Consider the following 48996-nt stretch of genomic DNA (forward strand, 5'->3'; position numbering starts at 1 on the left):
GCCGGCGATCTGCAGGGGGCTCTGGCCGCCCTGGCTCCCCTGGGGGAGGCGCGCAACGACGACGGCAGTGCCCTGGGCGACGATCTCCAGGTCATCTGGAACCGCAACCGGTCGCAGATGGAGAGGGCCACCATGCTGGTGAAGCAGCAGCGCTGGTGGGAAGCGCTCGACAGCCTCAACCGCATCGACCATCCCTGGTGGCGTCAGCAGAGCGAGCCCCTGCGCCAGCAGGTGAAACAGGGCCTGGAGCAGCTGAAGGGCCAGGACCGGGAGCACGACAGCCACGGCTCTCTGCCCCATACGGTGTCCGGCGAGAAGCTGGATGCCCTGGTCCAGCGCCGCATCGCCGCGGGGATGGACGAGTGGCAGGCGTTCCAGGAGGCCTGCCGGGAGCTGGGCGGGAAGGTGGTCGAGGCGGGCCCCGAAAGCGCCTGCCAGCGCTGAAGGGGGCCCATGACAAGATGGCCGCGCAGAGCGACCCGGTGGTCATGCAGCCAGGTGATCAGGTGAGGGTGTGCAGCAGCGTGGTGGTCTACAACCATCCCCAGCACCGGGGTGAGGCCTTCGACATGGAAGGCCAGCAGGGGGAGGTGCTGAACGTCCTCAACGACTGGAAGGGACGGCCCATCAGCCCGACCCTGCCGGTGGTGGTGGTCTTCGGCAAGTTCCGGGCTCACTTCCGCGAGGATGAACTCGCCGCCCTCTGATGCCGCCCACTGAAGCCGCCGTCTGAGGGCCTCAGCCTCAGTCCCGCAGCCTCAGTCCCGCAGCCTCAGTCCCGCAGCAGGAAGACCCCCTCCTCGCCATCCACGGCCTGGAGGCAGAGCTGAATCGTCTCGTGACGGGCGGTCGGCACCACCCGACCGCAGAAATCCGGCTGGATCGGCAGTTCCCGGTGCCCCCGGTCGACCATCACCAGCAGCCGCACCCGCCGGGGGCGTCCCCAGGCCTGCAGGGCCTCCAGGGCGGCGCGCACCGTGCGTCCCGTGAAGATCACGTCGTCCACCAGCACCACCTGCCGCCCATCCACCGGCACCGGCAGCTGGGTGGCCTCCACGAGCCGGGTGCCGACCCGTTCCAGGTCGTCACGATGGAAGGTGGGATCGAGGCTGCCGTGGGCGATCGGGTGGCCGCAGATGGCCTCCAGCCTTTCGGCCAGCACCCGCGCCAGGGCCACACCCCGGGTGGGGATCCCGAGCAGCACCAGATCGCTGCTGTCGCCGGCGGCCTCCAGCACCTGGGAGGCGAGCCGGTCGAGGGTGCGGCCCAGATCCTGGGCAGAGAGCAGTTCCAGCCGGCCGCCGGGGGCCGGACCGGGGTGAGGCCTGGCCATCAAAGGGTGTGGAGTGTAACCAAAGCCTGACGCATGCCGGGGCGACGAAGGCGTTCCCTGGGGCGGGCTGTAGGTTGGCCTTGCGATGAATCGTGCAGTATTTCTCTCGGGTGACAGCAGTTCCCTCCCAGAAGCAATCCACCAACGGCCACGCCGAACGCCTCTCCTGTGAGGCAGCCGCACCGGTCGCTCCGATGGTTCTGGCCATCCTGGATGGCTGGGGATACAGCCACGAGAAGGATCACAACGCGGTGAGAGCCGCCGACACCCCGGTGATGGATGCCCTGTGGCATGCCTACCCCCACACATTGATTGAAGCCAGCGGCGCGGCCGTGGGCCTGCCCGACCACCAGATGGGCAACTCGGAGGTCGGCCATCTCACCATCGGCTCCGGCCGGATCATCCGCCAGGAGCTGGTGCGGATCGGTCAGGCGGTGCGCAATGGCACCATCGCCGCCAACGCCGCCCTCAACGGCCTGGCCGACACCCTGCTGGCCAACGGCCGTCCGCTGCACCTGATCGGCCTCTGCTCCGATGGCGGCGTGCACAGCCACATCGAGCATCTGGGTGGGCTGCTGCGCTGGGCCGCCGGCCGTGGTCTGCGCGACGTGCGCGTGCATGTGATCACCGATGGCCGCGACACGGCGCCCCACGGCGGACCGGGCTTCGTCGCCAGGATCCAGACCCTGATTGACGAGGCGGGCGTGGGCCGCATCACCACGTTGTGCGGCCGCTACTGGGCCATGGATCGCGACCACCGCTGGGATCGCACCGAGAAGGCCTACCGGCTGCTCACCGAGCCCGCCGACCTCTGTCCCTTCACCCCGGAGGAAGTGCTGCAGGGCTCCTACGCCGCCGGCATCACCGATGAATTTCTGGAGCCCGTGCGGCTCGCCGATGGTCTGCTGGAGGCCGGCGACGGCCTGGTCTGCTTCAACTTCCGCCCGGACCGGGTGCGCCAGCTGATGCGCGCCCTGGTGCTGCCGGAGTTCGACGGCTTCGAGCGGCAGCGGATCGACCCCCTGCATGTGGTCACCTTCACCCAGTACGAGCAGGGCCTGCCGGTGGCGGTGGCCTTCCCCCCCGAATCCCTCGACGGACTGCTGGGCCAGGTGGTCTCCGACCACGGCCTGCGCCAGTTCCGCACCGCCGAAACGGAGAAGTATCCCCACGTCACCTATTTCATGAACGGGGGCATCGAGCAGGCCTTCCCCGGCGAGGACCGGCACCTGGTGCCCTCTCCCCGCGTCGCCACCTACGACCTGGCCCCGGCCATGTCGGCGGAGAAGCTCACCGACAGCTGCATCGCCGCGATCAACAAGGGGATCTACTCCCTGGTGGTGATCAACTACGCCAATCCCGACATGGTGGGCCACACCGGCCAGATGGAGGCGGCCACCAGCGCCATCGCCACCGTCGACCACTGCGTGGGCCGCCTGGTGGAGGCCACCACCCGCATGGGCGGCACCCTCCTGATCACCGCCGACCACGGCAACGCCGAGGTGATGCAGGGCCCTGATGGCCTCCCCTGGACCGCCCACACCACCAACCCGGTGCCCGTGATCCTGGTGGAAGGGGAGAAGCGCAAGCTGCCGGGCCATGGCAACGACGTGATCCTGAGGGAGCACGGGGGCCTGGCCGACATCGCCCCCACCCTGCTGGAGATCCTGGGCCTCCCCAAGCCCGCCCGCATGACCGGCACGTCCCTGGTGCTGCCTGCCGTCGTCGAGGTCGCCAGCGCCAGCGGCAGCGGACGCCTTGCCCAGACCCTGGGAGCCTGAGCCGCCGGCTAGGCTCGCCCCATGGTGAAGAACATCGTCTCCTCCCTCTGGATGCTCAGCGGCGCCCTGCTGATCATCAGTGTGCTGCTGCACAGCCCCAAGGGCGATGGCATGGGAGGGCTGGCCTCCAGCGGCGGCTCCATGTTCAGCAGCGCCCGCAGCGCCGAGAACACGCTCAACCGCATCACCTGGACCCTGCTGGTGCTGTTCCTCGGCCTGGCCACGGTGCTCAGCGCCGGCTGGCTGGGCTGAACCGCTCCGGGCCGCCTGCGCCGACCTGCCCAGCTTCCAACAAGGAGATCCGTCGATGGAACGCCGCAACTTCCTGACCACCCTGCTGGCCCGGGTGGGCGCCCCCCTGGCGGCCCTGGTGCCCTTCCTGCCGGCGGCGCGGGCCGAGGCGGCCTCCAAGGCCGGCGATCCCGCCTGGAAGCTGAGCCCGGCGGAGTGGCGCAAGCGGCTCAGCCCCGCCGCCTACGCCGTGCTGCGCGATGAAGGCACCGAGCGGCCCAACAGCAGCCCGCTCAACAAGGAGAAGCGCAGCGGCACCTATGTGTGCGCCGGCTGCCGCCTGCCCCTGTTCAGCTCGAAGACCAAGTTCGAGAGCGGCACCGGCTGGCCCAGCTTCTGGCAGCCCCTGCCCAACGCGGTGGCCACCAAGACCGACTTCAAGCTGATCCTGCCCCGCACCGAATACCACTGCCGCCGCTGCGGCGGCCACCAGGGCCACGTGTTCAACGACGGCCCGAAGCCCACCGGCAAGCGCTACTGCAACAACGGCGTCGCCCTGGCCTTCGTGCCGGGGGGCTGAGGCCCGGGACGCGTGGCGCCTTCAATGGGATTGACCCTTGCGCCCGGTCTGCCGTGGATCCCTTTTCGGCCCTGGTGATCGCCCTGGGGATTCCCCTGCTGCTGGTGGTGGGGGGCACCCTGCTGCTGGAGCAGCAACGGGGCAACCTGCCGGACTGGCTGCAGCGCCTTTCCCGCCGCGAGGCCCTGCTGTGGAACACCGGCGTGGGGCTGCTGATCGGCCTGGGGCTGCTGCGGTTTCTGCTGGGGCGCTGAGGGCCGGGGGCGTACACACCCGGTCACACCTCAGGCAGCGGTCGTCATTTCCCAGTCACAGATCCCGGGCAGGCTGAGGGCACTGGCCCCATCGCCTCACCGTGAAGCCTGTCTGAATGCTGCAATCCGACCTGCCCCGGATTCCGGTTCTGCCTCCGCCGCCTGAGCCGACCCGGCCCGGCCACCGGTGGGCGGGATCTTCCCGGTGGCTGATCGCCGGCGGAGCGCTGACGCTCTGCCTCGCCGGCGGCGGCTGGCTGCTCTTGCAGCAGGGTCAGCGCCGCGCCGCCCAGGCGGCCCTGGCCTCCCAGACCGTTGCGGTGGAGCGCAGCGACGTGACTCTCAAGGTGTCGGCCGCGGGTTCGATCCGCCCGACCACGCCGGTGAACATCAGCCCCAAGCAGCCGGGAAGGATCACAGCGCTGCTGGTGGATCAGGGGGATCGCGTCAAGGCCGGCCAGGTTCTGGCCCGCATGGACGACAGCAATCTGCGCGGCCCGCTGCTGAGGGCCCGGGGCAGCCTGGCGGCGGCGACGGCGAACCTGCGCAAGCTGGAGGCAGGCAACCGTTCCCAGGAGATCGAGGCGGCACGGCGCAATCTGCAGGCGGCGGTGGCCGACCAGATCGCCGTCCGCTCCACCTACTCCAGCAATCGGCAGCTGTACGGATCCGGCGCCATTGCCCGGGTGGCCTTCGAGGCGAGCCGTTCTGCCTTCCTGGCCAGCGAGGCCCGGGTGCAGTCCCTGCAGGCGCAGCTGAATCTGCTGCAGGCGGGCAGCCGGCCCGAGGACATCGCCGCCGCCCGCGCCCAGGTGCTCCAGGCCCGGGGCGATCTGGTCACGATCCAGGCCCAGCAGGAGGACACGGTGATCCGGGCCCCCTTCGCCGGCGTCATCACCCAGAAGTACGCCGACGTGGGGGCCTTCGTCACGCCCACGACCTCGGCCAGTGCCACCAGCTCCGCCACCTCCTCCTCGATCCTGGCCCTGGCCAGCACCCTGGAGGCGGTGGCCAACGTGGCGGAGGTGGACGTGGGGGAGATCCGCCCCGGCCAGCCGGTGGAGCTGCAGGTGGATGCCTTCCCCCGGCAGGTGTTCAGGGGAACGGTGCGGCTGGTGGCACCGGAAGCGGTGGTGGAGCAGAACGTCACCAGCTTCCAGGTGCGGATCGGCCTGGCCGATGAGGGGGTGGGCACGCTCCGCTCCGGCATGAACCTCACGGCCAACGTGGTGGTGGGCCGGCGGCCGGACGCTCTGCTGATTCCCACCCCGGCGATCGTCAGCGAGCGGGGTGGCACTGCAGTGATGGTGCCCGGAAACGACCGTGGGCCCCTGCTGCGGCCGGTGGAGGTGGGCGCCACGATCGGCGCCCGCACCGAGGTGCTGGCCGGGCTGAAGCAGGGGGATCGGGTCTACGTGTCCTCACCCGGGGGCCGACGGCCCAACGATCGGCCGGTGACGTCCTCCTCCCCCTTCCAGCAGCCCCGGGGCCAGGGCCGGATGCCGCGCTGATGCCAGCCCCTGTCCCACCGCTGGGTCGTCGCCGAGAGCGGGGCGGCGGCGACCTGGCCGAAACGGTGGCCCTGGCCTGGTCGTCGCTGCTGGCCAACCGGATGCGCTCGGCCCTCACCATGCTGGGGGTGATCATCGGCATCGCCGCCGTGATCAGCATGGTGACGATCGGCCGCGGCGCCCAGCAGCAGACCGAGAGCCAGCTGAAATCCCTCGGGTCCAACCTGATCTTCGTGCAGAGCGGCGTGGCGGCCGGCGGGGGGGCGGTCTCCCAGGGGGCGGGTTCGGCCACCACCCTGGTCTGGGAGGACGCCAAGGCCATCGCCGCGTCCTGCAGCGCCGTCGCCGCGGTGGCTCCAACCCTGTCCCAGCGCAGCCAGGTGGTGCTGGAGGAGCTCAACACCAACACCACCATCGTGGGCAGCACCCCCGCCTATGAGACCGTGCGCGACTTCCTGCCCCTGACCGGGCGCTTCTTCAACGGCGTCGAACTCAACAAGGCCGCCCGGGTGGCGCTGCTGGGGCAGACGGTGGTCGACAGCCTCGGTGTGACGGCCCAGAGCGCACTCGATCGCACGATCCGCATCCGCGGTGAGAGCTTCACCGTGATCGGCACCCTGGAATACAAGGGCAGCACCGGCTTCCGGGATCAGGACGATCAGGTGCTGATTCCGCTCACCACCATGGCCTCCCGCATCGTCGGGGTGAACACCTCGGCGGGCGTCTCGGTGGAGAGCATCGCCGTGGCGGCGACGTCGGCTGGGAGCATGGATGCGGCGCAGTATCAGATCACCAATCTGCTGCGCTTGCGCCACCGGATCGTGCCGCCCCGGGACGACGACTTCCGCATCCGCAACCAGGCGGATCTGGTCAATGCCTCCAACGCCGTGGCCAACGTGTTCACGGCACTGCTGGGGGGCGCCGCCGCCATCTCCCTGCTGGTGGGAGGCATCGGCATCATGAACATCATGCTGGTGTCGGTCACTGAACGCACCCGCGAGATCGGCATCCGCCGCGCCATCGGGGCCCGCTGCAGCGACATCCTGCGCCAGTTCCTGATCGAGTCCACCGTGCTGTCCCTGGCGGGAGGGCTGCTGGGCGTACTGCTCGGGGTGGGGGCGTCCCTGGCGATCAACGCCGCCTTCGGCTGGAGCGCGGGTGTCGCCATGGATGCGGTGGGCGGGTCACTGCTGTTCTGTCTGGTGATCGGTGTGTTCTTCGGGGCCTATCCGGCCAACAAGGCCGCCCAGCTCGATCCGATGACCTCCCTGCGGAGCGACTGAGCCATGTTGCAGCTACGCCGGATCACCAGGAGCTACCGGATGGGCACCGTCGAGGTGCCGATCCTGCATGGCATCGACCTGACGATCCTGCGCGGCGAGTACACCGCGATCGTGGGAACCTCCGGCTCGGGCAAATCCACCCTGATGAACATTCTGGGCTGCCTGGAGCAGCCGAGCAGCGGCCACTACTACTTCGATGCCCGTGACATCACCAGCCTGAGCGACAACGAACGCACCGACATCCGCAATGTCCGGATCGGCTTCGTCTTCCAGCAGTTCAACCTGCTGCCCCGTCTCTCGGCCCTGCAGAACGTGGCGCTGCCGATGGTCTATGCGGGCTACACCCGTTCGGAGCGGCGTGAGCGGGCCGAGGCGATGCTGGAGCGGATGGGCCTGGCCGAACGGATGGGCAACCGCCCCAATCAGCTCTCCGGCGGCCAGCAGCAGCGGGTGGCCATCGCCCGGGCCCTGGTGAACCAGCCCGAGCTGCTGCTGGCCGATGAACCCACCGGCGCCCTGGATTCACGCACCGGCGAGGAGGTGATCGAGCTGCTCTCCGGCCTCCATGGCGAGGGCCTCACGGTCGTGCTGGTGACCCACGACCCCTCGGTGGCTCGCAGGAGCGGCCGCATCATCCGGATCCAGGATGGCCGGATCACGGCCGACAGCGGGCACGGCGCCGGGCCGGAGAGGCAGCCTGGGGCAGGGAGCGACGGAAGGTCGCGACCTTGGAACGCTCAGCACCTCCCACCGCCCTGATCAGGGGCTTTGCCCGGCGTCCAGCTGCGTCAAGGCGGCAGAAGCCACAACCGAAACGGATGGATGATGGTTGCAGCGCTGTCGCCTGGCCCCTTTGCCCCCGACGGCATCAACGCTTTGCAGCAGGAAGGACGGCCACGATCAGGTGCTTGCCCTGAAGCAGCAGGCGCAGGATCTGGTGATTTGTCATGAACAACCGCTCCTACAAGTTGCCAAAAAAAAGCGCCCCCGCAGGGGCGCTTGAGAGAACAGGCGAAGGATCGGTGATCCGACGCTGAGCGCAGGGGCGATCAGTAGTCGAAGTCGCCGCCCATGCCGCCGCCGCCACCGGCGGGAGCTGCTTCCTTCTTCTCGGGCAGGTCGGCCACGATGCACTCGGTGGTGAGCACCATGCCGGCGATCGAGGCGGCGTTCTGCAGGCCGGAGCGGGTCACCTTGGCGGGATCGACGATGCCGGCGGCCAGCATGTCGACGTACTCGCCGGTGGCGGCGTTGTAGCCCTCGTTGAAGGGCTTGTTGCGCACGTGCTCGGCGACGACGGCGCCGTTGACGCCGGCGTTCTGGGCGATCCGCATCAGCGGAGCGGTGAGGGACGAGGCCACGATGGTGGCGCCGATCAGCTCCTCGCCGGAGAGGTTGGCAGCCGCCCACTCCTCGAGGGCCGGGGCCAGGTGGGCCAGGGTGGTGCCACCGCCGGGGACGATGCCTTCCTCAACGGCCGCCTTGGTGGCGTTGATGGCATCTTCCAGGCGCAGCTTCTTGTCCTTCATCTCGGTTTCGGTGGCGGCACCCACCTTGACCACGGCCACACCGCCGCTCAGCTTGGCCAGACGCTCCTGCAGCTTCTCCTTGTCATAGGAGGAGTCGGTTTCGTCCATCTGCTTGCGGATCTGCTCGCAGCGGGCCTTCACCGCCACCTCGTTGCCTTCGGCGACGATGGTGGTGGTGTCCTTGTTGATGGTGATGCGGCGGGCGGTGCCCAGCATCTCCAGTTTGGTGTTCTCCAGCTTGAGGCCGGCGTCCTCGGTGATCAGCTGACCGTTGGTGAGAACGGCGATGTCCTCGAGCATGGCCTTGCGGCGGTCTCCGAAACCGGGGGCCTTGACGGCGGCCACGTTGAGGACGCCGCGGAGGCGGTTCACCACCAGGGTGGCGAGGGCTTCCTTCTCGATGTCCTCGGCGATGATCAGCAGGGGCTTGCCGGTGCGGGCGATCTGCTCGAGAACGGGGACCAGGTCCTGCACCAGGCCGATCTTCTTGTCGGTGAGCAGGATGTAGGGCTCATCCAGCACCGCTTCCATCCGCTCGGTGTCGGTGGCGAAGTAGGGCGAGATGTAGCCCTTGTCGAAGCGCATGCCTTCGGTGACCTCCAGTTCGGTGGTCATCGACTTGCCCTCTTCGAGGGAGATGACACCCTCCTTGCCCACCTTGTCCATCGCGTCGGCGATCATGCGGCCCACCTCTTCGTCGTTGCCGGCGGAGATGGTGCCCACCTGGGCGATGGCGTTGGAGTCGGAGATCGGCTTGGCGTGCTCCTCGATCTTGCCGACGAGGAACTCGGTGGCCTTGTCGATGCCCTTCTTGAGGGTGATGGCGTTGGCGCCGGCGGCCACATTGCGCAGACCCGCCTTGACCATGGCGTGGGCCAGGACGGTGGCGGTGGTGGTGCCGTCACCGGCGGCGTCGTTGGTCTTGCTGGCGGCCTGACGGATCAGGGCCACACCGGTGTTCTCGATGTGATCCTCCAGTTCGATCTCCTTGGCGATCGTGACGCCGTCATTGATGATCTGGGGGGCGCCGAACTTCTTCTCCAGCACCACGTTGCGGCCCTTGGGGCCCAGGGTGACGGCGACGGCTTCGGCGAGGATGTCGATGCCCCTCTCGAGCGCCCGGCGGGCTTGCTCGTTATAGATGATGCGTTTTGCCATGGAAAGAAAGTGCTCGCGGGTTGGGAATTGATGCAGTCGGCTATGGAGCCGGCCGGTCAGTTGACGATGGCCAGGATGTCCTTCTCGGACAGCAGCACGAACTCGTCGGTGCCGAGCTTGATGTCGGTGCCGGCGTACTTGCTGTAGAGGACCTTGTCGCCGATGCCCACTTCGGGGGTCTGGCGGGAACCGTCGTCGTTCCGCTTGCCGGGACCGACCTGGACCACCTCACCCACCTGGGGCTTTTCCTTGGCGGTGTCGGGCAGAAGGATGCCACCGGCGGTTTTCTCCTCCGATTCGGACACCTTGATGAAAATGCGGTCTCCGAGGGGTTTGACCGTGGAGACGCTGAGAGAAACGGCAGCCATGAATGAAAGCAAAGGAAAGGACGCGAAGGCAGCGACGGGAGGACGACCGGGGCCGTTGCGCGTCGCTTAGACGGGGCGGGAAGGTGCTGTTGGCACTCACGCCTGTCGACTGCCAATTTATGGGCCTGCCCCGCCGGAGCGCCATCCCCCTGGCTGTGCGGGTGACCGAACCGACCGGCCCAGGTCCTTTGCGGTGGTAAGGTTGCGCCGCTTCAGACGGGTGGTTGGATCCCGCTGGGCGACCCCTGTTCCTTCCTGACCTATGGCTGCTGCCGCTCCCGCCGTCCCTGGTACCAAAGGCACTGTGCGCCAGGTGATCGGCCCCGTCCTCGACGTGGAATTCCCGGCCGGCAAGCTGCCCAGAATCTTCAACGCCCTCCGCATCGAAGGCACCAACTCCGCCGGCCAGAAGGTGGCCCTCACCGCGGAAGTGCAGCAGCTGCTCGGCGATCACCGGGTGCGGGCCGTGGCCATGAGCAGCACCGACGGCCTGGTGCGCGGCATGAGCGCCCTTGACACCGGTGCCCCGATCTCTGTGCCCGTGGGTGAGGCCACCCTGGGCCGCATCTTCAATGTGCTGGGCGAGCCCGTCGACGAGCAGGGTCCGGTCACCAGCACCATGACCGCGCCGATCCACCGCCAGGCCCCCAAGCTCACGGATCTTGAGACCAAGCCGAAGGTGTTCGAAACGGGCATCAAGGTGATCGACCTGCTGGCGCCCTACCGCCAGGGTGGCAAGGTCGGCCTGTTCGGTGGCGCCGGCGTCGGCAAGACGGTGCTGATCCAGGAGCTGATCAACAACATCGCCAAGGAGCACGGCGGTGTGTCGGTGTTCGGTGGCGTGGGCGAGCGCACCCGCGAGGGCAACGACCTCTACGAAGAGTTCAAGGAGTCGGGCGTGATCAACGCCGACGACCTCTCCAAGTCGAAGGTGGCCCTCTGCTACGGCCAGATGAACGAGCCCCCGGGCGCCCGCATGCGGGTGGGCCTGTCGGCCCTCACCATGGCCGAGCACTTCCGCGATGTGAACAATCAGGACGTCCTGCTGTTCATCGACAACATCTTCCGCTTCGTGCAGGCCGGCTCCGAGGTGAGCGCCCTGCTGGGCCGCATGCCCTCCGCCGTGGGCTACCAGCCCACCCTCGGCACCGATGTGGGTGAGCTGCAGGAGCGCATCACCTCCACCCTGGCAGGCTCGATCACCTCGATCCAGGCCGTCTACGTCCCCGCCGACGACCTCACCGACCCAGCTCCCGCCACCACCTTCGCCCACCTGGACGCCACCACCGTGCTCAGCCGCGGCCTGGCCTCCAAGGGCATCTATCCGGCCGTGGATCCCCTCGATTCCACCAGCACCATGCTGCAGCCGGCGGTGGTGGGCGACGAGCACTACCGCACCGCCCGGGCCGTGCAGTCCACCCTGCAGCGCTACAAGGAACTGCAGGACATCATCGCCATCCTGGGCCTCGACGAACTCTCCGAAGACGACCGCCGCACGGTGGACCGGGCCCGCAAGATCGAGAAGTTCCTCTCCCAGCCGTTCTTCGTGGCCGAGATCTTCACCGGCCAGTCCGGCGAGTACGTGAAGCTGGAGGACACCATCAAGGGCTTCAACATGATCCTGGCCGGCGAACTCGACGACCTGCCCGAAGCGGCCTTCTACCTGGTCGGCAACATCGACCAGGTGAAGGCCAAGGCCGCCAAGATCCTCGCCGACGCCAAGTCCTGATCCGGGAACCCTCTCCATGACCCTCACCCTGCGCGTCCTCGCCCCCGATCAGAGCGTCTTCGACGGCACCGCCGACGAGGTGATTCTTCCGGGCACCACCGGCCAGCTCGGCATCCTCACCGGCCACGTCTCCATGCTCACTGCCCTCGACAGCGGCGTGCTGCGGGTGCGTGAGGGCGCCAGCTGGCAGTCGATCGCCCTGATGGGCGGGTTCGCCGAGGTGGTCGCCAACGAGGTCACCGTGCTGGTGAACGGCGCCGAGCTCGGCAGTGCGATCGACAGCACTTCGGCCCAGAGCGACTTCGAAGCCGCCCAGCAGGCCGCCGCCGGACTGGAAGGTTCCGAGCCATCCCCGGAGAAAGTGAAGGCTCAGCAGGCCCTGGCCCGCGCCCGCGCCCGTCTGCAGGCCAGCAAAGGAGCCTGAGCGTTCCCCGCTCGGACCGCGACACCGCCGGCGCCATGGGCAAGGGTCGGGAGCTGGGGCTGCAGCTGCGCGAATGGATCGCCACCGGTTCGGTGGGCCTGGACAACCCCCAGGCTCTGGCCAACCGTCTGATCGATGCCCTCGGGGCCGACGAGAGTCTGCGCGGTCCCGTCCGCGACCTGGCCAGCCAGCCCCTGCTGCAGCGGGTGCTGCGCCAGCAGGGCGGTGCCCAGCGCAGCGCCATCACGGCCCTCAGCAGCCATCTGGCCGCCATCTATGCCCCCGCGGTGCTGGCCGAACTGCTCGATCTGCTGGAGGCCGCCTCCGGTGTGGCGACCTCCAGGCCCGCGGCGGATCCGGCAGGCTCCCCTGCTCAGGGGCCGATCTCTGCCCCTGGCGCCCCCCGCGGCGGGTCTTCCCGCCTGCCCTGGCTGGAGAATCTGCGGCCCCTGGGTCCCGGGCTGGCCCTGGCGGCCGCCTCGGCTCCGGTGCTGTTCTGGGCGGGAGGCGAACTCGACCGGTGGATCTTCGAGCCCTGGGGCTGGAGCAGCGGTGTGGTTCTGGTGGTGGGCCTGGCCCTGATCCAGTCCCTGGCCCTGGGCCCTCTCAGGCCCCTGCGTCGCCGCTGGCCCCTCACCCTGGAGGCCAGCGGTGATCCGCGCCGGGCCTGGTGCTGGATCAGCGCCCCCTGGATCCATGCGAGCAACGCCGAAGCCCTGCTCAACCTGGCGGTGCTGCTGATCCTGCTGGGCACAGCTGTGCTGCCCCTGTCGTCCCTGCTGCTCCGCTACGGGCTCACGGCGCTGGCCACCACGGCGCCGGCGGTGCTGGTGGCTCGCCGGGCCCGGGTGCTGCGCCAGTGGGATGGGGCCTCCGGTCCGGTCGCCGCCCTGATCGCCCTGGCGGCGGTTCTCAGCCTGCTGCACTGGCGGGTGCACCTGTTCTCCCTCGGCCCGCTGGCGATCCCGGCCTGGGTGCTGCTGGTGGTCTACGGAGCGATGCAGCTGGGCTGGCAACTGCCCCGGCGCGATCCCCAGGACACCAGCAGCCCGATGGCCCGGCTCTGGAGCAGCCCCTGGTGCTGGGGCACGCTGCTGGGGGCGGTGTGGGCCCTGGTCACCCGCGCCCAGGAGCTGGCCAGGAGCTTCGACTGGCCGGGCTGAGTCAGCCGGCGATGGCCCGCATGTACCGGCCCCAGAGCTCGGCCACCAGGCCACCGGAGGCGCCCTGGGTGGGACGGTTGTCGTCGTTGCCCATCCAGATGCCGGTGAGGATGCGGGTGGAGGGGGAGTAGCCCACGAACAGCACGTCGACGCCGTTGTCGGTGGTGCCGGTCTTGCCGCGGGCGTCGGCCACCACCCCGGCCGCTGAGCCGGTGCCCCCGCTCACCACGCCCCGCAGCAGGGCATCCATCTCGGCGGCCACCGCCGGCTCGATCAGTTGCTGGGGGCGTTCGCCGATCGGCGTGGTGACACCCGAAGGAGGGCAGCTGGCCAGGTCGCGGACGGAGCCGCAGATGCCCAGGTCGTAGATGCGTTTCACCCCGTGCAGGGGCACCGAGCGACCGCCGTTGGCCACCACGGCGTAGGCCCGGGCCAGTTCGTAGAGGTAGGTCTCCTTGCCGCCGAGCACCATCGAGAAGCTCTGCTCCAGGGGGGTGCTGATGCCCAGCCGGCGGGCCTCGGCCACCACCTTGTCCAGGCCGGCCTTCTGGGCCAGCCGCAGGGCCACCACGTTCTCCGAGCTGGCGAAGCCCGCCGCCACGCTGGTGGCCCCGGCCCCGCCGTGGCGGCAGCCGGCCACATAGGCCAGGGGCGCGCAGGACACGGCGTCGCCGGGTTTCACGCCGGCCTCCAGGGCCGCCAGGAAGGCGAACAGCTTGAAGGTGGACCCGGGCTGGCGCAGGGCCTGCACCCGGTCGAAGCTGGAACGGGAGTAGTCGCCGCCGCCCACGTAGGCCAGGATCGCGCCGGTGCCGTAGTCGATCGAGATCACGGCCCCCTGGGTGAGGCCGGCCCGGCCTCCCGGCCCCTCCAGGAAGCCCTTGAGCTGCTTCTGGGCGATGGCCTGCAGACGGGGATCGATGCTGCTGATCACCGCGTAGTTGCCCCGGGCCTCGGGGCTGCTGAGATCGAGGGCGAAACGGCGGCCCTCCAACTCACCGATCACGTAGTCGCTGAAATAGGGGTAGGTGGAGTAGGTGGATTCGCGGCAGGCGGAGGGGTCGATGTTGAGCGGCCGTCGCCTGGCGTCGATCAGCTGCTGGTCGGAGAGGTAGCCCTCGGCGTGCATGCGCCCCAGCACCAGGTCGCGGCGCTCCCGGCCCCAGGTGGGGTTCTCCCGGTTGCAGGGGCTGTAGCCGTTGGGGTTGGGCAGCAGGCCCACCAGGAACGCCGATTCGGCCACGTCGAGGGCGCTGGCCGACTTGCGGAAGTAGAGCTGGGACGCCTGTTCGAAGCCCTCGGCCCCCAGGCCCAGATAGGCCCGGTCGAGGTACATCTTGAGGATCCGGTTCTTGCTGAAGCCCGCCTCCAGCTGCCAGGCCACCCACAGCTCCCGCAGCTTGCGGGCCACCGACACATCGGTGCCCACCGCCGGGTAGACCATGCGCGCCACCTGCTGGGCCAGGCCGCTGCCGCCGCCGGTGCCCAGCAGCAGGGAGCGGGCGGTGCCGAACAGGTCGATGCCGCTGTTCCAGCCGAAACGGGAGTCCTCCGAGGCGATCAGGGCCTGGCGCAGGTGCAGGGGATAGTCGGCCAGGGTGGGCAGGGCTGTCGAGGAGCCCTCGGCGGCGTCGATCTGGCGGCCGTCGGTGGAGAACACCTTCACCGGACCGCTGACCGAGCGGATCGAGGAGCCGCCGCTGATGGTGGTGGCCAGCAGCAGACCCCCCAGCCCCAGGCCCGAACCCACCAGCGCGCCGACGGCCCCCCAGTGGATCAGCTGGCCGAGGGGGCTGCGGGGATGGCGGTAAAGCAGGGTGGGGCCCTCCCCCTTGAGGGGGGAGCCGAGCTGCAGCCGGTCCCCGTCCCGCAGGTGGATGGCGCGGATGCGGCGGTCGCGGTGGAACAGGCCGTTGGCGGAGTCGAAGTCCTCACAGAGGTAGTCCCTCTCGCCGGGGCGCTCCTGCTCCACGATGGCGTGCACCCGGCTGACGCCGGTGGCCTCGGCCTGAAGTTCGCAGACCGGATCCCGGCCGATGCGGTAGCGGCCTCCCTCCAGGGCCAGCCGTCCCCGGCAGTCGCCGCCGATCCAGAGCTCCAGCCAGGCCCCGTGCCGGTTGAGGTTCCCCAGGGCGGCCATCACGGCCCGGCGGCGGCCTTCGCTGGGGGCGGGACCGGTGAACGCCCGCCGCAGGGCGGCCCAGCCGGCGGGCTCTGCGGCATTGGCGCCTGCCCCGTACGGGTCCGGAGCAGGCGCCCGCAGCGCTGACGCCTGCTCCGTCGTCCCCGGCATCCTCGGCCCAGCTGCCTTGCTCCCATACGCTACCCGCAGCGATCGGAGCGGCCGGCCAGGTGGAGCAACGGCGGGATCCATGGGCACCCTTCCGCATCTGGACCGCCCTGACCATCGGGGTGTATGCGGTGCGGGCCGCCTTCGCCGCCACCTGGGTGGGGGCGATTCCGGGGTGGGTGCTGCTGCTCCTGCTGCTGGTGGCCCTGGCCCTGGCCACCGCAGCCCTGCTCTTCCCCGGTCGGGTGGTCCCCTGGCGGGAGGGGGAGCCCATGGGCTGGTGGGGCCGGTTTCTGGCCGACCGGCGGCTGGGCCGCCGCCGGGACCCCCGCGACCCTTCCCGATGAGCGCCCATCCCCGCCTGGAGCTGCGCGACGATCCACGCCGCCGCGTGCCGCTGGATCCCAGGGTGCCCCTGTCCATCGGCCGGGATCCGGCCAGCGGGCTCTGTCTCAGCGAGGGGGAGGGGGTGTCCCGCCGCCATGCCCTGGTGCGGGTCTCGCGGACGCGGCCGGACCAGTGGCTGCTCTGCGACCTGGGCAGCGCCAACGGCACCTATCTCGAAGGTTCCCGGTTGCGGGACTGCCGGCCCCTCTCCGACGGCGACGAGATCCGCTTGGGCCAGCAGGGGCCGGTGCTGCTGTTCCGCGCCGCCGCCGGCCCGGTGGCCTCCGCGGGCGCCCCCACGCCGGCCAAGGCACCGGTGGTGGCACCGGCAGGAGCCGGCCAGCTGGATTTCGCCGGCCGTTCCCTGCCCATCGCCCGGATCCGCTCGGCCTACGTGCGCAGCCGCCGCCGCCACCCCCAGGCGTTCAGCTGGTGGCTGCTGCTCTGCCTGGGCGGGCTGCTGCTGCTTCCCTTCCCCTGGCTGTTCTGGCCGCTGCAGGTGGGGGCGCTGGCGGGCTGGATCGTGTTGGGATCCCGCTGGGAGCATCTGCTGGAGGTGACCCTGCAGGACGGCCTGGCCTACCGCCACCGCTTCGACAGCCTGACCACGGCCCTGGCCCACCGCAACGGCATCCGCAAGGCCATGGCGACGGGCCCGGCGGCCGGGAGGCGGCCATGAACTGGATCCTGCCGGAGGGAGCCAGCCTGGACTTCGAGGGGGTGGCCGGCCCGGTGCGGATCGTGCGGGGCCTGGGGGGAGGCACCCAGGGCCAGGTCTACGAGGTGGAGCTGGAGGGGGAGCGGCTGGCCCTGAAGTGGTACCTGCCGGCCTGCATCGCCCGCGATCGGGGCCTGGAGCGGCGTCTGGGCGAGAGCATCCGGGCGACCGCCCCCACCGACGCCTTCCTCTGGCCCATTGCCCTGCTGCGGGCCAGCGCGTCCAGCCGACCCCTGATCCGCATCCGCGAGGAGAGCTTCGGCTACCTGATGCCCCTGCGTCCCGCCTCCTACGTGGGCGCCAGCGAGCATGCCGCCGGCCGCCTGGCCATCGGTCTGCGCCAGGTGCTGCGGGCCTGCTTCTTCCTGGCCGACGCCTTCCATGCCCTCCACCTGGCGGGCCTCTGCTACAAGGACGTCTCCCTGGGCAACCTGTTCCTGGAGCCCGGCAGCGGCCGCATCCTGATCTGCGACAACGACAACGTCGCCGTGGACGGCTCCGGCGAGGGGGCCGTGCTCGGCACCCCGGGCTTCATGGCCCCGGAGGTGTTGCTGGGCCAGGCCCGCCCCGGGGCCGACAGTGACCTGTTCTCCCTGGCGGTGCTGCTGTTCCGGCTGCTCACCCGCCACGATCCCCTGCGGGGCCAGATGGAGCTGGCGATCCGCTGCCTCGACGAACCGGCCCGACGGCGCCTGTGCGGCGAGGACCCGGTGTTCATCTTCGATCCGGTGGACGCCCGCAACCGGCCCGATCCGATCGAACACGCCGCGGCCCTGATCACCTGGCCCATCTACCCCCGCCCCCTGCAGGCCCTGTTCGAGCAGACCTTCTGCCGGGGCATGAAGCAACCGTCGCGCCGCACCCTCACCGGCCAGTGGAAGCAGGAGCTGGCCCGCACCCTCGACAGCCGCGTCCTCTGCGTCAGCTGCGACCAGGAGAATTTCCGGCCGGCCGGCGGGTCGCGGCCGTGCTGGAGCTGCGGCACCCCCCTGCCGGAGGGGGTCAGCCTGACGCTGCCCCGGGGGACGGTGGCGGCCGCACCCGACAACGAGCTGCACCCCCACCATTTCGATGCCCTGGCCGGGGAGGATCTGCGCCATCCCATCGCCCGGGTGGTGGCCCATCCCCAGGACCCCCGCCGGCTGGGGCTGCGGAATCTCTCCGCGGAGGCCTGGAGCGCCGAGGCCGCCGATGGCCGCCCGCACCGGGTGGCGCCGGGAGAGAGCTGTAGCCTCGCCGCACCGATCCGGATCCACACCCCGGCCGGCCCCATCGCCGTGCAGCGCCCAGCCCGGCCGGCCCCTGCCGCCTGACCGATGCCGTTCCCCGACGTCAAGCTGGCCAACCGGCCGCTCCATTTCATCTATCTCTGCGACTGCTCCGGCTCCATGGCGGCGTCGGGCAAGATGCAGGCCCTCAACCAGGCCATCCGCCAGTCCCTGCCAGGCATGGCGGCGGTGGCCCGGGACAACCCGGAAGCGCGGGTGCTGGTGCGGGCCGTGAGCTTCGCCGACCACGCCGCCTGGCACATCCAGACGCCCACCCCCGTGGACCAGCTGGAGTGGCGTGATCTGCAGGCCGGCGGCATCACGGCGATGGGGGAGGCCCTGCAGCTGGTGGCGGCGGCCCTGCAGACGCCGCCGATGGAGGTGCGCGCCCTGCCGCCGGTGCTGGTGCTGATCTCCGATGGCCAGCCCACCGACGACTTCGCCGCCGGCATGGCGGCCCTGCTGCGCATGCCCTGGGCCCAGAAGGCGGTGCGGCTCGCCATCGCCCTGGGTCACGATGCCGACCTGGAGGTGCTGCAGCGCTTCATCGGCAGCGACCCCTCTCCCACGGCCGGCCGCTCCCCCCGCCGTCCCCTGCAGGCGAGCAATGCCACCTCCCTGGCCCAGTACATCCAGTGGGCCTCCACCGCCGTGGTGGGGGCCGCCTCGATGCCGGCCAGCCGGGTGCAGGAGACCCCCCTGGAGGCACCTGCCGGCAACATTCCCCTGCCGGATCTGCCCCCCACCGTGCTGGATCCCACCGACGACGTCGGTCTGACGGTGTGGTGAACCGCTGGGCGGCACCGATCGGTGCCAGCCGGGCGGGGGCGGCCCACCGACGGGCGAACCGTCCCTGTCAGGACGCCCTGCTCTGCCGGGAACTGCGCAGTGCCGATGGCCGGCCGGTGATGGTGATGGCCGTGGCCGACGGCCACGGGGGCCGGCGCTACCTGCGCAGCGACGTGGGCAGCAGACTGGCCTGCGAAGGGGCCCTGGCGGCGGTGGAGCGCGCCCTGCAGGAGAGGCCCCCGGGGGATGGCGACGGGGGCTGGAGCCGCTGGCTGGAGCGGGAACTGCCTGAGGCCGTCGTGGCCGGCTGGCTGCAGGCAGTGGAGGCCGACTGGCATCGGCAGCCCGGGGAGGGTCCGTTTCAGCCCCTGCTCTATGGCAGCACCCTGGGCCTGGTGGTGATGACGCCCCTGTGGTGGGGGCACACGGGCCTGGGGGACTGGGACCTGGTGCGGGTGGAGGCCGATGGTCGTGCCCTGCTGGTCGAGGAGGAGAGCGACCCTGCCGCCGCCGGGGAGGCCACCTGCAGCCTCTGCCTGCCGCAGGCGGCCGCCCTGTTCGCCCCACGGGCGGCCCTGCACCCGATCCCCCCGGACGACGACGCCTTCGCCCTGGTGCTCTGCACCGACGGCATCCGCAAGTCCTGCGCCACCGACGCCGACTTCCTCACCCTGGCGGCCTGGCTGGCGCGCAGCGGCGGCGAGGCGGGATCCGAGGGGGCGGGCACCCTGGAGGCGGCGCTGGATCGGATCAGCCGGGAGGGCAGCGGCGACGACGTGACCGTGGCCATTGGCCGCCTTGGTGTGCCGGGGGAGGAGCCTGCGGCAGCGGGTGGGCCGGCCCCGGCCCGGGCCCAGACTCCCCCACCGCCTCGCCCCGCCATCGGCCGGGCCGTGGCCATCGGCCTGGGCCTGGCCGCTGCCGGCGCTGCCCTGCTGGCCCTGGTCTGGCCCCGCAGCGGACCGCCTGAGGTGTTGCCGGCCGCCTCGCCGGGCCTGCAGGCCGCCCGGGAGGAGGTGGCCCGCCTCTGCGCCCAGCCCACCACCATCCCCCTGGCCCTGCGGCGCCGCGCCGAACTGTTCGCGGCCCTGCGCAAGGGCCAGGCGGATCCCACCCGGCTCAAGGCCGCCGCCGCCGGCGATCCCCTGGCGGCCCTGATCGCTGCCGACGTCGCCCCGACGGCGCCGGGGGTTCCGGCCCAGACGTCCCGGCCGCGGCCGCTGCAGGCCCTCGGCGCCTGCCCCGCCCTGCTGGCGGCCCTGGATCAGCAGTGGGCCGCTGCCCCGCCCAGCCCCCCTCCCGCTCCCTGACCCCGATGGCCCTGCGTCTGCTGCTTGATTCCGCCGATCCCGATCAGTGGCAGCGCTGGCTGCCCACTGGCCTGTTCCAGGGCATCACCACCAACCCCACCCTGCTGCGGCGGGCCGGCCAGCCCTGCACCCTTGAGCACCTGGCCCGGCTGACGGCCACCGCCACCGGCCTGGGTTGCCGGGAGATTCACCTGCAGACCTGGGGCGGAGACGACGAGCGCCAGCTGGCCAACGGCCGGGCCCTGGCGGCCCTTGATCCCCAGCGGGTGTTCGTGAAAGTTCCGATCACCCGGGGCGGGGCCGGGGTGGGCCGCGCCCTGATCGCTTCAGGGGTGCCGGTCACCTTCACCGCCTGCTACGAGGTGGCCCAGGTGCTGGTGGCGGCGGCGCTGGGCGCCGACGGCATCGCCGCCTACCTGGGCCGCATCGGTGATCTGGGCCGTGACGGCCACGGCGAGCTGATCGCCATGCAGCGCTGCCTGGAGGGTGTGGGCTCCAGCACGAGGTTGCTGGTGGCGAGCCTGCGTGCTCCGGAGGACCTGGCCCGTCTGGCGGCCGCCGGCCTGGCCCACCACACCATCAGCCCGGCGATCGCCTCTGCCCTGTTCGCCAGCGAGGCCACGGCCGCCGCCGCCGAACAGTTCGCCCGGGATGCATCGGCTGGCTGAGCTCTGGCGGCGCTGAGCGAATCAGGCGGTACCGCAGAAGGTGACGTCGGGGAACTTGAGCTTGGCCTCGTCGAGGGATTTGCCGCGCCCTTCCTCCTGCCAGTAGTTGATCACCTCGGTGGCCTTGTTGAGGATCTCGACCCGCTCGTTGTCGGTGATCCAGCTCTTGGCCTCGAGTTCGCCCTTGAGGGTTTCCCAGGCATCCTCCCGGGGCCAGAAGAAATAGGCCGTGAGGGGGCTGGGGCCGCCGCCCACGATCTGGTCCACCGCCAGGGCGACGTTGTCGGGCAGCCAGAGGATCTTCAGCAGGAAGCGGCCCTCGTCGGCCTTGGGGGTGTAGCCCGAGGGCACCCCGTCCTCGTCGATGGTGGCGGTGGCCAGGGCGGCACTGCCGCCGCGCAGCACCGGACGGCCCTCGGTGGTGTCGGCGGCGCCGGTCGCAGGAGCGGCGCTCACGGCAACGCCCGCTTCGGTGCTCACAGCAGCCGCTTCGGTGCTCACGGCACCGGCTTCGGCACTCTCAGGGGCTGTCACGGTTTCGGCGCTCAAGGAGAATCTGCAAACCACTAACTTACCAGCCGATTCGCAGCAACCCCCTGGCCGCCCCCCCAGCCCCCCGCGCCGTCCTGCTCTTCGACATCGATGGTGTGATCAGGGATGTGGGCGGCAGTTACCGCCGCGCCATCGTCGAAACGGTGCGCCATTTCAGTGGCTGGGCCCCCGATGCCGCGGCGATCGACGCCCTCAAGGCCGAGGGCTGCTGGAACAACGACTGGCAGGCCTCCCAGGAACTGCTGCGCCGCCACGGCGGCGCTCCCCTGCCCGCCTACGAGGCGCTGGTGGAGGTGTTCAGCGGCTTCTACTTCGGCGGTGATCCGGCGGGGGATCCTTCCCTCTGGCGGGGCTTCATCGGCCAGGAGCCCCTGCTGGTGGACGGGCCTTTCTTCGCCGCCCTCTCCGGGGCGGGCATCGCCTGGGGCTTCGTCAGCGGCGCCGAGCCCCCCTCCGCCCGCTACGTGCTGGAGCAGCGGCTGGGGCTGGCGGCACCGCCCCTGATCGCCATGGGCCAGGCCCCTGACAAGCCCGACCCCACCGGCCTGCTGGGTCTGGCCGCTTCCCTGGCGGGGGTGCCCCTGGGCCCCACCGCGCCACCGGTGGCCTATCTGGGCGACACGGTGGCCGACGTGGAAACCGTGCGACGGGCGCGCCGGCGGCGGCCCGACCAGCGCTTCGAGGCCCTGGCGGTGGCGCCCCCCCACCTGCAGAGGCCCGGCCTGGAGGCCGAGCGGCGCCGCTACGAGGAGCAGCTGCGCGAGGCCGGTGCCGACCAAATCCTCGCGTCCACAGGCCAGGTGCTGGAGCTGGTCAGCGCTCCATGGCCGCCGGGGCCTTGAGGGCGGCGGCGGTGAGCACCTCGTGGCCGTGGCCCGTCACCGCCACGTCGTCCTCGATGCGGATGCCGATCCCCTTCCAGCGGTCCTCGATGGCTGGCTGGCCCTCCGGCACCGCCAGCCGGTCGCTCACATAGAGGCCGGGCTCCACCGTGAGCACCATGCCCGGATCCAGTTCCACCGGATGCTCCCCCAGCCGGTAGGCACCCACGTCGTGGACGTCGAGGCCCAGCCAGTGGCCGGTGCGGTGCATGTAGAGATGGCGGTAGGCCCCCTGCTCGATCACCCCATCCATCTCCCCGGCCAGCAGGCCCAGGTCGATCAGTCCCTCCACCAGCACCCGCACGGCGGTGTCGTGCACCTGCTCGGTGGTGCGGCCGGGGGCGACGGCGGCCACGGCGGCCTCCTGGGCGGCGAGCACCAGCTCGTAGAGGGCCCGCTGCTCGCCGCTGAAGCGCCCGTTGATCGGGAAGGTACGGGTGATGTCGCCGTTGTAGTAGTCGCTGAGGCTGCAGCCGGCGTCGATCAGCAGCAGGTCGCCGTCGCGGAGGGCGTCGGCATTGGCGGTGTAGTGCAGCACGCAGGCGTTATCGCCGCCGGCCACGATGGATCCATAGGCAGGCCCGCGCGCTCCCTGCTCAAGAAAGTGCTGCTCGATCACCGCCTGCACCTGCCGTTCGGTGAGACCCGGCCGGGCCACCCGCCGGGCCAGTTCGTGGGCTTCGGCGGAGATGCGTCCCGCCTCCCGCAGCCGCACCAGTTCCTCCGGTTCCTTGCGCAGCCGCAGCTCGTGCAGCAGGGGACAGGGGGCCACCAGGCCCAGGGCCGCCGTGCCGCTGCGGGGGGCCCGATCCAGCTGGCGGGCCCAGGCCCCGAGCACCAGGGGCTCCACCTCGGGGTGGCGCCCCACCCGGAAGGCGATGCCTTCGGCGCCGTCGAGGTACTCCGGCAGGCGCTGGGCCAGCTCGCTGCGCGGATGCGCCAGATCGGCAGCAAAGGTTTCGACTGCGCCTTCGCATCCCCAGCGGAAGCCGTTCCACACCTCGGCTCCGGGATCCTTCGCCTCCACGAACAGCACGAAGGGGTTGTCGGGGCGGTGGGGCAGGAACAGGGCCACCGCACCGGGCTCATCGAAGCCCGTCAGGTACCAGAAGTCACTGTTCTGACGGAAGGCGTGCTCCACGTCGGCGTGGTGGGTCACCAGGGCCGCGCCCGGGATCACCGCCGCCGCACCGCCCAGCTGCTGCAGGAACCGCTGGCGCCGGCGGGCCAGCAGGGCGGCGTCGATCGGAGGGGACGGCGGCATCGAAGCGATGGACGGTACAGCGAGAAGATGGCACAGCCGATTAAATACACGTGATCTCCCCGAACCCCAGCGTGGCGCTTTCTCCGGCCTCCTCCCCCCGCGGATGAACGATTTCCTGCTCCTGGTGCTGGCGGTGGTGGTGATGCTGATGGGCTCGTTCCTCTGCTCGGGTGTGGAGGCGGCCCTGCTCACCGTCAATCCGGTGAAGGTGCATGAACTGGCCAGACGGCCGCGGCCCGTGCAGGGGGCCAAGCGGCTGGAGGCCCTGCGTCAGCGGCTCGGCCGGACCCTGGCGGTGCTGGTGATCGCCAACAACATGTTCAATATCTTCGGCAGCATCATGGTCGGCGGTTTCGCCAGCGCCGTGTTCGCCCGCCATGGCATCAGCGGCCCGGCCCTGCCCCTGTTCTCGGTGGCCCTCACCGTGCTGGTGATCCTGCTGGGGGAGATCCTGCCCAAGGCGATCGGCACCCGGCTGGCCATGCCCGTGTCCCTGGCCATCTCCCCGGGGCTGTCCGTGATCAGCAGGCTGATGCTGCCGCTGGTGCTGCTGCTGGAGCGGCTGCTGCCGGCGATCACCGCCGAGAACGAGATCAGCACCGATGAGAACGAGATCCGCCTGCTGGCCCGACTCGGCTCCCAGAAGGGCCAGATCGAGGCGGATGAGGCCGCCATGATCGCCAAGGTGTTCCAGCTCAACGACCTGACCGCCCGGGATCTGATGCTGCCGCGGGTGTCGGCCCCCACCCTGGCGGGCCACCAGAGCCTCGACGACCAGCGCGACACCTTGCTGCACCATCACACCGCCTGGTGGGTGGTGCTGGGGGAGGAGGTGGACGAGGTGCTGGGGGTGGCCAGCCGGGAGCAGTTGCTCACCGCCCTGGTGGAGCGGCGCGGCGCCAGCCCGGCCGCCGAGTTGTGCGAGCCGGTGGAGTTCGTGCCGGAGATGATCCGGGCCGACCGGCTGCTCACCAGCTTTCGCCGCAACGGCTCCAGAGTGAGGGTGGTGGTCGATGAATTCGGGGGCTTTGTGGGGGTGATCGGTCCGGAGGCGGTGCTGGCGGTGCTGGCCGGCTGGTGGCGCAAGCCCCTGGCGGCCCCCGAGGCCATCCCATGACCACCGCCGCCCCGGCCCCGTCGCCCCCCGCGGCCGCCGAGCGCTGCCGACTGCTGCTGGCCCGCTGGCGCGCCGATCTGGCGCTCAGCGGCCGGGAGCAGGCGGCCCTGGCGCCGGAGCTGGCCAGCCTCGATCGCCAGCTGCAGTGCCTGCTGCGCCGCCGCCCCCGGGTGGCGGTCTTCGGCCGGGTGGGGGTGGGCAAGTCGAGCCTGCTCAATGCCCTGCTGGGGGAGGAGCACTTCGCCACCGACGTGGCCCACGGCTGCACCCGCCACCTGCGCCAGCGGGCCTGGGGCCAGCCGGTGGGGGGCCTGGAGGGGGTCGACCTGGTGGACACCCCCGGAATCGACGAGATCGCCGCCGCCGCCCGCTCCCGCCTCGCCGCCCGGGTGGCACTGGGGGCCGATCTGGTGCTGCTGGTGATCGACAGCGACCTCACGGTGATGGACGCCGAGGCCCTCGCGGATCTGCTGGCCAGCGGCAAGCCGCTGCTGCTGGTGCTCAACCGCAGCGACTGCTGGCCGGAGGCGGAGCGCGACGCCCTGCTGGCCAGCATCCAGCGGCGCCTGCCGCCGGGAGCCCGTCACCTGCGGCCCCTGGCGGTGGCGGCCGCCCCCCGCCAGGCCCGGCTGCGCTCCGACGGCCGGGTGCGCAGCGAACCGGCACCCCCCCGGGTCGAGCCCCTGCGCCGGGAGCTCACCGGCCTGCTGGAGCGCCACGGGGAGCTGCTCCTGGCCCTCAATGCCCTGCGGGCGGCCGACCGCTTCAGCCAGTCCCTGCACCGCTGCCGGCTGCGCCATGGCCGCCGCCAGGCCCAGACCCTGATCGGCCGCTTCGCAGCCCTCAAGGCCACCGGTGTGGCCGCCAATCCCCTGGTGCTGCTCGATCTGGCCGGAGGGCTGGCCTGCGACAGCGCCCTGGTGGTCCAGCTGTGCCAGCTCTACGGCCTGCCGATGACCCACAGCGGCGCCCGCACCCTGCTCACCCGCCTCGGCGGTCACAACGCCCTGCTGGGCGGCGTCCAGCTGGGGCTGCAGCTGCTGCTCGGCGGCCTGCGCCAGCTGCTGCTGCTGGCGGCGCCCCTGAGCGGCGGGCTGAGCCTGGCGCCGGCGGCGCCGGTGGCCCTGGCCCAGGCGGCCCTGGCGGTGCACACCACCCGGCGCACGGGCCGCCTGGCCGCCGCCGAACTGCTGCGCAGCACCACGGCGGCGGGCCAGCCGGGGGCCCTGCTGCAGCGGCTGGTGCGCCAGGACCCGGAAACCCGTCGCTGGCTGAGCGAATGGCGCCTGGAGGGGGAGGGGAGGCCCGCCGCCGGCGGCCTCTGGCCGTGAACCAGCTCGCCCTGTTCGGCACCAGCGCCGATCCCCCCACCCGCGGCCACCGGGCCCTGCTGGAGGGCCTGCTGGGCCTGTTCCCCCGGGTGGTGACCTGGGCCAGCGACAATCCCCTCAAGACCCATGGCGCTCCCCTGGAGGTGCGCACGGCCCTGCTGGCGGCCCTGGTGGCCGCGATCGACGATCCCCGGCTGAGCCTGGAGCAGGACCTCAGCAGCCCCTGGGCGGTGGAGACCCTGGAGCGGGCTCGGGCCCGCTGGCCCCAGCAGGAGGTGGTGTTCGTGGTGGGCAGCGACCTGGCCGGCCAGATCCACCGCTGGAAACGGGCCGACGCGCTGCTGCGGGGCTGCCGCCTCGGCATCACCTGCCGCCAGGGCTGGCCGCTGCTGGAGGCCGATCTGGAGCGGTTGAGGGGCCTGGGGGCCCGGGTGGACGTGCTGCCCCTGGCGATCCCGGCCACCGCCAGTTCCCGGATCCGGCAGCAGCCCGATCCGGCCCAGGTGCCGCCGGAGCTCTGGCCGGTGCTGCTGGAGCACAATCTCTACGGCCTGTCCGCGCCCTGATGCGTCTTGCCCTGGCCCAGCTGAATCCCGTGGTGGGCGACCTGGAGGGCAACGGCCGGCGGATTCTGGCGGCCGCCCACCAGGCCCGGGCCGCCGGGGCCTCCCTGCTGCTCAGCCCCGAACTGTCCCTGTGGGGCTACCCGCCGCGGGATCTGCTGCTGCGGCCGGCGCTGATCCGGCGCCAGGGGGAGGTGCTCGAGCAGCTGGCGGCGGACTGCCCTGCCGATCTGAGCCTGCTGGTGGGTGTGGCCGAGCCGGCCGAGGGACCGGGTCAGCCGGGGCTTTACAACGCTCTGGCCCTGGTGGAGCGGGGCACCTGGCGCAGCGTCTGCCGCAAGCGCCTGCTGCCCAGCTACGACGTCTTCGATGAACGCCGCTACTTCCGTCCCGGCGGGGCCCCGGCGGTGCTGGAGCTGGCCCATGGCGACCGCTGCTGGCGGCTGGGGCTGACCATCTGCGAGGACCTCTGGGTGGTGGAGGGCCAGGGGCCGGTGGAGGTGGACCCGATCGGCGATCTGGTGTCCCACCGGATCGATCTGCTGCTCAACCTCTCGGCCTCCCCCTTCGGCCGCCAGAAGGGGCAGGTGCGCCAGCGGCTGGCGGCCCGGGCGGCGGTCCGGCTCGGGGCGCCGGTGGTCTATCTCAACCAGGTGGGCGGCAACGACGAACTGGTCTTCGACGGTGCCAGCTTCGTGCTTGATGGGGCCGGCCGCCCGCTGCTGCGGCTGGCCTGTGCCGCCGAGGACCTGGCCCTCTGGGACGCCGCCGCTCCGGGGCCGGCTGCGGCGGTGGCGGCGGAGCCGGATCCCTGGGAGCAACTGCTGCGGGTGCTGGTGCTGGGGGTGCGCGACTACGCGGCCAAGTGCGGTTTCCGCCGGGCCCTGCTGGGGCTCAGCGGCGGCATCGATTCGGCCCTGGTGGCGGTGATCGCCGCCGCCGCCCTGGGGCCGGAGCAGGTGGATGTGCTGCGCATGCCCTCCCCCTTCAGTTCGGCCGGCTCCCTCGACGATGCCGCCGCCCTGGCCGAGCGGCTCGGCCTGGCCAGCTGCACCCTGCCGATCGCCCCGCTGATGGAGGCCTTCGCCGCCAGCCTGCCGCCGGCCCTGGGGGGGCCGCCGACCGGGGTCACCGAGGAGAACCTGCAGTCGCGGATCCGGGGCACATTGTTAATGGCGCTGGCCAACCAGCACGGGGGCCTGCTGCTCTCCACCGGCAACAAGTCGGAGCTGGCGGTGGGCTACTGCACCCTCTACGGCGACATGAACGGCGGCCTGGCGGTGATCGGCGATCTCTACAAAACCACCGTCTTCGGTCTCTGCGACTGGATCGATGGGCCGGCCTCCGCCCCCTGCCGGACGGCCCTCGGCCTGCCGCCGCATGGGGAGCTGATCGGCGCGGCGATCCGCACCAAGCCCCCCAGCGCCGAGCTGCGCCCCGACCAGCGGGACAGCGATTCCCTGCCCGACTACGCGGTGCTCGATCCCCTGCTCAAGGCCCTGATCGAGCAGCTGCGTACGCCGGAGGAACTGGTGGCGGAAGGGGCGGATCCGGCGCTGGTGGCCCGGGTGGCCCGGCTGCTGCGGGGGGCGGAGTTCAAGCGGCGCCAGGCGGCACCGGCCCTGAAGGTGAGTGGCCGGGCCTTCGGCAGCGGCTGGCGCATGCCCATCGCCTCGGCCTAGGGTTTGGCCACGACCGCCCCCGGGTGGCAACACTTCCTGCCCCATGCCAGCTCCCGGCCCGGCACCCCTGGCCTCCCCGATGGCCAGCATCGGTGTGCCCACCGAGATCAAGCGCGACGAACAGCGGGTGGCCCTCACCCCTGACGGTGTCCATGAACTGGTCTCCCAGGGCATGGAGGTGCGCGTCCAGGAGGGGGCCGGCCTGGGGGCGGGCCTCAGCGACGACGACTACCGCGCCTCCGGGGCCCGCATCACCAGCTGCGAGGAGGCCTGGGCCGCCCACCTGGTGGTGAAGGTGAAGGAGCCGCAGCCGCAGGAGTTCGGCTTCCTGCGCAGCGACCTGGTGCTGTTCACCTACCTGCACCTGGCGGCCTACCCGGAGGTGGGCCGGGCCCTGATCGAGGCGGGCACCACGGCGGTGGCCTACGAGACGGTGCAGCTGGAGGACGGCAGCCTGCCGCTGCTGGCGCCGATGAGCGAGGTGGCGGGTCGGCTGGCGGCCCAGGTGGGTGCCCACCTGCTGGAGAAACCCCACGGCGGGCGGGGGGTGCTGATGGGCGGCTGCACCGGCGTGCGGCCCGCCCGGGTGGTGGTGCTGGGAGCCGGCACCGTGGGTTGGAACGCCGCCCGCATCGCCGCCGCCATGGACGCCGAGGTGTTCCTGCTCGACCGCTCCCCCCAGCGGCTGCGGATGCTGGAATCCGACCGGCGCGGCCGCATGACCAGCCTGGTGAGCAGCCGCAGCCTGATCGAGCGGCTGGTGCCGGTGGCCGATCTGTTGATCGGTGCCGTGCTGCTGCCCGGTGGCCGGGCCCCCACCCTGGTGGGGGAGGAGCTGGTGCAGCGGATGCGGCCGGGTTCGGTGATCGTGGATGTGGCCATCGACCAGGGGGGCTGCATCGCCACCAGCCGTGAGACCACCCACACCGATCCGGTGGTGACCATCCACGGCGTGCAGCACTACGCGGTGGGCAACATGCCCGGCGCCGTCCCCTTCACCTCCACCGAAGCCCTGGTGAGCGTGACGCTGCCCTACATCCTGGTGATGGCCGGCCGGGGGCTGCTGGAGGCGGTCACCGACCGGCCCGAGCTGCTCAGCGGCCTGAACACCGTGGGCGGCTCGGTGTGCCATCCGGGGGTGGCCAAGGCCCTGGGGGTGGCCACCCGCCATCCGATGGCCTGCCTGCGCTGAGGCCAGCTCAGACGGTGACGCGGAAGATCACCGAGGCAGGCTGGCCGCTGAGTGCGTCGAGAGGTTCGCGCAGCTCGCAGAGGTGCAGGCCATGGCGGTGAAACAGGCGCACCCAGGATTCGAGGGTGCGGAAGTACCAGGGGGCCGGATCCTGGAAGGCGGCGGAGAAGCCCGTCCAGGATCCTTCCCGCCAGCCATCGCTGTAGGGCTGGTCGGCGCAGGCCAGCAGGGGATGCAGGGTCTGCACCAGCAGGCAGCCGCCGGTGGTGAGCAGCCGCGGCAGGGCGCTCAGCAGCCGTTCGACGGAGTGCTCGCCCAGCAGGGAGAAGTTGGCCACCGCCACATCGAAGCGCTCCGTCAGGCTGCCGGCGGCGATCTCCTGATAGGTGAGCGTCCGGAAGCTGGCCCCGGCAGGGGCGCCAGCGGCGGCGATGCCGGTGAGCCCGGCCACCGCGTCGATGCCCACCACCACCATGCCCTGATGGGCGCAGTGATGGGCCAGCCAGCCTTCACCGCAGCCCAGGTCGAGCAGGGAGCGGGGGGCGCAGTGGGCGATCGCCTCGAGGATCGCCCGGTTGGTGACCCTCTCCCGGCTGGCGATCTCACCGCGCCGCACGGCCCGGGTCCAGGCGGCGGCATTGCCGATCCAGGAGCTGAGGATCTGCTCCTCCGGTCCTGGCAGCGAAGGCCTGACCAGAGCAGCAGCGTCATCGGCGGCGTCCGGGGGGAGGAGCATGGGGGAAGCCTGGACGGGCTGGTCAGGAATCGACGCAGGAATGCTATGCATCCCCGGCATGATCGTCAGCCCCGTCGCAGTCCTGCCCCATGACCGGAAGCCGTGATCCTGGGAACCGGTTCCACCAGCGCCGGCGCCTGGCTCAGGCCACCGGCTCCACCAGCAGGCCGGTGAGGTCGTCGCTGCCGAACACCTGCCGATAGGCGGCGGTACTGACGCACAGGATCACCGGAACCGCCACCAGCAGGCCCACGAAGCAGGCCAGCAGCCCCAGCAGCGCGATGGCGAATTCCACCAGGGCCAGCAGCAGCACCGAGCCCCACTGGGGATCCAGCAGGGCGCGGCCCCGGGCAATCGATTCGATCGGTCCGGCGCCTTGCAGCAGGGCGATCTGGGCCAGGAACTTCTGGTTCACCGCCAGGTAGATCACCACCGCGAAGGCCACCAGGAAGGGCAGCACGGCCAGGACCTGGTTGAGCTGGGCGGCGCCCACCCCCACCACGGCGGCCACCACCAGGATCCCGGCCAGCAGCAGGCCCAGCACCAGGCCGTTGCGGAACAGGCGCCAGCTGGCCTGGCCGTCCCAGCGGGTGAAGGTGGCGAAGGCGGGGCTGCCCCCGCCCAGGGCCGTCCAGGCGCCGCGGATCAGGCCCGTGGTGCTCCACAGGCTCACCAGCACACTCAGCACCCCGCCGACCGCCAGACGGAACAGCTGAAACACCCCGACCACCGCGACGTCATCCATCTCCGCGTTGCCCTGGATCAAGGAGCACAGGGTGCTCAGCACCCCCGCCAGCAGGGTGAAGCCGACGAACACCCAGGGCGCCCGGACGAAGGCCTGCCAGCCCTGCTTCACGGCCTCGATCACCTGCAGGGAGGACCCACCCTGGGGATCCTTCATCAGCGACACGGCCATTGTTCCGGGGGGAGAGTTGATCGAAGAGTAGGAAGAAGCCGCCCGTGAATCACCCCATCGGTGGGAAGGTTTGCACTGGAGGGATCAGCATCTCCCCCACCCCGATTCAGGCCCCGCCGCAGCTGTGCTGGCTGTCGGGCAGGGTCCAGCTGTCGCCGGTGCGCAGGTTGCGGGCCCGGTACTGGCGGCCCCGCACGTCCCCGGGGTGGGCCTCGCTGCAATCGGGAATGAAGGTGAGGCACAGCTCCACCGGATCCCCCTCCCGGCTGCGGTGGATGGCCGGCTCCATGTCGTAGGAGACCTGATAGCCCCCGTTGGTGTAAGAGATCGCCGAGCCCGACCCCGCCATCGGAATCAGCACGCCGTTCTCATCGGTGCTGCCCAGGCGGTAGGAGATCTCCTTCACACGGGTGCGGCTGCAGGAATCGAGCTTCTGCGGCAGGGGTGCGGCGCCGGTGGGCAGGCCGGCCAGCAGCAGGCCGGCGGTGAGCAGCGAGGGCAGGAGCACCGGTTTCGGCATGGGGAGTCGGCGGCAGGATCTCAGTGGAGCGTGGCTGCGCTGGCACGGCATAGCAAGCCGGCCCGGATCCCCTCGTCCTCCAGCAGCAGGGCCGCCGCGCGGCGGGCATCGACGGCGGCCTGGGGATCCCGTTGCAGGAAGGCCAGCACCAGCGCCCCTTCCAGCAACAGATGCAGCGCACCGGCCAGTTGTTCCGGGTTGGCGGCACCGGCCCCGCGGCAGAGCTGCTCCAACAGCGCCCGGCAGTTTTGTTTGAAGGCCACCGCCGCCTGGCGTGGCAGATCACCGGGATCGGGATACTCGCTGGCCGCCTTGATGAACAGGCAGCCGTGGAAATCAGGTGCCCGCACCGCCGCCTCGAGCCAGTCGAACATGGCGAGCAGGGGCGGGCCGCCGTCAGCGGAAGTGGCGGCGACGCGCGCGGTGAGGGCGGCGCTGATCTCCTCGCCCACCTGGGTGAGGACGGCGGCGATCAGCTCTTCCTTGGAGCCGAAGTGCTTGTAGAGGGTCATCTTGGCCACCCCGGCCCGGGCCAGCACCGTGTCGATGCCCACGGCCCGGTACCCCTGGCGGCTGAAGAGCTCCCGGGCGGCGCCCAGGAGGGCGTCCCGCTTGGGCGAAGCCCTGCGGGTGATCGGCGCCGGCGGCGGGCTGGGGGGACGTTCCGGCAGGGAGGGGGAAACCATGGGGGCAAGGTAGCAAAAATAGACAGAAAGGTCTGCTACTCTTCTGGGATAGACAGATTGGTCTATCTCCAAGGTGCCGTTCCTGCCATGATTCAGCTCCACGGCCTCGACGACGAATGGGTCCACGTCGGCCTGATCGCCGGCGAGCACCAGCGGGAGGCCTTCCTGGCCCTCAACCCCTTGGGCCAGGTGCCGGTGCTCCGGGACGGGCCGAACGCCCTGGCCGATGCCCAGGCCATCCCCCACGTGGGCGCCTGGATCGGGCGGATCCAGGCCCTGCCGGGCTACGTGCCCATGAAAGGCCTGGAGAGCTGACCGGAGGATCCAGCCATGAGCCTGCACTATCTGCACACCCACCTCACCCCCGCCGTGGGCGAGGCCCAGCGCCAGGCCTACGGCCGCGTCCAGGCCGTGCCGCCGGCAAGCGCGCCTGATCGGCTCGGGGAGAGGGAGATCAGCTTCATCGCCGCCCGTGACAGCTTCTATATCGCCAGCCTCACCGAAGCCGGAGCGCCCTACCTGCAGCACCGGGGTGGACCGCCCGGCTTCCTGCGGGTGGTGGATGGGCAAACCCTGGAATGTCCTGATTTCAGCGGCAACCGCCAGCTGCTCACCACCGGCCATCTGCGCCGCGATCCCCGGGTGGCCCTGTTCCTGATGGATTACCCCGCCCGGCGTCGGCTGAAGATCGACGGCAGCGCCGAGGTGGTGGCCGCCGATGGGGAGGGGCCCCAGGTGGAGCGGATGTTCCGTATCCGCGTGGAGGCCTTCGACTGGAACTGCCCCCAGTTCATCACCCCCCGCTTCACCGCGGCCGAGGTGGAGGAGCAGCTGCGGCCCCTGAGGCGGCGCATCGCCGAACTGGAAGAGGCTCTCAGAAGGGCCCCTCCAGCTGGCCGTGCCTGCCCCTGAGCCTGGGGGCCGTCCTCAGGGAAGCGGTCCGATGCGCTCCAGGAGGGAGGGCCTCCGTTGGATCACGCTGGCGACCGCATCGATGCCCAGCCCGCCCAGGGCGAGGGCTCCGAGCAGCGGCCCGGCCGTGCGGTCACTCACCATGAGAACGGTGAGGGCCAGACCGATGAACAGGGCGCCGATGGCCAGGGTGATCATCCCGTTCGGCCTCCTGCTCATGGCGCTGATTCCCCGCGGCGCTGGGGAAAGGACACATCCAGCACCAGGCAGCCTTCGTCGGTGCGGAACGGTCCATGCAGCTCGCCAGGCGGCCGGCTGGCGTAGTGACCCGTCTCCAGCCAGAGGCCGAAGGCTTCATCGAAGAGGCGCCCGCTGACGATGAAGATCTCCTCCGGGAAGTCGTGGGCCTTGCCGCCGAAGGCGGAGGTGTCGGCGCCGGGCAGGAAGCGGGTCAGGCGGGTCATTTCCCCCGTGGCCGGATCGTGGCTCAGCACCAGCTCCTGCACCCGGCCCTCCAGTCCCTCCAGCCAGCGCCAGCGCTGGGCCTGCTCCGGTGCCAGGGGATTCCAGTAGGGGCTGCTGGTCTTGCTCACGGCTGGGCTCCGGTGAGGTGGGCGTGAATGAGGGGTGCCAGCCGGTCGGCGTGATGCAGGCCGAGATCATGGTCGCCACCGGGGATCACGTGCAACCGGGCCTGAGGCAGCAGCGCGGCCAGCCGCTCACCTGCAGCCACCGGGCTGAACGGATCGGCATCGCCCCACAGCAGCAGGGTGGGCTTCGAGACGTCCGGCAACCGGCCGGAGAGGTCCGTCACGTCGGTGGCGAACCAGTCGGGGAGGAGGGGATGGGCGGCCTGGAAGCCGGCCCGCCAGTCGGCGGCACCCAGCTCTGCCATGGGCAGCCCGCCGGAGGTGGCGCACAGCACCAGGTGGGTCACCCACCGGGGCCGCGTCAGTGCCGCCCGCAGCGCCAGGACCCCACCCATCGACTGGGCGATCAGGGCGCAGGGGCGATCCAGCGGCTCCAGCACCAGGGCCAGCAGATCTTCGAATCCGGCGACTCCCGGCCGGGGCGGGGTGTCGCCGAAGCCCGGCCAGCCCAGGTGCCATGACTCGCCAGGCCATCCCAGGCGTTCGGCCAGTGGACCCCAGAAGGAGGTGTTGCCCGAGGCGCCGGGGAGGAACAGCAGCCGTTCGGGCCGCGCCATCAGGCCTCCACGCCCACCAGGGCCGCGCTTGCCTCCCACAGCCGGCGGGCCAGGTCTTCATCCTGGGCCTCGCCGCTGGTGGGGCAGGCCTCGAACCGGTGCCGACCCGGCCCCTCCAGCCGGTTGCTGAGATAGCGGAAGCCACCGGCGGCATGGGCGTCGTCGCTGGCCAGGGCTGCCAGCAGGGCGCCGGCGTTCTCGACACTTTCGGTGAGCCGCAGCAGCGAGCGGGCCGCCAGGGCGAACAGCCGCTGGCCCAGCTCGTTGCCCTGGCGGCTGTAGCGCCAGAAGCCGCCGGTGCTGGTGGGCGGAATCACCAGGCCAGGGCTCCAGGCGATCACCGGCCACGGCGTGCCCCGCGCCTCCAGGCGGCGGGCCCATTCCCGGGCGAACAGCACGTTGCAGAGCTTGCTGTCCTTGTAGGCCTTGTCGGCACTGAAGGCACTGCCGTCCACCATCGTCACCCCCTCACCGGCGCGGTCCACAAGGCCGCCCAGGTCGCCGAGGCCGGCCGGCGGCCCTACCCGGCCTCCGGCGCTGGCGGGGTCATGGACCTCCGAGGCGGTGACCACCACCCGGGGGGCTCGCCCCGCTTCCAGCAACGGCAGCAGCCGCTGGGCCAGCAGAAAGTGCCCGAGATGGTTCACGGCGAAGGTGAGTTCATGGCCCTGGGGTGTGCGCCGCGGCTCACGGGAGCCCGCGTACTGGAGGCCGGCGTTGAGCACCAGGGTGTCGATGGGGTTGCCCGTGGCCATCAGCTCGGCCGCGGCGGCCCGCACGCTCTCCAGATCGCCCAGGTCGCCCACCACCGTGGCGGGCGGCGACCCGGCGCCGGCCCGGCTGATCACCTGCTGACGGGCGTCCTCGGCGGTGACCTGATCCCGGCACAGCAGGGTGAGGCGATGGCCCGCCCGGCAGAGCAGAACCGCGGCCTCGAAGCCGATGCCGGAGTTGGCGCCGGTGAGCAGGAGGCGGCGAGGTTCAGCCACTGGCAGTGTCCCTGGGGTGACGGCGGGGCTCAGAACAGCCTGAACAGATTGAAGCCCCCGCCTTTCTCGGCGGGCTCCTCCTTCTCATCGCCGGGGCCGGGATCGAACATCTCCATGCCTTCGCCCAGCGGACGGGTGGCGGTGGAGCGGCGCTCCAGGCTGAGCCGCCAGGCGGGGGCGCCCTGGGGGCTGCTCAGCATCAGGGTGTCGCCGTAGGCGGTGAAGGTGACCATTGCCGTCCGCATGGCCGCCATGGCCTCGGTGCTCACCGTGCAGCTGGTGCGCTCCGGCGCAAGCAGCACGTTGCGCTGCACCAGCCGGGCCGCCTCGGGGGCCCGCAGATCGCCGGGCACCGTGCTGTCGCCCCAGGGCGCCTCGCTGGAGGTCCAGATCACGATGTCGCCCTCCTGGCGGCCCATGCCGGTGGCCATGGCCTGATAGCCCAGGGCCGTCGGGACGGTCTGCCAGTTCAGTCGCTGGGCGCCGCCGCTCGCCGTGCTCGTCAGGCTCACCGGCGCCAGGAAATCGTGCCCCCCATCCACCTGGAAAAGGATCTCGGGGGCGTAGTTGCTGGCCACCAGATGGTTGCCCACCAGTGAGGCCTGCGGCGGCACCCCCCTGGTCTCCTCGTTGTCCGGCCAGCGGCCGGTGGTGCCCGAGCTGCCTCCGGCCCAGGGCATGGAGGCCATCTGCTTCATGGCCTGCATGGCCTGGCGCCGCTGTTCGGGCAGCAGCCCCTGCAGGCTGATCACCTCCGGCTGGCCGGCGCCGGCGCTCTCGGCACAGCCGCGGTAGATGAGCATCCGGCCCTTCAGCTCGGGGAACGCCTCCTGCGTCCACTGGGGTGGCTCGGCCGGTCCGAAGCCGGTGCTCTTCAGCGGCAGGGCCGCTCCCATCGCCAGGCCGGGGGGGATGCGGTGCTCGGCGCTGGGGCTGGGGGCCGTTCCCGGCGATTGCAGCCGCAGGTCCAGCTGGCGGGTGGTGGCGTTGAAGGAGGGCCGGCCGCCCATCATCATCTTCATCATGTCGCCGCCTCCCATGGTCATGGCGCCCATCCCAGAGCTGGTGAGCGCCTCCATTGCATAGGTGGCCACCGGGGCCGGCGGCCTTGCACCGGGTTTGGGGGACGCCGCCCCGGCCGGCAGAGCCAGGCCGGGGCCGAGCAGAAAGGCGAGCTGAACCGCCGAACGCCAGGGACACCACCGTGATGCGCCCATGCCCGTGTTGTTGATGAGGTGCGTCAATCTATGGCTTGCCGATGCCCGTGCCTTCCATGGACACCGTCGCCCCAGCGCCCCTGCGGCGCATCGATCAGGCTCTCTTTGATGCGGTGGCCGCCGGCGCCGCCGACTCCCCTCGCCGGCGCCTCAATCACAATTTTCATGCCCCCTCCGATCGGGTGCAGCGGTTTCTCAATGTGCTCCAGCCCGGTACCTACGTGCGCCCGCACCGGCACCTGCGCGAGCAGCCCGGGGAGGGCTTCGAGTGCTTCCTGGTGCTGCAGGGGGAGGTGGGCCTGCTGCTGCTCGACGGGAACGGCCGGGTGCTGGGCCGCGAGCGGATCAGCGCCGCCGGGCCCCTGCGCGGCATCGAGCTCGCCGAGGGGGTGATCCACACCCTGGTGGCCCTCTGCGCCGATGCCGTGCTGATGGAGATCAAGCAGGGCCCCTACCGGCCCTCCGCCGACAAGGACTTTCTGGCCGGCTTCCCCCTTGAGGGCACGGAGGCCGCGGCCCGGCTGGAGGCCCGCTGGCGGGCGCTGTTCGATGACGGCGACGCCGGTGGCCCGGCTGCAGGCCTGCCCGACTGAAGGTCGGCTCAGCTCAGGTCGGCCCGGCGGCAGAAACTGCAGTGTCCCCAGCGGGCCATCTCGCCGGCGGGGGCCGGTCGGCCGCAGGTCGGACAGTCGGCCATGCCGTGCACATCGCAGCGGCTGGGATGGACGGCCCACACCTCCGCTTCGTTCTGGCCACCAGGGGTGACAGGGGCACCGGGATGGTGCTGCTGCACCCGCACGTCGCGCACGGCATAGCCGGCCCCCCGCAGGGCCCCCAGCAGCTGGTGGCGGTTGTACTGCAGGGCCTGCAGCCAGGGCCCCGGGGCGGCTCCCACCGTCAGCAGGCCCCCCTGCAGCTGCAGGGGCCGGCAGTGGGGCGCCAGCTGGGGACCGGCGATGCGGGGCCACTCCCGCCACAGCCCCGCCAGGTGTCCGTCGCGGCGCCAGTCCTGCTGAAGCCCCTCCAGGCAGCTGGCCAGGGCGCTGGCCGGGGGCCGCGGTGGTGGCATCAGGAACGAGAGATTCCCCACCCGGCGGGTCTGCACCGCCTCACTGAAGCCGCGCCGATCGCGCTGGCCTTCCGGACGGCGTCGCTGGCGGGACCGGGGCTGTTCCATTCCCGTCAGGCTAGGCGGGCTCAGGAACAAGCAGCCCCCGCGCCGTCTGCCCAAGGCTGGCGCCCGACGCAGGTGGTGATGCGCCCGGAAGTGTTCCGGAAATTCTCCGTGGTGGTGCCCAGGTTTGTGCCCACCGGCGGCAAGGCGGTCATCACCGACCACTCCATGGGCGACCACGCCCTGAAACTCTTCGCCTGAGCCAAGCGCTGCAATCCCCGAACCGGGCCGGCGCCCCGCCGGTGAGGGTGCGGCAATCCGCTGGCCGGCGCAGAGGTCCCGGCGGCCGGTTCTGGCTACCCTCAGACCCTGCACTGGCCCCGCCTCCATGGGATTTTTCGATCGGCTGAGCCGTCTCCTGCGCGCCAACCTCAACGACCTGGTGAGCAAGGCCGAGGATCCGGCCAAGATCCTCGACCAGTCCGTGGCGGACATGCAGGGCGACCTGGTCAAGCTGCGCCAGGCCGTGGCCACCGCCATCGCCAGCCAGAAGCGGCTGCAGAACCAGGCCGAGCAGGCCGAGGCCCAGTCGAAAACCTGGTACGAGCGGGCCGAGCTGGCCCTCAAGAAAGGGGAGGAAGACCTGGCCCGCGAATCCCTCTCCCGCCGCAAGACCTACCAGGACACCGCCACCGCCCTCAACGCCCAGCTCAGCGGCCAGGCCGCCCAGGTCGACACCCTCAAGCGCAGCCTCACCGCCCTTGAGGGCAAGATCGCCGAGGCCAAGACCAAGAAGGACATGCTCAAGGCCCGCGCCCAGGCGGCCCAGGCCCAGGAGCAGCTTCAGAACGCCGTGGGCAGCCTGGGCACCAACAGCTCCATGGCGGCCTTCGAGCAGATGGAGGAGAAGGTTCTCAACATGGAGGCCCGCAGTCAGGCAGCCGCCGAACTGGCCGGAGCCGATCTGGAGAGCCAGTTCGCGGCCCTGGAGGGCAGCGATGTCGACGATGAGCTGGCGGCCCTCAAGAATCGTCTCGAAGGTGGCAAGACCCCGATCGCCCTGCCCCTGGAGGGCGGCCCGGCTCCCCAGCTGGAGCCGGTCCAGGTGGCCGAGGTGAACGCCGAGCTCGAGGAACTGCGCAAGTCCATCGACACGCTCTGAATTCATACAATCGGGCCACCGCAATCCGTAACGCCGTGGCCACCGACGTCGACTCCCCCGTGCTCGAGCTCACCGACGCCAACTTCCAGGCGGCGGTCCGCGAGACACCGGGTCCGGTGCTGGTGGATGTCTGGGCCTCCTGGTGCGGCCCCTGCCGACTGATGGCCCCCCTGATGACCTGGGCCGCCCAGGCCTATGCCGCCGCTGCGGGCGGAGCTCTCACGGTCGGCAAGCTCGAGGCTGATCCCAACCCCCTCACCCGCGATGAGCTCAAGATCCAGGGGCTGCCCACCCTGATCCTGTTCCGCGCCGGCCAGGAACTGGCCCGCCACGAAGGGGCCATGGCCCAGTCCCAGCTGAAGGCTTTCCTGGATGCCCATCTCTGAGCGTCTGTCGCGACTGGGCAGCGGCGTCTTCGCCCGCAACGACCAGCGCAAGGCCGCCTATCTCGCCCGCATGGCCGGCGCGGGCCTCCCGGCGGGCTCAGCCCTGCCCCCCCTGCTTGATCTTTCGCTCGGCTCCACCGATCTCCAGCCTCCGGCCGTCGCCCTCGAGGCCATCGCCGCGGGTCTGAAACGGCCCGAGAGTGCCTCCTACTGCCTCCACGCCGCCACCCTCCCCTTCCGGGAGGCGGTGGCGGCCTGGGCCCGCCGCCGTTTCGACGTGGCCGTGGATCCCGACACGGAGGTGCTCCTGCTGGTGGGGTCCCAGGAGGGCACGGCCCACCTGCCTCTGGCGGTGCTGGATCCGGGCGATCGGGCCCTGCTGCTTGACCCCTACTACCCCTCCCACATGGGAGGCCTGCATCTGGCCTCGGCCGATCCGGTGCTGCTGCGCCTCGATCCGGAGGCCGGCTGGCGCCCCGATTTCGACCGCCTCTCCCCCAGCCAGTGGCAGGCCCTGAAGCTGATGGTGCTGGGCTTTCCCCACAACCCCACGGCCACCACCGGCGAGCAGGGCTGGCTGGACATGGCGGTGGAGCGGGCCCTGCGCCACGACATCGTGCTCGCCCACGACAACCCCTACGTCGACCTGGCCCTGGAGGGGGAGGCCCCGGCCCTGCTGCGAAATCCCGCCTGGCGCCGTTGCGGCATCGAGTTCTTCTCCTTCTCCAAGAGCTGGTGCCTGGGGGGGTATCGGCTCGCCTTCGCCATCGGCGCCGAATGGCTGATCACCGCCCTGCGTCAGCTCAAGGGAGTGGTGGATTTCAACCAGTCCCTGGCCCTGCAGGCCGGAGCCATCGCCGCCCTGGAGCAGGCCCCCCAGTGGCCCGGGCAGCTGCGCGCCATCTACCGGGAGCGCCGCGACCGCATGGCCGATGCCCTGGAGGCCCAGGGCTGGCCCGTGCGGCGGCCTTCGATGGCTCTCTACCTCTGGCTGCAGATTCCTGCGGTCGCCCGGGCCCGGGGTCTGGACTCCGAGCGCTTCTGTGCCGCCCTGCTGGAGGGCACCGGGGTCTGTCTCACCCCCGGCAACGGCTTCGGCCCCGGCGGTGAGGGCTGGCAGCGGCTGGCCCTGGTGCATCCCGCCGCAGATCTGGAGGCCGGCGCGGCCCGCATCGGCGACTGGCTGCGGCGGTTTTGATCGGCGCCATCGGCGCCCTGCGGCGCCGCCAGGTCTCTGCCGCCGCGCCCGGTCCGCCCTGGCGGCTGCGCGGTGTGCCGGTCTGCGCCAGCACCGAGATCCTTCTCGACCGCTGGCTGGCCGATGCCCCCGATCTGGCCGGAGACCGGGCCCTGCCGTCCCCGCTGGCCGTGATCGCCCGGCGGCAGCGCCACGGGCACGGCCAGCGGGGACGGCCCTGGAGCTCCCCCCCCGGCGGGGTCTGGCTGAGTGCGGCGCTGCCCTGGCCCGCCCAGGCGGGCCAGGCGGCATCCCTGGCTCTGGCGGTGGCCGTCGGGCTCTGCCTGCGGCTGGAGCACCGGGGACTGCCGGTACGGATCAAATGGCCCAATGATCTGGTGCTGCCTGTCGAGGCTGGCGGCGAGGGCCGCGTCCTCAAGCTGGCCGGCCTGCTGCCGCGGCTGCGGCTGAGGGGCGGCGCCTGCCGCTGGGCCCGGATCGGGGTGGGACTGAACGTGGCCAACCCGGTGCCTCCCGGTGCCGTGGCCCTGGCGACCCTGCTGGGCCGCGGCCGGGCCGAGCCGCTGCACTGGTGCGGGGAGGTGCTGGCCTCCCTGGACTGGGCCATGGCCTGGGCCGGGAGCAGGGAGGCGGTGCGGGGCCAGGCGGAGCGGCGCCTGCTGCTGCCGGCCGGCCCGATCCGGCTGGAGGGAGAGGAGTGGCAGCCGGCCGGGCTCACGGCCGATGGCGGCCTGAGGCTGGTCCATGGCACCCGTGATCGGGTGCTGCAGCGCGAATTCGGCGCCGGCTGAGCAACCCCCGTACACTGACCACCGGCCCTTTCCCTGCCATGGCCCCCAAGCCTTTTCCCGTCCTGTCGGCTCTGACCGCCGGCACTGCGGCCTCCTGGCTGGCCATGCCCCTGGTGCTGGCCCAGGCGGTTCCCGGTGCCGAGGAACGTTCCGAGCCCCCACCGGCGCCGATGCCCCAGCCGAAGGTGCGGATCGCTGCGCCCATCGTCCGCCCCGCCCCCCAGGCACCGGTCCGGCCGCTCGTTCCACCCCCTCCGGTGACCGGTGAGGCTCCCGCCGCCACCCTCCAACCCGGGCCCGCCGAGCGCCGTCCCGAGCCGGTCCGCCGCTTCGACGCTTCCCTCGATGCCCTGGTGCGGGAGGGGGTGGTCACCCCCGGGGAGCGGGTGCGGGTGCGCGGTTCGCTCCTCTCTCCCCAGGATGCGGCCAACCGGAGCAGGGCCTGCCGGGCCGGAGCCCTCTCGGCCCAGGAATGCCGGACGGGCGTCATCGTCATCGGCCGCGGCCGTCAGGATGGTCTCAGTGGCGGTCTGGATGGCGGCGATCTGGCGGCCGGGGGCCGGGGGATCGGTTTTGCCGGGTTCGGCATCGATGCCGCCCCCCTGCCGCCGATCACGGTGCCCGTCACCGCCCTGCTCACCGGCGCCGGCGGCAGCTTCCGCCTCACCGACGTCTTCCGGGTCACCCCCCGGCCCTCGCCGATCGGCGGCAACGGCAACCAGCGGTTGCTCTTCCCCCTGATCGGCTCAGCGGTCACCAGCAGCCCCTTCGGCTGGCGTCTGCATCCGCTGCTGGGGAGCTGGCTGATGCATGCCGGCCGCGACCTGGCGGCCCCCGAGGGCACGCCGGTGGTGGCGGCCCTCTCCGGACGGGTGGTCAGCAGCGGCCTGGCGGGTGGCTACGGCCTGGCGGTGGAGCTGGAGCATGAGAGCCCCCGCCGCCGCACCCTCTACGGCCACCTCTCCGAGCTCTACGTGAAGGAGGGAGAGAGCGTCCGCCAGGGGGAAGTGATCGGCCGGGTCGGCAGCACGGGCCTGAGCACCGGCCCCCACCTGCATTTCGAGCTGCGCCTGCCCCAGGACGGGGGCTGGGTGGCCACCGACCCCGGGGATCTGGATCCCGGCGGCAGCCTTCTCGCCGGTCTCGACGGAGCCGACGGCTCCGGTTCCACCGATGCGGTCGCCCTGCTGATGGGTCAGCTGATCGCCACCCTCGAACGGCCCCGCTCCCCCCTGCCCCTGCCTGGAGAACGGCTCAGCTCCCCCGCCCTCAGTCGCTGATGCGGCCGTCGCGGAAGTGCACCACCCGATCGGCCCGGGCACCCACATCACTTTCGTGGGTGACGAGCAGGATGGTGATGCCCTGGGCGTTGAGATCGCCGAACAGGGCCAGCACCTCCCCGGTGGTGTGGGAGTCGAGGGCCCCGGTGGGCTCGTCCGCCAGCAGCATGGCGGGCTCGTTGATGATCGCCCGGGCCAGCGCCACCCGCTGCTGCTGGCCGCCGGAGAGCTGGTTGGGCTTGTTGTCGACCCGGTTGGCGAGGCCCACCCGATCCAGGGCCGCCAGGGCCCGCCGCCGCCGCTCCTCCGGGGGCACACGGGCATAGATCATCGGCAGCATCACGTTGTCGATGGCGCTGAGCTGGGGCAGCAGATGGAACTGCTGGAAGACGAAACCCAGCTGCTGGTTGCGCAGATCGGCCAGTTCGTCGTCATCGAGGCTGTCCACCTCGGTGCCGTTGAGCCGGTAGCGGCCCGCGCTGGGACGGTCGAGGCAGCCGAGGATGTTCATCGCCGTGCTCTTGCCCGAGCCACTGGCCCCCATCACGGCCAGATAGTCGCCCTGCTGGACCGTCAGGGAGAGGTCGTCGAGGGCCCTGACCTCCGTGTCGCCGCTGCCGTAGATCTTGGAGACATGAAGCAGTTCGGCGACGGGTGGGGCCGCAGAAGCCGGTGAGGAGAGATCCATGGGGTCCAGGCCGGGTACTCAGCCCAGGGGCGCGACGGTCACTGAGGCGATGGCCTGCTGGAGGATCGGAGTGCCGGCCACGGTGGAACTGGCCCAGTCGAACAGGGGGCTGGAGAGGACGCCACCGACGGCCGTGACCACCACGCAACCCACCAGGGCGGCCCGCAGGGGCTGCATGCCGGCGAGATTCCAGGTGATGGCGGGATAGGCCTTGACCACGTCGGAGGCATCCTGGGGTTCCTTCACCACCATCATCTTGATCACCGAGATGTAGTAGTAGATCGACACCACCGAGGTGACCAGGCCCACCACCACCAGCAGGTACTGGTGGTCGGCCCAGCCGGCGAAGAAGAGATAGATCTTGGCGAAGAAGCCCAGCATCGGCGGGATGCCGCCGAGGGAGAGCAGGCAGAGGCTCAGCCCCAGGGTGATCAGGGGATCCTTCTGGTAAAGGCCCGCGTAGTCGGCGATGCGGTCACTGCCCGTGCGCAGGGAGAAGAGAATGATGCAGGCGAAGGCGCCCAGGTTCATGAACAGGTAGGCCGCCATGTAGAGCACCATGGCCGAGAAGCCGTCCGCGGTGCCGCATACCAGGCCGATCATCACGAAGCCCGCCTGGCCGATGGAGCTGTAGGCCAGCATCCGCTTCATGGAGGTCTGGGCCAGGGCCACCACGTTGCCCAGCACCATGCTCAGCACCGCCAGCACGGTGAACAGGAACTTCCACTGGGCATCGAAGCTGTCGAAGCAGCCCACCAGCAGCCGCACCGCCAGGGCGAAACCTGCCGCTTTGGAACCCACCGAGAGGAAGGCCACCACGGGGGTGGGGGAACCCTCATAAACGTCGGGAGTCCACTGGTGAAAGGGGACCGCAGCGATCTTGAAGGCGACGGTGGCCAGCACGAACACCAGGGCGAGGGCGGTGATCGGGGAGGCGCTGGTCTGCAGGGCCAGACCGATCGTGGCCAGGTCGGTGGCACCGCCGCTGAGGCCGTACAAGAGGGAGGCGCCGTAGAGGAACACCGCCGCGGCGGCCGATCCCACCAGCAGGTACTTGAGGGCCGCCTCCGCACTGCGGGCATCCCGCTTCATGTACCCCGCCAGCAGGTAGCTGGCCACCGAAAGGGTTTCCAGCGAGATGAAGATGCTGACCAGGTCGGTGGATCCGCACAGGAACATGGCCCCGAGCGTGGCCGACAGCAGGATCGCGGCGTATTCGCCCATCGGCGTGCCGCTGCGCTCCACGTAGCGCCAGCTGAGCAGCAGGGAGATCAGGGTGGAGGCGGCCACCACGGCCCGGAAGGCGATGGCCAGGTTGTCGGCGAGGAAGGAACCCAGGAAGGAGGGCTCCAGGGGGCTGTTCCACTGCAGGGCCAGCAGGACCAGGGAGGCCCCCAGACCGCCGTAGCAGATGGGCGGCACCCAGCGGCTGGCGGCGTTCTCACCGGCCAGGTCGACCAGCAGGCAGACAATCAGGGTGAGCAGCACCGCTGCCTCCGGGGCGATCGCTCCGGCGTTCAGCTGCAGTGCCAGCCCCCCGGTGCCCAGCCCTGCCGTGATGGCTTCCGCCGCCGAGGCGGCTGTGGTGGCGGCTGCCAGAACCAGGTCGGCCACAGGGATCGGGGAGGCGTTCGATGTGGCGGACTGTAGCGGCCATCTGGGGGGCCGGTCTGGTGCACGGATACCCGGAGGGTCACCTGATGCGATAAAGAAGGAACCGGTATCGCGCCTTCCCGTGGCCCACACCCTGGTCATCGTCGAGAGCCCCACCAAGGCTCGAACCATCCGGGCCTTCCTGCCCGAGACCTTCCGGGTGGAGGCGTCGATGGGGCACGTGCGTGACCTGCCCAACAACGCCAGCGAGATTCCGGCGGCCCACAAGGGAGAGAAGTGGGCCAACCTCGGTGTCAACACCGCCAATGGCTTCGAGCCCCTCTACGTGGTGCCGAAGGACAAGAAAAAGGTGGTGAAGGAGCTCAAGGACGCCCTCAAGGACGCCGACCAGCTGCTGCTGGCCACGGACGAGGATCGCGAAGGGGAGAGCATCAGCTGGCACCTGCTCCAGCTCCTAGGTCCCAAGGTGCCGGTGAAGCGCATGGTGTTCCACGAGATCACCAAGGAGGCGATCGGTCGCGCCCTCGACCAGACCCGGGACCTCGACATGGAGCTGGTGCACGCCCAGGAGACCCGCCGGATCCTCGACCGCCTGGTGGGCTACACCCTCTCCCCCCTGCTCTGGAAGAAGGTGGCCTGGGGCCTGTCCGCCGGCCGGGTGCAGTCGGTGGCGGTGCGGCTGCTGGTGCAGCGCGAACGGGCCCGGCGGGCCTTCCGCAGTGGCAGCTACTGGGATCTCAAGGCCCGGCTGGAGCAGGGGGCCGCCCCTTTTGAGGCCAGGCTCACCCACGTGGGTGCCGAGCGCATCGCCGGCGGTTCCGACTTCGACGAGACCACCGGCGGTCTCAAGGTCGGCAGCAAGGTGAAGCTGCTCAGCGAGGTCGAGGCCGCTGCCCTCCAGGCCGCGGTGGAGAGCGCCCCCTGGCGGGTGGCGGCGGTGGAGGAGAAGCCCACGGTGCGCAAGCCCGTGCCGCCCTTCACCACCAGCACCCTCCAGCAGGAGTCGAACCGCAAGCTGCGGCTCTCGGCCCGCGACACCATGCGCACGGCCCAGGCCCTGTACGAGCGCGGCTTCATCACCTACATGCGCACCGACTCGGTGCACCTCTCCGACCAGGCCCTCACGGCGGCCCGCAACTGCGTCGCCGAGCGCTATGGCAAGGAGTTCCTCAGCCCGTCGCCGCGCCAGTTCAGCACCAAGGCCCGCAACGCCCAGGAGGCCCACGAGGCCATCCGGCCCGCCGGCGAGAGCTTCCGCACACCGAAGGACACGGGCCTGGACGGCCGCGACCTGGCCCTCTACGAACTGATCTGGAAGCGCACTGTCGCGAGCCAGATGGCCGATGCCCGGCTCACCCTGCTGGCGGTCGACCTGGAGGCCGCCGGCGCCACCTTCCGCGCCAGCGGCAAGCGCATCGACTTCGCCGGCTTCTTCCGGGCCTACGTGGAGGGCAGCGACGATCCCGACGCGGCCCTGGAGGGCCAGGAGGTGCTGCTGCCCTCCCTCGCCGTGGGGGATGCTCCCTCCTGCCGGGGAGTGGAGGCCCTCGGTCACCAGACCCAGCCCCCGTCCCGCTACAGCGAGGCGGCCCTGGTCAAGACCCTGGAGAAGGAGGGCATCGGCCGACCGTCCACCTACGCCAGCATCATCGGCACCATCGTGGACCGGGGCTACGCCACCCTCCAGAACAACTCCCTCACCCCCAGCTTCACGGCCTTCGCCGTGACGGCCCTGCTGGAGGAGCACTTCCCCGACCTGGTGGACACGGCCTTCACCTCGAGGATGGAGCACACCCTCGACGAGATCTCCACCGGCAAGGTGTCGTGGCTGCCCTACCTGGAGGGCTTCTACAAGGGCGAGAAGGGGCTGGAGACCCAGGTGCAGCAGCGGGAGGGCGACATCGATCCGGGCGTGTCCCGCACGGTGGCCCTGGAGGGCCTGCCCTGCGTGGTGCGGATCGGCCGCTTCGGTGCCTACCTGGAGACCAGGCGGGTGGCTGAGGACGGCAGCGAGGAGCTGCTCAAGGCCACCCTGCCCCAGGAGATCACCCCCGCTGATCTGGATGCCGACAAGGCCGAGCTGCTGCTGCGCCAGAAGGCGGAGGGCCCCGAGTCCCTCGGTGAGGACCCCGAGACCGGTGAGCAGGTGTATCTGCTGTTCGGCCAGTACGGCCCCTACGTGCAGCGGGGCCAGGTGAGCGAGGAGGTGCCCAAGCCGAAGCGCGCCTCCCTGCCCAAGGGCGTCAAGCCTGAGGACCTCAGCCTGGAGGATGCCCTGGGCCTGTTGCGTCTCCCCCGCCACCTGGGCGAGCATCCGGACGGCGGCAAGGTGCAGGCGGGCCTGGGCCGCTTCGGCCCCTACGTGGTGCACGATAAGGGCAAGGGGGAGAAGGACTACCGCTCCCTGAAGGCCGAGGACGACGTGCTGGCCGTGGGGCTGAGCCGGGCCCTGGAGCTGCTGGCCATGCCCAAGAAGGGCCGCGGCGGACGCACGGCCCTGAAGGATCTCGGCGCCCCCGAAGGATCCGAGGAGTCCATCCAGCTGTTCGATGGCCCCTACGGGCTGTATGTGAAGCAGGGCAAGGTCAACGCTTCCCTGCCGGAAGGCACCACCGCCGACACCCTCACCCTGGAGCAGGCGGTGGAACTGCTGGCCGCCAAGGCCGCCAGCGGCAAGGGGGCCGCCAAGACCCGCGGTCGCACCGCCTCCTCCAAGACAGCTGCCTCCAAGACGGCTGCCTCCAAGACAGCCTCCTCCAAGGCAGGAACGGCCAGGGCCGGAACCACCAAGGCGGCGGCCGCCAAGAAGCCTCCGGCCACAACCAAGACCGGCCGCCTGCGGGCCAGCGCGGTGCGGGTGATCAAGCCCGCCGGCAGCTGATGGCCCGTCCCCGCCGCTCCCTTCTTCTGGCGGGGACCCTGACGCTGCCGCTGCTGCTCAGTGGCTGCGGCGGCACCCCTTTCGGTGACGCCCTGTCCCGCAGTTTCTCGCGCGCCCCCGCCTCCCCCGCACCGACCACCCCACCCGCGACCCCCGCCGCCCCGTCGCCGACCCCGGCAACCCCGACAACCCCAGCCCGGCCGCCGGTCACCGCGACCCCCGTGGCCCCTGCCACCCCTGCCGGCGAACCTGCCCCTGCACCCAGGCCGGCGGCCGCCGCCAGACCAGCCCCCTACCGCGTCACCATCCGGCTGCCTGAGGCGGATCCCTCCGCCCCCGCCGAAGTGCTCACCCGTGCCCTGCGGGCGGCGGGGGTGCCCTTCGAGGTGGAGACCATCGAGCGGATGCCCGCCACCGGCGCCCCAGCCGGCGAGCCCCCGGCCGCTGGTGCCGGCACCCCCGCTCCCCCCACCTCGCGTCCGGCGCCGGCGCCGCGCTGAGCCGATGACCCCTCCCCCCTCCAGGCAGCTGAGCCATCGCCAGGCACGCCAGCTGATGGACACCGCCTACCTGGCCGCCGCCACCGCCCTGCTCTGGGTGGCCCTGTACTACCTGCCTGTCGGCAGCCCCCTGTTCCGGCTCGCCCTGCCCCTGCCTCTGGCCCTGCTGCAGTTGCGCCATGGCTGGCGCTGCGCCCTGGAGGGGCTGGTGGTGACGGCCCTGCTGCTGACGGCCCTGATGGGGCCGATCCGCGGTCCCCTGGTGCTGTTCCCCTACGGCCTGCTGGCCCTCTGGCTGGGCTGGAGCTGGCGCCGCCGCTGCAGCTGGTGGCTCTCCCTGGGGGTGGGGGGTCTGATCGGCACCGCCGGTTTCCTGGTGCGGGTGGCGGTGCTCTCGGTGCTGGTGGGGGAGAACCTCTGGGTGGTGATCACCACCGCTGCCGCCAATCTGCTGGATCGCTTCGCCGGCTGGCTCGGCCTGGTCGGCGGCTTCGACCTCGCCCAGGTGCAGATCGCTGCCCTGGGGCTGCTGCTGCTCCAGAACCTGATCGTGGTGCTGGCTCTGCATGCGGTGGCCTACTGGATCTTCCCGCGGCTGGACCTGCCGATCAGCGAGCCACCTCCAGCCCTGCGCGCCCTGGTGGCTCTCGACCCCCTTTGAGCGAACCGCAGCGGATCGGTGGGTCCGCCGCCGCCGCAGCCCGCTGGTGCGGCTCCTGGCGGCAGCGATGGGCGGACGCCGAGCTGCTGCTGCTGCTGGCGGCCACGGACACCGCTGAGGTGCCCGGCATCTCCGCCGCCGGCGCCACCCCCGCCTCCCGCCGCCGCACAGCGGCGGCGGAC

General features: G+C 71.3%; 53 protein-coding genes and 1 pseudogene (1 of these 54 cut by a window edge). 36 read left to right on the top strand and 18 right to left on the bottom strand.

Translation table 11 applies throughout. The features are described from left to right. Nucleotides 1–444 carry the 3' portion of a hypothetical protein gene (locus KUG41_RS04595; RefSeq protein ID WP_216901539.1) on the top strand. It extends 384 nt beyond the left edge of the window, so 444 of the gene's 828 nt are visible here — the last part of the coding sequence; its start codon lies off the left edge, out of view; it ends in the stop codon at nt 442–444. 44 nt (nt 445–488) lie between these two features. Beyond that, nucleotides 489–707 carry a ferredoxin-thioredoxin reductase variable chain gene (locus tag KUG41_RS04600; RefSeq protein WP_216901541.1) on the top strand — a complete coding sequence of 73 codons (219 nt, stop codon included), beginning with the start codon at nt 489–491 and terminating at the stop codon, nt 705–707. A gap of 65 nt (nt 708–772) precedes the next feature. On the opposite strand, the gene pyrR is transcribed toward KUG41_RS04600, so the two are convergent. Continuing rightward, a complete protein-coding gene (pyrR, locus tag KUG41_RS04605) occupies nt 773–1333 on the bottom strand; it encodes a bifunctional pyr operon transcriptional regulator/uracil phosphoribosyltransferase PyrR (RefSeq protein WP_216901543.1) in 561 nt (186 codons plus the stop codon). A gap of 194 nt (nt 1334–1527) precedes the next feature. Here pyrR and gpmI point away from each other — a divergent pair, with 194 nt between their 5' ends. The 7 genes from gpmI (at nt 1528) to KUG41_RS04640 (ending at nt 7732) form a co-directional block, all read left to right on the top strand. After that, entirely contained in the window at nt 1528–3114 is a 1587-nt protein-coding gene (gpmI, locus tag KUG41_RS04610; RefSeq protein ID WP_216901647.1) for a 2,3-bisphosphoglycerate-independent phosphoglycerate mutase, read from the top strand. A 21-nt stretch (nt 3115–3135) separates the two neighbouring features. Continuing rightward, nucleotides 3136–3366, top strand: a complete 231-nt coding sequence (gene secG / locus KUG41_RS04615) for a preprotein translocase subunit SecG (RefSeq protein ID WP_216901545.1) — start codon at nt 3136–3138, stop codon at nt 3364–3366. A 55-nt stretch (nt 3367–3421) separates the two neighbouring features. Beyond that, the gene (gene msrB, locus KUG41_RS04620; protein WP_216901547.1) at nt 3422–3925 is read left to right on the top strand and encodes a peptide-methionine (R)-S-oxide reductase MsrB; all 504 of its coding nucleotides are present in this window, start codon (nt 3422–3424) and stop codon (nt 3923–3925) included. Nucleotides 3926–3978: 53 nt separating this feature from the next. After that, nucleotides 3979–4179 carry a hypothetical protein gene (locus KUG41_RS04625; RefSeq protein ID WP_254216852.1) on the top strand — a complete coding sequence of 67 codons (201 nt, stop codon included), beginning with the start codon at nt 3979–3981 and terminating at the stop codon, nt 4177–4179. Nucleotides 4180–4295: 116 nt separating this feature from the next. Further along, nucleotides 4296–5690: an efflux RND transporter periplasmic adaptor subunit gene (locus KUG41_RS04630; RefSeq protein WP_216901549.1), complete on the top strand. Its 1395-nt coding sequence runs from the start codon at nt 4296–4298 to the stop codon at nt 5688–5690. Continuing rightward, nucleotides 5690–6973, top strand: a complete 1284-nt coding sequence (locus KUG41_RS04635) for an ABC transporter permease (RefSeq protein ID WP_216901557.1) — start codon at nt 5690–5692, stop codon at nt 6971–6973. The genes KUG41_RS04630 and KUG41_RS04635 overlap by 1 nt, the downstream gene beginning before the upstream one ends. Before the next feature lie 3 nt (nt 6974–6976). Next, nucleotides 6977–7732, top strand: a complete 756-nt coding sequence (locus KUG41_RS04640; RefSeq protein ID WP_216901560.1) for an ABC transporter ATP-binding protein — start codon at nt 6977–6979, stop codon at nt 7730–7732. A gap of 290 nt (nt 7733–8022) precedes the next feature. On the opposite strand, the gene groL is transcribed toward KUG41_RS04640, so the two are convergent. Together groL and groES are read right to left on the bottom strand one after the other, a co-directional pair. Beyond that, nucleotides 8023–9660 (bottom strand): chaperonin GroEL, encoded by a 1638-nt coding sequence (groL, locus tag KUG41_RS04645; protein ID WP_216901562.1) that lies wholly within the window; start codon nt 9658–9660, stop codon nt 8023–8025. Nucleotides 9661–9716: 56 nt separating this feature from the next. Then, nucleotides 9717–10028, bottom strand: a complete 312-nt coding sequence (groES, locus tag KUG41_RS04650; protein WP_216901564.1) for a co-chaperone GroES — start codon at nt 10026–10028, stop codon at nt 9717–9719. Nucleotides 10029–10290: 262 nt separating this feature from the next. On the opposite strand from groES, the gene atpD reads away from it, so the two are divergent. Genes atpD through KUG41_RS04665 form a run of 3 tightly spaced genes read left to right on the top strand, consistent with a single transcriptional unit; the run spans nt 10291 to nt 13344 of the window. After that, on the top strand, nt 10291–11757 hold the full coding sequence (gene atpD, locus KUG41_RS04655; RefSeq protein WP_216901566.1) for a F0F1 ATP synthase subunit beta: 1467 nt from the start codon (nt 10291–10293) through the stop codon (nt 11755–11757). Between the two features lie 16 nt (nt 11758–11773). Further along, the gene (gene atpC / locus KUG41_RS04660; protein WP_216901567.1) at nt 11774–12181 is read left to right on the top strand and encodes an ATP synthase F1 subunit epsilon; all 408 of its coding nucleotides are present in this window, start codon (nt 11774–11776) and stop codon (nt 12179–12181) included. A gap of 35 nt (nt 12182–12216) precedes the next feature. After that, on the top strand, nt 12217–13344 hold the full coding sequence (locus KUG41_RS04665; protein WP_216901568.1) for a rhomboid family intramembrane serine protease: 1128 nt from the start codon (nt 12217–12219) through the stop codon (nt 13342–13344). A 1-nt stretch (nt 13345) separates the two neighbouring features. On the opposite strand, the gene KUG41_RS04670 is transcribed toward KUG41_RS04665, so the two are convergent. Next, complete coding sequence (locus KUG41_RS04670; protein WP_216901569.1) at nt 13346–15637, bottom strand: transglycosylase domain-containing protein; 2292 nt, start codon at nt 15635–15637, stop codon at nt 13346–13348. Between the two features lie 59 nt (nt 15638–15696). Here KUG41_RS04670 and KUG41_RS04675 point away from each other — a divergent pair, with 59 nt between their 5' ends. Genes KUG41_RS04675 through KUG41_RS04700 form a run of 6 tightly spaced genes read left to right on the top strand, consistent with a single transcriptional unit; the run spans nt 15697 to nt 20774 of the window. Beyond that, nucleotides 15697–15981: a hypothetical protein gene (locus KUG41_RS04675; protein WP_216901570.1), complete on the top strand. Its 285-nt coding sequence runs from the start codon at nt 15697–15699 to the stop codon at nt 15979–15981. Then, nucleotides 15978–16700 (top strand): FHA domain-containing protein, encoded by a 723-nt coding sequence (locus KUG41_RS04680; RefSeq protein ID WP_216901571.1) that lies wholly within the window; start codon nt 15978–15980, stop codon nt 16698–16700. The genes KUG41_RS04675 and KUG41_RS04680 overlap by 4 nt, the downstream gene beginning before the upstream one ends. Next, complete coding sequence (locus KUG41_RS04685; RefSeq protein WP_216901572.1) at nt 16697–18052, top strand: protein kinase; 1356 nt, start codon at nt 16697–16699, stop codon at nt 18050–18052. The genes KUG41_RS04680 and KUG41_RS04685 overlap by 4 nt, the downstream gene beginning before the upstream one ends. Before the next feature lie 3 nt (nt 18053–18055). Next, entirely contained in the window at nt 18056–18796 is a 741-nt protein-coding gene (locus tag KUG41_RS04690) for a VWA domain-containing protein (protein ID WP_216901573.1), read from the top strand. Further along, entirely contained in the window at nt 18790–20106 is a 1317-nt protein-coding gene (locus tag KUG41_RS04695) for a protein phosphatase 2C domain-containing protein (RefSeq protein ID WP_216901574.1), read from the top strand. Before KUG41_RS04690 ends, KUG41_RS04695 begins: the two co-directional genes overlap by 7 nt. A 5-nt stretch (nt 20107–20111) precedes the next feature. Then, the gene (locus KUG41_RS04700; protein WP_216901575.1) at nt 20112–20774 is read left to right on the top strand and encodes a transaldolase family protein; all 663 of its coding nucleotides are present in this window, start codon (nt 20112–20114) and stop codon (nt 20772–20774) included. Nucleotides 20775–20795: 21 nt separating this feature from the next. Here the strand turns inward: KUG41_RS04700 and KUG41_RS04705 are convergent, their stop codons facing one another. Beyond that, on the bottom strand, nt 20796–21323 hold the full coding sequence (locus tag KUG41_RS04705; protein WP_216901577.1) for a 30S ribosomal protein PSRP-3: 528 nt from the start codon (nt 21321–21323) through the stop codon (nt 20796–20798). Between the two features lie 47 nt (nt 21324–21370). Here KUG41_RS04705 and KUG41_RS04710 point away from each other — a divergent pair, with 47 nt between their 5' ends. Beyond that, complete coding sequence (locus tag KUG41_RS04710; RefSeq protein WP_216901651.1) at nt 21371–22168, top strand: TIGR01548 family HAD-type hydrolase; 798 nt, start codon at nt 21371–21373, stop codon at nt 22166–22168. On the opposite strand, the gene KUG41_RS04715 is transcribed toward KUG41_RS04710, so the two are convergent. Continuing rightward, nucleotides 22140–23471 carry an aminopeptidase P N-terminal domain-containing protein gene (locus KUG41_RS04715; protein ID WP_216901586.1) on the bottom strand — a complete coding sequence of 444 codons (1332 nt, stop codon included), beginning with the start codon at nt 23469–23471 and terminating at the stop codon, nt 22140–22142. The genes KUG41_RS04710 and KUG41_RS04715 overlap by 29 nt on opposite strands. Nucleotides 23472–23574: 103 nt before the next feature. Between KUG41_RS04715 and KUG41_RS04720 the strand changes: the two genes are divergently transcribed. From KUG41_RS04720 to ald, 5 genes are all read left to right on the top strand, one after another. After that, the gene (locus KUG41_RS04720) at nt 23575–24588 is read left to right on the top strand and encodes a CNNM domain-containing protein (RefSeq protein ID WP_216901588.1); all 1014 of its coding nucleotides are present in this window, start codon (nt 23575–23577) and stop codon (nt 24586–24588) included. Next, entirely contained in the window at nt 24585–25919 is a 1335-nt protein-coding gene (locus KUG41_RS04725; RefSeq protein ID WP_216901590.1) for a GTP-binding protein, read from the top strand. Before KUG41_RS04720 ends, KUG41_RS04725 begins: the two co-directional genes overlap by 4 nt. Further along, nucleotides 25868–26485: a nicotinate-nucleotide adenylyltransferase gene (locus KUG41_RS04730; protein WP_216901592.1), complete on the top strand. Its 618-nt coding sequence runs from the start codon at nt 25868–25870 to the stop codon at nt 26483–26485. The genes KUG41_RS04725 and KUG41_RS04730 overlap by 52 nt, the downstream gene beginning before the upstream one ends. After that, nucleotides 26485–28164, top strand: a complete 1680-nt coding sequence (locus KUG41_RS04735) for an NAD+ synthase (protein ID WP_216901594.1) — start codon at nt 26485–26487, stop codon at nt 28162–28164. Before KUG41_RS04730 ends, KUG41_RS04735 begins: the two co-directional genes overlap by 1 nt. Before the next feature lie 79 nt (nt 28165–28243). Next, nucleotides 28244–29356 (top strand): alanine dehydrogenase, encoded by a 1113-nt coding sequence (gene ald / locus KUG41_RS04740; protein ID WP_216901653.1) that lies wholly within the window; start codon nt 28244–28246, stop codon nt 29354–29356. Nucleotides 29357–29363: 7 nt separating this feature from the next. Here ald and KUG41_RS04745 read toward each other — a convergent pair whose 3' ends face one another. From KUG41_RS04745 to KUG41_RS04760, 4 genes are all read right to left on the bottom strand, one after another. Next, nucleotides 29364–30092 carry a bifunctional 2-polyprenyl-6-hydroxyphenol methylase/3-demethylubiquinol 3-O-methyltransferase UbiG gene (locus KUG41_RS04745; RefSeq protein WP_216901597.1) on the bottom strand — a complete coding sequence of 243 codons (729 nt, stop codon included), beginning with the start codon at nt 30090–30092 and terminating at the stop codon, nt 29364–29366. 142 nt (nt 30093–30234) lie between these two features. Continuing rightward, nucleotides 30235–30993: a hypothetical protein gene (locus KUG41_RS04750; protein ID WP_216901599.1), complete on the bottom strand. Its 759-nt coding sequence runs from the start codon at nt 30991–30993 to the stop codon at nt 30235–30237. Nucleotides 30994–31114: 121 nt separating this feature from the next. Continuing rightward, the gene (locus KUG41_RS04755) at nt 31115–31528 is read right to left on the bottom strand and encodes a hypothetical protein (protein WP_216901601.1); all 414 of its coding nucleotides are present in this window, start codon (nt 31526–31528) and stop codon (nt 31115–31117) included. Nucleotides 31529–31548: 20 nt separating this feature from the next. Continuing rightward, nucleotides 31549–32214, bottom strand: a complete 666-nt coding sequence (locus KUG41_RS04760) for a TetR/AcrR family transcriptional regulator (protein ID WP_216901603.1) — start codon at nt 32212–32214, stop codon at nt 31549–31551. Nucleotides 32215–32301: 87 nt separating this feature from the next. On the opposite strand from KUG41_RS04760, the gene KUG41_RS04765 reads away from it, so the two are divergent. Continuing rightward, nucleotides 32302–32529, top strand: a complete 228-nt coding sequence (locus tag KUG41_RS04765) for a glutathione S-transferase N-terminal domain-containing protein (protein WP_216901605.1) — start codon at nt 32302–32304, stop codon at nt 32527–32529. Nucleotides 32530–32544: 15 nt separating this feature from the next. Then, nucleotides 32545–33126 carry a pyridoxamine 5'-phosphate oxidase family protein gene (locus tag KUG41_RS04770; RefSeq protein WP_216901607.1) on the top strand — a complete coding sequence of 194 codons (582 nt, stop codon included), beginning with the start codon at nt 32545–32547 and terminating at the stop codon, nt 33124–33126. 15 nt (nt 33127–33141) lie between these two features. Here the strand turns inward: KUG41_RS04770 and KUG41_RS04775 are convergent, their stop codons facing one another. Genes KUG41_RS04775 through KUG41_RS04795 form a run of 5 tightly spaced genes read right to left on the bottom strand, consistent with a single transcriptional unit; the run spans nt 33142 to nt 36539 of the window. Next, nucleotides 33142–33324, bottom strand: coding sequence for a hypothetical protein (locus KUG41_RS04775; RefSeq protein ID WP_216901609.1), 183 nt, complete (start codon nt 33322–33324; stop codon nt 33142–33144). A 17-nt stretch (nt 33325–33341) separates the two neighbouring features. Next, nucleotides 33342–33719: a cupin domain-containing protein gene (locus KUG41_RS04780; RefSeq protein WP_216901611.1), complete on the bottom strand. Its 378-nt coding sequence runs from the start codon at nt 33717–33719 to the stop codon at nt 33342–33344. After that, nucleotides 33716–34333, bottom strand: coding sequence for an alpha/beta fold hydrolase (locus tag KUG41_RS04785; RefSeq protein ID WP_254216835.1), 618 nt, complete (start codon nt 34331–34333; stop codon nt 33716–33718). Before KUG41_RS04785 ends, KUG41_RS04780 begins: the two co-directional genes overlap by 4 nt. Then, nucleotides 34333–35322: an SDR family NAD(P)-dependent oxidoreductase gene (locus KUG41_RS04790; RefSeq protein ID WP_216901613.1), complete on the bottom strand. Its 990-nt coding sequence runs from the start codon at nt 35320–35322 to the stop codon at nt 34333–34335. The genes KUG41_RS04785 and KUG41_RS04790 overlap by 1 nt, the downstream gene beginning before the upstream one ends. Nucleotides 35323–35351: 29 nt before the next feature. Further along, on the bottom strand, nt 35352–36539 hold the full coding sequence (locus tag KUG41_RS04795; RefSeq protein WP_216901615.1) for a hypothetical protein: 1188 nt from the start codon (nt 36537–36539) through the stop codon (nt 35352–35354). Nucleotides 36540–36580: 41 nt separating this feature from the next. Here KUG41_RS04795 and KUG41_RS04800 point away from each other — a divergent pair, with 41 nt between their 5' ends. Then, nucleotides 36581–37132 (top strand): WbuC family cupin fold metalloprotein, encoded by a 552-nt coding sequence (locus KUG41_RS04800; RefSeq protein ID WP_254216836.1) that lies wholly within the window; start codon nt 36581–36583, stop codon nt 37130–37132. 8 nt (nt 37133–37140) lie between these two features. On the opposite strand, the gene KUG41_RS04805 is transcribed toward KUG41_RS04800, so the two are convergent. Then, complete coding sequence (locus tag KUG41_RS04805) at nt 37141–37716, bottom strand: DUF721 domain-containing protein (RefSeq protein WP_216901617.1); 576 nt, start codon at nt 37714–37716, stop codon at nt 37141–37143. Between the two features lie 325 nt (nt 37717–38041). On the opposite strand from KUG41_RS04805, the gene KUG41_RS04810 reads away from it, so the two are divergent. From KUG41_RS04810 to KUG41_RS04830, 5 genes are read left to right on the top strand one after another with little or no spacing between them, the layout of a single operon-like run. After that, on the top strand, nt 38042–38815 hold the full coding sequence (locus tag KUG41_RS04810; RefSeq protein WP_216901619.1) for a PspA/IM30 family protein: 774 nt from the start codon (nt 38042–38044) through the stop codon (nt 38813–38815). Nucleotides 38816–38850: 35 nt separating this feature from the next. Then, nucleotides 38851–39201, top strand: coding sequence for a thioredoxin domain-containing protein (locus KUG41_RS04815; protein WP_216901621.1), 351 nt, complete (start codon nt 38851–38853; stop codon nt 39199–39201). Beyond that, nucleotides 39188–40399, top strand: a complete 1212-nt coding sequence (locus KUG41_RS04820; RefSeq protein WP_216901623.1) for an aminotransferase class I/II-fold pyridoxal phosphate-dependent enzyme — start codon at nt 39188–39190, stop codon at nt 40397–40399. The genes KUG41_RS04815 and KUG41_RS04820 overlap by 14 nt, the downstream gene beginning before the upstream one ends. Beyond that, nucleotides 40396–41190: a biotin--[acetyl-CoA-carboxylase] ligase gene (locus tag KUG41_RS04825; protein WP_254216837.1), complete on the top strand. Its 795-nt coding sequence runs from the start codon at nt 40396–40398 to the stop codon at nt 41188–41190. Before KUG41_RS04820 ends, KUG41_RS04825 begins: the two co-directional genes overlap by 4 nt. Before the next feature lie 38 nt (nt 41191–41228). Next, a complete protein-coding gene (locus tag KUG41_RS04830; protein WP_254216838.1) occupies nt 41229–42470 on the top strand; it encodes a M23 family metallopeptidase in 1242 nt (413 codons plus the stop codon). On the opposite strand, the gene KUG41_RS04835 is transcribed toward KUG41_RS04830, so the two are convergent. Together KUG41_RS04835 and KUG41_RS04840 are read right to left on the bottom strand one after the other, a co-directional pair. Beyond that, nucleotides 42460–43158 carry an ABC transporter ATP-binding protein gene (locus KUG41_RS04835; protein ID WP_216901625.1) on the bottom strand — a complete coding sequence of 233 codons (699 nt, stop codon included), beginning with the start codon at nt 43156–43158 and terminating at the stop codon, nt 42460–42462. The two genes, KUG41_RS04830 and KUG41_RS04835, sit on opposite strands and share 11 nt — an antisense overlap. Nucleotides 43159–43176: 18 nt before the next feature. Continuing rightward, nucleotides 43177–44718 (bottom strand): NAD(P)H-quinone oxidoreductase subunit N, encoded by a 1542-nt coding sequence (locus tag KUG41_RS04840; RefSeq protein ID WP_216901663.1) that lies wholly within the window; start codon nt 44716–44718, stop codon nt 43177–43179. Nucleotides 44719–44893: 175 nt separating this feature from the next. On the opposite strand from KUG41_RS04840, the gene topA reads away from it, so the two are divergent. The 4 genes and pseudogenes from topA to KUG41_RS04860 all read left to right on the top strand — a co-directional run. After that, complete coding sequence (gene topA / locus KUG41_RS04845) at nt 44894–47653, top strand: type I DNA topoisomerase (RefSeq protein ID WP_216901627.1); 2760 nt, start codon at nt 44894–44896, stop codon at nt 47651–47653. Beyond that, complete coding sequence (locus KUG41_RS04850) at nt 47653–48153, top strand: hypothetical protein (RefSeq protein WP_216901629.1); 501 nt, start codon at nt 47653–47655, stop codon at nt 48151–48153. The genes topA and KUG41_RS04850 overlap by 1 nt, the downstream gene beginning before the upstream one ends. Before the next feature lie 4 nt (nt 48154–48157). Further along, nucleotides 48158–48814 (top strand): DUF2232 domain-containing protein, encoded by a 657-nt coding sequence (locus KUG41_RS04855; RefSeq protein WP_216901631.1) that lies wholly within the window; start codon nt 48158–48160, stop codon nt 48812–48814. Then, nucleotides 48811–48996, top strand: a pseudogene (locus tag KUG41_RS04860) (NaMN--DMB phosphoribosyltransferase); the annotation flags it as partial. The gene KUG41_RS04855 and the pseudogene KUG41_RS04860, both read left to right, overlap by 4 nt.

The sequence above is a fragment of the Synechococcus sp. CCY 9618 genome (genome assembly GCF_019038415.1).
Taxonomy (GTDB): domain Bacteria; phylum Cyanobacteriota; class Cyanobacteriia; order PCC-6307; family Cyanobiaceae; genus Cyanobium.

Bases quoted from the DNA above. Each gene is read 5' to 3' on its own strand.
- KUG41_RS04600 (WP_216901541.1), top strand. From the start codon at position 489: ATGCAGCCAGGTGATCAGGTGAGGGTGTGCAGCAGCGTGGTGGTCTAC.
- pyrR (WP_216901543.1), bottom strand. From the start codon at position 1,333: ATGGCCAGGCCTCACCCCGGTCCGGCCCCCGGCGGCCGGCTGGAACTG.
- gpmI (WP_216901647.1), top strand. From the start codon at position 1,528: ATGGTTCTGGCCATCCTGGATGGCTGGGGATACAGCCACGAGAAGGAT.
- secG (WP_216901545.1), top strand. From the start codon at position 3,136: ATGGTGAAGAACATCGTCTCCTCCCTCTGGATGCTCAGCGGCGCCCTG.
- msrB (WP_216901547.1), top strand. From the start codon at position 3,422: ATGGAACGCCGCAACTTCCTGACCACCCTGCTGGCCCGGGTGGGCGCC.
- KUG41_RS04630 (WP_216901549.1), top strand. From the start codon at position 4,296: ATGCTGCAATCCGACCTGCCCCGGATTCCGGTTCTGCCTCCGCCGCCT.
- KUG41_RS04635 (WP_216901557.1), top strand. From the start codon at position 5,690: ATGCCAGCCCCTGTCCCACCGCTGGGTCGTCGCCGAGAGCGGGGCGGC.
- KUG41_RS04640 (WP_216901560.1), top strand. From the start codon at position 6,977: ATGTTGCAGCTACGCCGGATCACCAGGAGCTACCGGATGGGCACCGTC.
- groL (WP_216901562.1), bottom strand. From the start codon at position 9,660: ATGGCAAAACGCATCATCTATAACGAGCAAGCCCGCCGGGCGCTCGAG.
- groES (WP_216901564.1), bottom strand. From the start codon at position 10,028: ATGGCTGCCGTTTCTCTCAGCGTCTCCACGGTCAAACCCCTCGGAGAC.
- atpD (WP_216901566.1), top strand. From the start codon at position 10,291: ATGGCTGCTGCCGCTCCCGCCGTCCCTGGTACCAAAGGCACTGTGCGC.
- atpC (WP_216901567.1), top strand. From the start codon at position 11,774: ATGACCCTCACCCTGCGCGTCCTCGCCCCCGATCAGAGCGTCTTCGAC.
- KUG41_RS04665 (WP_216901568.1), top strand. From the start codon at position 12,217: ATGGGCAAGGGTCGGGAGCTGGGGCTGCAGCTGCGCGAATGGATCGCC.
- KUG41_RS04670 (WP_216901569.1), bottom strand. From the start codon at position 15,637: ATGCCGGGGACGACGGAGCAGGCGTCAGCGCTGCGGGCGCCTGCTCCG.
- KUG41_RS04680 (WP_216901571.1), top strand. From the start codon at position 15,978: ATGAGCGCCCATCCCCGCCTGGAGCTGCGCGACGATCCACGCCGCCGC.
- KUG41_RS04685 (WP_216901572.1), top strand. From the start codon at position 16,697: ATGAACTGGATCCTGCCGGAGGGAGCCAGCCTGGACTTCGAGGGGGTG.
- KUG41_RS04690 (WP_216901573.1), top strand. From the start codon at position 18,056: ATGCCGTTCCCCGACGTCAAGCTGGCCAACCGGCCGCTCCATTTCATC.
- KUG41_RS04700 (WP_216901575.1), top strand. From the start codon at position 20,112: ATGGCCCTGCGTCTGCTGCTTGATTCCGCCGATCCCGATCAGTGGCAG.
- KUG41_RS04715 (WP_216901586.1), bottom strand. From the start codon at position 23,471: ATGCCGCCGTCCCCTCCGATCGACGCCGCCCTGCTGGCCCGCCGGCGC.
- KUG41_RS04720 (WP_216901588.1), top strand. From the start codon at position 23,575: ATGAACGATTTCCTGCTCCTGGTGCTGGCGGTGGTGGTGATGCTGATG.
- KUG41_RS04725 (WP_216901590.1), top strand. From the start codon at position 24,585: ATGACCACCGCCGCCCCGGCCCCGTCGCCCCCCGCGGCCGCCGAGCGC.
- KUG41_RS04730 (WP_216901592.1), top strand. From the start codon at position 25,868: ATGGCGCCTGGAGGGGGAGGGGAGGCCCGCCGCCGGCGGCCTCTGGCC.
- KUG41_RS04735 (WP_216901594.1), top strand. From the start codon at position 26,485: ATGCGTCTTGCCCTGGCCCAGCTGAATCCCGTGGTGGGCGACCTGGAG.
- ald (WP_216901653.1), top strand. From the start codon at position 28,244: ATGGCCAGCATCGGTGTGCCCACCGAGATCAAGCGCGACGAACAGCGG.
- KUG41_RS04745 (WP_216901597.1), bottom strand. From the start codon at position 30,092: ATGCTCCTCCCCCCGGACGCCGCCGATGACGCTGCTGCTCTGGTCAGG.
- KUG41_RS04750 (WP_216901599.1), bottom strand. From the start codon at position 30,993: ATGAAGGATCCCCAGGGTGGGTCCTCCCTGCAGGTGATCGAGGCCGTG.
- KUG41_RS04755 (WP_216901601.1), bottom strand. From the start codon at position 31,528: ATGCCGAAACCGGTGCTCCTGCCCTCGCTGCTCACCGCCGGCCTGCTG.
- KUG41_RS04760 (WP_216901603.1), bottom strand. From the start codon at position 32,214: ATGGTTTCCCCCTCCCTGCCGGAACGTCCCCCCAGCCCGCCGCCGGCG.
- KUG41_RS04765 (WP_216901605.1), top strand. From the start codon at position 32,302: ATGATTCAGCTCCACGGCCTCGACGACGAATGGGTCCACGTCGGCCTG.
- KUG41_RS04770 (WP_216901607.1), top strand. From the start codon at position 32,545: ATGAGCCTGCACTATCTGCACACCCACCTCACCCCCGCCGTGGGCGAG.
- KUG41_RS04775 (WP_216901609.1), bottom strand. From the start codon at position 33,324: ATGATCACCCTGGCCATCGGCGCCCTGTTCATCGGTCTGGCCCTCACC.
- KUG41_RS04785 (WP_254216835.1), bottom strand. From the start codon at position 34,333: ATGGCGCGGCCCGAACGGCTGCTGTTCCTCCCCGGCGCCTCGGGCAAC.
- KUG41_RS04795 (WP_216901615.1), bottom strand. From the start codon at position 36,539: ATGGGCGCATCACGGTGGTGTCCCTGGCGTTCGGCGGTTCAGCTCGCC.
- KUG41_RS04800 (WP_254216836.1), top strand. From the start codon at position 36,581: ATGCCCGTGCCTTCCATGGACACCGTCGCCCCAGCGCCCCTGCGGCGC.
- KUG41_RS04805 (WP_216901617.1), bottom strand. From the start codon at position 37,716: ATGGAACAGCCCCGGTCCCGCCAGCGACGCCGTCCGGAAGGCCAGCGC.
- KUG41_RS04810 (WP_216901619.1), top strand. From the start codon at position 38,042: ATGGGATTTTTCGATCGGCTGAGCCGTCTCCTGCGCGCCAACCTCAAC.
- KUG41_RS04820 (WP_216901623.1), top strand. From the start codon at position 39,188: ATGCCCATCTCTGAGCGTCTGTCGCGACTGGGCAGCGGCGTCTTCGCC.
- KUG41_RS04830 (WP_254216838.1), top strand. From the start codon at position 41,229: ATGGCCCCCAAGCCTTTTCCCGTCCTGTCGGCTCTGACCGCCGGCACT.
- KUG41_RS04835 (WP_216901625.1), bottom strand. From the start codon at position 43,158: ATGGATCTCTCCTCACCGGCTTCTGCGGCCCCACCCGTCGCCGAACTG.
- KUG41_RS04850 (WP_216901629.1), top strand. From the start codon at position 47,653: ATGGCCCGTCCCCGCCGCTCCCTTCTTCTGGCGGGGACCCTGACGCTG.
- KUG41_RS04855 (WP_216901631.1), top strand. From the start codon at position 48,158: ATGACCCCTCCCCCCTCCAGGCAGCTGAGCCATCGCCAGGCACGCCAG.